Source organism: Bradyrhizobium sp. CCBAU 45384, from assembly GCF_028128665.1.
Taxonomy (GTDB): Bacteria; Pseudomonadota; Alphaproteobacteria; order Rhizobiales; family Xanthobacteraceae; genus Bradyrhizobium; species Bradyrhizobium manausense.
In genome coordinates this window covers 1-55,644 of sequence record NZ_LBIZ01000114.1, presented here as the reverse complement: position 1 = coordinate 55,644, position 55,644 = coordinate 1, and the positions used below count along the sequence as shown (strand labels likewise).

Genomic DNA, 55,644 nt, shown 5'->3' with positions numbered 1-55,644 from the left:
CGAACGCCCTGTCGCAGTTCCCGTGATGGGCCGGATCGCGGCCGGTACGCCGATCGAGGCCTTGCAGACGCGCAGCCACACCATCAGCGTCCCGCCCGACATGCTCGGCGCGGGCGAGCACTACGCGCTCGAAGTCCGCGGTGATTCCATGGTCGATGCCGGCATTCTCGATGGCGACATGGCGCTGATCCAGCGCAACGAGAGCTGCGACACCGGCGATATCGTGGTGGCCCTGATCGACGACGAGGAAGCCACGCTCAAGCGTTTCCGCCGCCGCGGCGCCTCGATCGCGCTCGAGCCGGCAAACGCCGCCTACGAGGTCCGGATCCTGCCGCCCAACCGGGTCAAGATCCAGGGCAAGCTGATCGGGCTGTACCGCAAATACTGAACGCGGCGCACGTCGCCACCTGGCAAGCACGCCCTCAAGATCGGAGCGGACGATTGTCCGCTCCGGCTGGTTGGTTTTTCTGGTTTTGCACTGATTATCCGGCCACCTCTCCCGCGCTACATCCCCGGCACGCCATGACGAAGCACGCATCGCTTCGCAGGCCTTGCGAGACCGAGGAGACCGCCATGCGCAAGATTATTCTGAGCACCGTCGCGATCGCGCTGATCGCAATATCAGCGTCGCAAACCTTCGCTGCGCAGCCGCAGCATCACGTTCGCAGGGCGCCACAGGCGACGAACGAACAATTCCGCAATGCCCGCAACGCCGTCGGGCAACGGGCGCAGCCAGCCTGGCCTTATTCGGGTTGGTCGGCACCGGCTGGGCGCTAACGAAGAAGCTCTCGGAATGCACGGAAGCAGTCTTTGTTCCTCGGACGTCTGAAAAAGAAATTGTGATGGCAGCCTGCAGACTCAAGCCGCAGATTTGCCCCCAACATGGCATATGATCGCAGGCTTCCACTCTGATAGAGGCCTGCGCCTCAGAAGAGGCGCGGGTGCTCTATCGCTGATGAGGAGCACCCGATGTGTGACTATAGCTTGCATGCCGTCGCGACGCGTCCCGCAGAGGTCGGCGAGACGATCGTCACGACAACCTTCCGCGGCACCTCGACGCGCGGCTTCGCCTCCGAAGCCGACAAGTCGGTCGCGGTCTGCCTGCTGCCGGGAACGGAGCTCGCCTTCGCCGACAACGTCCGCTACGACAACAGGTGGATCTGGACGCGCACCATCAATTCGCGCGTCGGCAAGTTCGGCAAGGTCGATCCGCACATTCCCGATCGTCATCACGACGCGATCGAATTCCCCGATGGCAAATACGTGCTGGTGACCCAGCTCGTCGAAGGCCAGCGCGCAACCGTGCTGCAACTGCCGGTGACCCTGCCGCTCGGTGAGCGCGAGCACAAGCCGCAAGTTGTCGCCGACAGACAGCCGACACCTCCGGGCCTGCCGATCGGTTGAACCGGCCTAATTTGGGCATGATCTCCGCGCAAACGCGTTTTCGCGTTTGTAGCGCCGGAGAACCGCTCCGCGCTTTTCCGGATCATGCCTCAATCCTCGGCCTGAAGGTCGGCCTCGGACGGTGTTGCGTCCTTGGCGCGCGGAGCTGCGGACCGCGGCATGAGGGTCCCTTCGAAATCTCCATCGCCGGCCGCCGCCGGCGACCAGGGGCGGTTTGCGCCTCTCGCCCTCGCCGCCGCAATGGCAAAGCCATCGCCGCGACGTGTCAGCGCCAGCGCGCCCTGGCTCGCCAGACGCGGCCGATCGATCACCATCCCGGTGCAATCCGGCGGCGCAGGCTTTGCCGTCACCACCAGGGCCGCGCGACCGCAATCATCAGCCAGCGCGTCGATGCGGAGCGCCAGCGCGACCATGCGGCCGTCGGCAAGCGGCGTCACGCAGCCGGCATCGTCGCACGACACGCCGTCGCCGAGCGAGGTGCTCGCCGCATCGCGCGGATCAGCGTCCGCTGCAAGCCACTCCTTCAGCAGGAAATTGTCCTTCTTCGCCCTGATCAGGTGCAGCTGCCCGTCCCTGGCGCGCACCGCGACGTTCTGACCGTCACCGGCAATCAGAATATCGGGTTGCCGGACGGAAAGACTCCAGACGGTCGCCGCCACCAGCACGAATGCTCCCGACCAGCGCAGCGGCGTGCGCAAAAGACCCATCAGGATCAGGCCGAGGCTCGCAGCGATCAGCGGCACCGTGCCGAAGGCGCCGACGTGGCCGACCGCGCCGGGCAATGCCGCCACCCAGCGCGTGACCAAGATCATCCAGTCGATGCCGATTCCCATCAGCCACCAGAACACGCCGTCCAGCCCGAACGGAGCCGCGAGCAATCCGAGCAGCCCGGCCGGCATCACCAACGCCGAGACCACCGGCATCGCGCCGAGATTGGCGAGCACGCCATAAGGCGTCACACGGTGGAAATGGAAGGCGGCGTAAGGCGTGGTCGCAAGTCCCGCGATCATCGAGGCCATGAACAGCATCGCGATCTCGCGGCCTCCCCACAGCGCGATGCGCGCGGTCGCCGAATGATCGGGCGAGGCCAGCAGGCTCGGCATGCCCATCTGCACCATGGCGACGAGCCCGAGCGTCGCCGCGAACGACATTTGAAAGCTTGGATGTGGAGTCCGGCTTCGCTTGTTAGATCAAATGCTTAACCTACCTCTCGTAGCTTGCTCCGGGACTTTTTCCGGGACTCTGCGAGCCGCTCGACTGCTTCGGCAACGTCCTCGTCGAGCACATGCGCATATCGCAGGGTACTTTTAATGTCACGGTGGTTGAGCGCCTTTTGCACCAGCTTCAGGTTGCCGCTGTCGCGCAAGAGCTTGGTACCGAAGTCATGCCGGAAGTCGTGAAACCGGAAATCGGCCAGCCCAGAACTGGCCCTGAGGCGCTGCCAGGCTGTCTTAGCGCCGGTGTAGGTTAGAGGGTAGCGTTGCCCCCTCGCCCTACCCAGGCGCTTGTTACCGTAGATGGCAACGTAGGTGAATACGAACTCCGGATGCTGGCCCTGTAGCGGGAAGAGTATCTCGCGAACCGCTGGCGTGATCGGGAATACAACGCGCCTGGCGCCCTTGCCGAGGCGAACAATCTGCCGGGTGCCAAAGTCCACCTCCGACCACCTCAGTGTCACGCACTCCTTCAGCCGCATGCCGCTAGCCCGCACAAAATCGAAGAACGGTCCGTAGTCGGCGCGCATCGCCTCGTCGAGCGCGTCAGCCTCCTCGATCTTTAGTTCGCGGACACGCTCCACTGGCTCGGACAGCAAAAGCTTGTCCCACTCGGGTTCATTCTCAAACACGACCTTCTCGGCCTTGGCGAACGTGAATAGCCGCTGCAGCACCTTGGTTGCGGACCGGTTGACTGTGGCGTTCGAGACCAGAGGCAGGGCCAGCTCTTCTTCCTTGGTCCGCTTGCCACGGCGGGAGATGCGATGCCCTCGCCGCCACGCCACCAGATCCTTCGCCGCCTTGTGATCGATATCTGTGAGCGGCTTCTCCTTGCCGAAATATTCGATTAGCCGGTTGAGGTTGGTTTGAGTGGCCTTCGGATCAGCATCATATTGAGCGCTATCAAGCCAAAGTCGGTCGGCGACGTCATCGATCGCCAGGGATGCCTTGGCGCGCCGAGTCGCCTTGACCAGCTCCTTGGCCTTCTCGCGCTCTAGGGCCTCGAATTTTTTTGCGTCTGATTTAGTTGTGCATTTTGTCGGGCCGTGAAACCGATTGCCGGCGTGCCAGAAGTCAAACGAGTAGTACGGCGAACGCTTGTCACGATAGACTGACACGGTATTTCCCTCCTGCGATGGGCTTCAATGAAGTCATTCAGGTCCGATTCGGTGAAACGCCGCCGCGGGCGCTTCCTGCCGAGCCCGACGTTGATGAATCCGATGGCGCCCTCCCTCACGAGGTCGCGGAGATGATCTTCGGTGATATTAAGCCGAGATGCCGCTTGTTCGGGCGTGAGCAAGCGGCTGTTGTCGTTGGCGGGATTGGGCAAGAGCATGCCCCTTGAATAGATTGCTCTGCAAAACCTCGCCGGCTAAGGCCGACGCACAGGGGTGGGTGGTGAACCGCTGGCGCTTCGCTGCTGGGTCTCAACAAATCCAGTGGCCGGCGATTCACCACCTCTGGCTAATTATACCACGGCCTATTCCGCGGCCTGCAGCACCACCGCTGCTCGCTCAGCAGCCGCCGTTTCGCCGTTCAGCTGCTTGAGGTCCCAATAAACGCCCTCCTGTACCGCGGTCAGCCAGTGTCCGTCGGACTTTTCGGTCGTTTGATCGACCAGCAGCTGAACCTTTTGGCCGAACTCCTCCCACGTCGCAGCGCGGGCGAGCGTGATATCGAGAAGCATCTGTTCGGCGGTCGCTCGAAATTTGTCGACCACAGGGTCGGACGGCGTCGCGGTGATCATGTCGGCGACTATCTTGTGAGCCTGGAGAAGCTGAGAGAGGTTCGGTGCGGCGTGGAAGGTCGCGGGTGTGGAAAGCTCAGCACTAGCATTGGTTTTTGTGCAGGTTTTGTTTTGATTAGGCATAGTATTTCCCAGTTCGTCCGGTTCATTTGACCGCCCGAAACTGTGGTACCACAGATTCCAGAAGCGCAAAGCCGTGAAAGTACGGAAAAAGCGAGGACCTGCCCCAACCGGCAAGGGCACACAGATTCAGGTCCGGCTGCAGCCGGATGACCTCACGGCAGTTGATGACTGGATTGCAGAGCAGGACAAAGCCCCTACCCGCCCCGAAGCCATTAGAACGTTGATGCGCCAGGCGCTAAGGGCCAAAAAATAAGATGCCAGCTCGCGCCAGCCATCTGCCGACCACCTCGGAGCGAGATGCATTGCAGAGACTGCGATCGGGTCGCGAGCTGACGCTGAGATCTCTTGAGCCCACCGGCCAGCGCACCATCCTCAACATGCTGTCAAAGGGCTGGATTGAACGCGGTAGCACGGCGGGGGCGTTCCGGATCACACTGTCGGGCCTCGCTGCTTTGCGGATCAAGATACCTTTACGTCAATACGGGGGACGCAGGACTGGATCTTGACCAAATCGAAACGCTGGCAGGCAAGCCAGGCTAAGGTGCACAAAAAACTACGCCGCTGGGCTCGAAATACGTTGTCCCGGCGGCGCCTGTTGCTGGCCCCTGAAATCCTCCAGCGACTGCTGCTATAGCAGCCATCGCGGCGCACGAGTGTGAACTGCTTCACAATTGGCGCCCGTACCACTACGGCGTCTCCTCTGCGCGCCGATCACACACACTGGCAACCACGTGCCGCCCGATCTCTGTACCGGCGCTGTCTAGCACCAACACGACCGTGCCAGCACACCGGTCGAATTCCGGATCGCTGCCGATATCGCGTGCGACACGGGCGCCGTATTCACGCGCGAGATCGGGCGAACCAAACACTTCCCCGGCGTCATCTGTCTGTAGATGTCCGTTGTGAATGATCGGAAAATAGTAGCGCTGCACAGCAATGGCCCCCGTCGTTTTGGGCAATCATGCGCCCACCTCAGGGCGGCACGCACCTGTCAAAAATGACAGGTATTGCTTACTTCGCTGCACGACCCGCTCCGCGCCGAATTGATGGAGATCGATGAGAACCTGGCCCGCGCCGAGTTGTCGCCAGCAGAGGAGGCGCCGCACATCAAGCCGCGTAAGGAGGTGTGGGAGGAGATCAACGGGCCGGCGAAGGCGATTGGTGGCAGGGCGTCTGCCGCATCTCAGGGAAAAGCGGTTGATCAAGCAAACGCAAAATCTGCGTTTGCTACTGCAACAGCAAAGTCGAGCGGAAAATCGTGCCCCTCCCAGCCCGCAGGCCATTAGGACGCTGATGCGGCAGGCGCTGAAGCCAATTCGGAGGGGTGATCCACCCCCTACCTTGGGCGTGCTTCGGCTCGGCTGTGCATATTTTTCCCGGTTTGTGGATACATACGCGCGCAAGCTATTGATCTCGCGCGATGGTTGTTGTTTGATATGCCTACTTTTTAGGCTTGGGGGCTGTTTCACATGCGTAGAATTGCGATTGCGGCGCTTTGCGTCGCCTTAGGCGGCTGCGCCGCCGCACCGAAAATGGGATGGGTACGCGTCGACGGTCAGTCCTCCCGAGAAAACCCGGTTCTACAGACCCAATTCGAAGTCGACAGAACCGCCTGCTTGGGTGAGCGCAATAAGGCCGCGCTGTCAGGGGTCACTGTCGCTGGCGGTGGATTGGCGGGAGCCATCGCAGCCCAAGAGCGAACCAACGCCGCCGACACTGTCGGTCAGGGCTGCATGGCTGAAAAGGGCTACCTCCTCGTCAGAGAGGATGAAGCCGACGCAAAGCGTGCCGAGTTGGCGAGGGTCGCCGAGCTGAAAAAGCAACAGGAGGCTGCGGCTGCCGCGCCTACCCCCAAGACCAAAAAAACGAGTCCCGCTGCTAAACCGTCAAGCTAGCCAACAAGAAAATGAAGATCGATTGGCGAGCTAGTGAACTGGGCGGCTGAGGGACACACAGTGCGGATCAACAAGACTCGAATTCATAATCTTGATCGCTATGTGAAACACATCGCGAAGGGAACATCCGTCAAAGTCATTGCCGATGTTTCAGACGATGCCAGGGCCTTGCTACGCACCGGCTTTTCAGAAGACTCTCCTGATGGGACCACGCTGCTTCCGCCGATCCGAGGGCCAGTCTCTCGTTTCAACGCTGAGGGGAAATGGCAACCGGACAAAACGAAACCGAAAGAGTCCAGGTACATTAGGACCGTTCGTTGGAAGTGGAAACAGTGGTCAGGACGAGGGCAAACCGAAGAGCGAGAGGATTTCAAGGACATCCATCAGGAGTGCTACCCGCGCATCGTCACGCCCCCACCATCGGTGGAGATATCCCTGAGAAGATTAGAGTCTCGCATTCTCATCGTGTCACCCACGATCAATGTCGATGAAGCCGAAGACCTGAAGCACATCATCAATTTATTCTTGGAACTGATTGGCCACTGCGAAGTAGCAGCAACCGACCTGAAATCTCTCAGCCCTCCGCACGTCCAGCAAATCAATTGGAAGCTACTGCCTCCAGGCGAGTACCCATGGAGCCGAATGAGGACGCACCTCACGTTTGCCCTGCGAAAAGCATCGGAGAGTGTCGCCGCGGTCATCCAAGATCGGCAGGACACGCTGGTTTCACTTGGACCGACGACCATTTACATCGGAGTGAACGGCTTTAGTGATTACATCGCCTATGAATTCGAGCCGAAGGGAATTGTAGTGCTCGAAAGCATCCGTCGCGACAATGCAATCTACGTATTCGGCAGCGATTGGGAGGCAGCTTCTCGCCTGTCAAAGAAGCAAATTCTCGACGCGTCACTTCAGAAGACGCGCATTGTGCACTCGACTGGATGGAAAGAGAAGCTCAGGACTTTCGTGGCATGAACGACGCGAAGTGAGCACTACGCCATGCACAAAAAAGCGGACGCCGAACAGAAGATCAGGCATCTTGCGTTAGAGTGGATGCACGAAACGAATTATCGGCCAAAGCCCGGCTACTACCCTAGCTTTGGCGCTTTCAAAACATGGCTCGAAAGCAAGCACTACAGCCACTACCTCGAATTCAGATCGCGGAGTGATGCCCGCGCCGAGGCCGAAGGTTGGTTTGAAGCAGAAATTCGCGAGTACTGGCGCAGCATGCGCTCGCGCGGCGTGGAGGCTTGATGGCATGTTTGCCAAGGCGCTTAATCATACTCGCGAGTCACAGGGATGAAGATCGCAATCCTATCTGCAGCCGACGTTGCCGGTTGGTACACCGCGACATTAACAGAGCGAGGGCACGAGGTCACGATCGGCCCATTCGGCCACGCACCTACAGCGGTGACCAGCATGATCGAGGACGGAATTGAAGGCGTCCTCATCTTGACTGATGGCGATGAGAACTTTGATGAGATTGCTGCGCGCTTCACTAGGGCAACAGGCCGCCCTGTATGGCGCAATCTGACCGAGATTCCGCGGTAAACATATTTAGCGCATAGGCGGTGACGACCAATGTCTGGAAAAATCGATGCGACGTTCGACCAAATTGCATCCGCGATGATCTTCGCAGCCAATCACCGCAACGTGGCCAACGTCGAACAAGCCCTGAACCAAAGCGGATTCACCCAGCTAGGAGACGGCACCCCTTCTCAGAAGACAATCTGGGAAAAGCATGAAGACGGAAAGACACTATGGTTTCAATGGCGTTGGTATGATCAATCGCAAGCATTCTCAATCCAGCCTGACATGAACATTCTAAGCTTGGAGTTGAGAGACGGAAATATCGTGCTGCGGCGCGCTGAAGAACGATATGAAGATTGAGAGCGGCGGAAAGCTGGCCCCTTATGACAGATCACGAGTTTGGCGACCAACATACCGAACTAAAGCTCTCGATCGTGGAAAAGTATCTGCATTTCTTCACGACAGCTTTACGCAACAAGTTCCCTCAACTCTGGTATATCGACGCCTTTGCAGGCACCGGCTACCGGACAGTTCGCCATGAGGCTATTCCAGCCAGCCTGATTGACGCTGGCGAACCGGAGCGGATCGAGCGACGCCGCGGTTCCGCAAAAATCGCAATCGATGTGACACCCCGCTTCGATTTTCTGGTGTTCATCGAGAACAAGCCTTCTTATGTCCGAGCGCTTGAAGACTTGAGGGCGCGACACCCTGATAGGCGCATCACTGTCGTAAAGAATGATGCCAACGAAGGGCTGAAGTCTTTGCTCGCGTCAAACAGTTGGAGATCGACTCGCGCCGTTCTATTCCTAGATCCGTACGGCATGGAAGTTGACTGGTCGACCTTGGCGGCTATCGCGAAGACTCAAGCAATCGACGTATGGTACTTGTTTTCGCTAGCAGGCTTTTACCGTCAGGCGACGCGCGATCATGCCGACTTAGATGAGGACAAAAGAGCCGCTCTAACACGCATGCTCGGTACGGACGAATGGGAGCGCGAGCTATATTCCGCGAACACAACGTACGATCTTTTTGGCGGTGATGAAGGCGTTTCCTTGAGGCGAGAGGCCGATATGGTCGCGCTAGAGGCCTACGCCAAAAGGCGGCTAGAGACCATCTTTGGAGCGGTGCTTGACCCTCTGCCATTACCCCTACACGAGCGGCCACAGCGCTTCTCTCTGTTCTTCTGTATCTCTAGTCAGAATCCCGCCGCGATCAAATTGGCCAGGACCGTCGGCAATCACATTCTCAAGGCCGGCATCTCGTCGTAGGTGCGACCGTTCAGCACTCGGCCTGCGGCCTTCTTGTTCTTGCCGCCCCACTGTTTAAAGAAAAACGCGGTGCTGTGGCGGCGACAGGCGGACTTAATTTCGCGAACCCACTCCGCATCCATCGGCCGAGCACTCGGACCACTCTCGCCGCCCACAATTGCCCAATGAATATTCTCTAGGTTGGCGTCGCCGACAGACCCTAGCAATGGCTCAAACGAGATGAACCGCACCGCGGCGCGCACCTCACGCAGTTCATCGATCCTGCCCAGATAATCCGCACTTTCGACACTAGTGCCGAGCCAAACGTTTCGCAACACGGGCAGTGCTGATGTGATCTCAGCCATGCGATCCGGTCGCTTCGTCAGAATCTGGTAGGTGTGTCGAGGAGTCGCCGCCATTGTCGCCCAGACCTCGGCCACAAACGAAGCCGGGACGTCCGAATGAAAGAGATCGGACATTGAGTTCACAAAGATCTGGCGCGGTTTGCTCCAGCCCTTAGGCGTATCTAGCGCCTTACGATCCAGATAGAGCTTCCCAGTCCACTTCGCTCGGCCGCCGCTTTTTCGCGTCAGCCCCCTGTACTTCGCAACACCCATAGCGTCGAGGCGCGCGGCCATCCGCATGGCGTAGCAGTTGGTGCAGCCAGGCGAGAGAATGGTGCAACCAGCGACGGGATTCCATGTCGCATCCGTCCACTCGATCGAGGTTTCAGCCATGGAACTCCCCCTTTTGAGAGTCGAGAGGATCACAAAAAAATGGTGATAATTCGTTAACCACGGGCTGACTCAAATCGCCAACCGCTTCGCCTTCCAGCGCTTCCAATCCATCGGCTTTGGCCTAATCGGCTCCCCGCCCCTCACCCCAACACCCGTCTCGCCTTCGCATCTTTCACCGCAGCCACAACACGCATTGGCAATTCCGCGTTCTGCTGCGCCAAGGCAGCCTTGATCAGCGCCACCGTCTTCTCGCTAGCGTCGCCTTGAATGTAGACAGACCCACCGTGAACAGCGACGCCTCCACCTCCTACCCCACCACCGCGCAGAACATCATTAGGAATGATCTGAGCGCCGCGCGGGACGTTCATAAGCTCTGGGCCGTTTTCGCCGACCAAGGACAGACCGCCAGGCGCAGAATCAGTACCTGACGCGAATTGCCCAACGAGCGGGGCACCACCAACCGACGTCGGGCCGACAGCGCCAGCAATAGAGCCGTTCGCGTTGATGCCACCACCGCCGATGCCAAGCAGGCTGAGGAGCCCGCCTCCACCGGAGCCGCCGAACGCCGACGACCAAAGCTGATCGGCCGCCATCTGCGCCAGCTTGTCAGCAATTTTGCCCAGCGCGTTAAGACCGGCCTCCTTTAGCGCGTCCATTGCGGACGCCCCGTTGCGGATCTTGGTTTCGAAGTCTACCAAGAATCCGCTGTTTACCTGCTGACCTAGGTTCGCCAACTCTTTGATGGTGGCGTTGAAGCGCATGCCGGCGGCTTCGCTGCTAGCCAGAGCAGCTGGGATATCGTTCCCATAGATGCCCCTCAGTTGTTGGGCGATTGCCAAATCCTGCGGCGTCAGAAATGCAGACTTGGCACCGAACGGGATATCAGACGCAACTTTGGCCTTTGCCAATGCATCAGCGGCAAGACCTGCGTCCTGCGCGAGGTCTTGAATTTGGTCCCGCACCTTTTCGGTGATTGGAATGCCGGCCAACTGCGCAGCGTTCAGAAGCTGCGCTTCCGCCTTGGCTTCCTCTGTTGCGCCAGCGCCCTGGCCTTGTGTTTCCGCCAATGCGTTGGTCGTGACGACATATTTGTTTAGAGATTCCGTGGCGCGATCGTATGCGTCAGCCGCCTCTTCGCCATCCTTGCGCTTAGGTAGTTTGGCTGCGTTCGGGTCCGCGTTATTAGCAGCTGCAGGGCGCGCTGCAGGCGTCGGTACGCCCCCGGGGAATTCTACCTTGGACTGCTGCTCAGCGGCCGCCTTCAGCATGTCCCGAGCGAGCTGCGCCTTGGCGCGGATTAACTCCAGGCCATCAGCAATCTGCATATTCTCCGGTTTGCCCGAAGCATTTAACCGCTCAATTGCGCGAGTTACCTGATCGACGTCTTGCGCCGCGCCCACCGCATTCTTCGCAAAAATCGCGGCTGCATCCGCTATGGCGTTGAACTTTTCTTGACCGCTTCCCGGCTGCACGTTCTGAGAGGCAAGCGCGGTCTTCACCAGTTCGTTGGCTTTTTCGATCAGACCGTCCAGCCAGCCAGCAATGTCCGCTGCTGTCGATTTAAACTGTGCAGCGAGTTGGGCCGATGACTGCTTCCACGCGCGATCAAACTCGGCGGCCTTGGCAACAGTGGCGCCGTCAATCACGGCGCCCGCAGCGTTCGCGCCCTGTGCGATATCCTCAAAGGACTTGCTGCCATTGCGGAGCGCTTCAACCCAGCTCTCAGACAGGCCAAGCATCTGCGCGCCTTGGTCTTTTCTGGAATTGAGTCGAATTTATTGATCAGACCGCCAGCTATCGTAAGAAGCTGATTGAGGCTGATAACCTGGCCGTTGCGGTCCTTGTACTTGATGTTGTTTGCATCAAGCAGGCGTGTAAGTGAGTTTTCATTCTCCTTAGCATCAGCCAACAGGCTGGCGACCTTGCGCAAGTCATCGACCGAGTCCTTACTCGATACACCACCTTGACCAGCAGCATATTGGATCTGCTGAAACCGCTCGGCAGTTAAGCCAGTGTACTCAGCATTCTTCTGCAACTCCGCGAGTTGGCCATTCACCTGGGTAACGGCAGCCAGAAGCCCGCCGACGACGCCAGTAACGCCAGCCGCTGCAGTACCAAGCGATGCAAATCCGCCGGCGGTCGGGTTGAGACTCGCAAATGATTGTTCGATGCGCGCGATCGCGCTGTCCGCGATGTCGCCGGCCTGATTCATGTCGCTTTGGAATTGATCCAGCTTTGCGCCGAGTTGTACGACTAGATCGTTTGACAACTTACTTCCTTAATAATATGGGGTGGTTGCGCACACCGCACCGTGTGCTAAAGCGCGCTCCTATCAATGAAGGAGCGCCAAGTTGGCCAAGAACAAAAACGTAGTTCGCCGCGAGTGGACGAAGGACGATATCAAAACTCTGAAGGCACACTCTAAAGCGCGGACGCCTGTCGCGAAGATTGCGAAGGAGACAAAGCGCACCGTTGGCGCTCTACGTCAGAAGGCGCTGAGCTTGGGAATCGGCTTGGGGCATCAGCGATGACCGCGCCAAAATTTAATATTGGCTGACACGAAACTGACGCGATCGGGTGCAGACTGTCGGTCGTGCGCCAACGCCTGGGGAACTCATCGCCCAGCGCGTGAGGTTGAGGGCTCGTCATAGCCAGCCCCGGCGGGCCCTCCCTCTCTTCCGTCAATAAGACTGACGTACGCGCAACATTTTCCAGAGTGTGACATCATCGACATTGCACCCCGGCAGAGTCGCGATAGGCTAATTCTGCCGGGGCTGGATCCCATATTTCACTTACAAATTTTAACCCGGCAGGCCGCAGTGGTTCGCCGCTGCGGCCATTTCGTTGAAAAGCACGTTGGGTGCGTCACCCGATCCGCAAATTCTCCGCCGAGTCTTTCCCGCGATTATTTACGACGTCAAAGCTCACTTTTGCACCCTCGGCGAGAGATGTGAAACCAGCCTTCTCAACCGCCGAGATATGCACAAACACATCCTTGCCGCCGTTGTCCGGGGCAATGAATCCATAACCCTTCGTCGGGTTGAACCATTTCACAGTACCAATAGCCACTTTCAGTTCTCCGTTTTCAAATCAAAAGCTAGGGTGCGCGGTCGCTCCTAGGGGCGGGCCAACGCCCATGGCTTCAACAAGCTATAGCCGGGCGGCGTGGTCGTCCAGCCGGCAGGCAAGCGGCGGTCACCGCCGATCAGCGAACGCGGCTCGCTATCGAACGGGCTGGCAGCAAACTTGCTGCGGCCCAGCGCTTCGGCCAACGCGATCCGGTCGGCATGGGTTGGCGCTTTGTGCGCGCGCCTGAATATCTCGACTGCCTCCGGCGTGATGCCTGTACGGTCGCGACGCTTTCCTCGTCTCAATCGTGCAGGCATCAGCGTGGATCCCCGAATTCAGCAAGCGCCCAGGGCACGAAGTGCGCGCCGTTCGGGTAACGCGCAGCGAAGTCATCGAGGAACGCATGCCCGTGCAATCGCCAAGCTTTGCGCGCCTCCTCGCTAGTGGGTCGGCCGTGCTGGTCCAATTCAACCAGGCCAGCGAGATCTCCGAACAGATCAAACTCGGACTCGAAAGCGCAGAACCATTCGTCTGCACCTGCAGCCTGGACGCGTTTGTTCCGTCGTTTTCGGACTGGCATCAGCGGCGGTTTCCGTAGTCGGCCGAACGAGGCGCGCGCGGCGCCTCCGGACCGTCCACGCCATCGAGCGCCAATTCGCGGAGCAGCCGGGCGAAACCAATCCTGCTGTCGCGCTCAATGGCGACTTCGGGGCGCGGTTTCGGGCTACCGAATCGGTCGATGAAGGTCATTCCCTCGGCCTCGATGACTTCCCGCGCCTGCTGCCCGCGGTCCCAGGCCTCAGCAGCTAGCGTGAGCAGCCGGATGTGGTGCTCATCCAAATCGAAGTCGGAAAGCACGCTGCGAAACCACTTTGCGGTGGTTTGTCGCAGGTGCTGGGGTGGTTTTCGGGTAGTCATACGTAGGTCATCCAAATTTATGTTTGAACCGGGGCAACCATCGCGCGCGTTTGAGTTGGCCGCCGGTCTTTTAGGCGCAGGGCCTGAGAGATCCGACCAGCCCTCCCCTAGCCCGCGCTAACGGTCAGCACGCCGCCGTTCGCCCACAATGCGCCAACCACATGCGGATCCACGGTGGGGAGACCGGCAACAATCAACTTGCCAGCCGCATTCACCGAGAAGGTCACACCGTTGAAATTGATAGAACCGCCGGGATCGACGGTAAGCCTGTCGCCGCCAACCTCATGATAGACTTTTGTTGTGTATGTACCCATTGGTTCCTCACCAAGTCCGTAAAACATCAGTTACGCGGCCGTCATCATCGATGACGAACTCAGCGCGATCTCCACCGTACAACTGAAATGGACCTTTCCACTCAGGGTGACGCCGCTCGGCGCCGAGGTTGCTTGCATGGACTTGCACCGTCTTGCCATCGTCCAATACGGCGATGCCGCGGCGTCTGTGGCGATCCCAGCTATGTATCAAGCCATTGATCGTTGTCATTTCAGTCTCCGCTTCCGCTGCGCTGCTTCGATGCGGCGCTTCGCTGCCTGATGGTTCGTAACCGGGATGGATCGAAACTTCATCTCCATCTCAGCTCGCCTTGCGGCTACCGATTTAGGCACCTGTAACGAGGCTCGATCCGCGGCCACGGGAGCAACGTAGTTGGCGCTCGTGTCTTGATACGCAGGCCAGGTTACAAGCGACAATTCTCTAAGCTCGGCTTTCGTGATGACCCGCAGTGGCGTCTCCTCGTCGGCCCACGACCAATTCTCTTCATCAGGCCAAAAGCCTATCGAGACTTGATGCACCAAACCTGACCGTACTGACGCGATTGCCTCCTGCCCAAGTGGAGACGTCGGATCGGGAAAAAGCGTGTATCGCAATCCGGTCGTATCGGCCTTAACGCGAAGTGTTCTATTGCTCACTCGACCGAGCGGCCGGTCGTCCTGGTGGCTCCAAAGTGCAACAACGTCGGGACTGGCGGCAAGGAAAGCGTCGAAAGCAGAAGGATCGAATCTCTCAAAAAACAGTCCCCCGATATTCGCACTGTCCGACCATCGAATGGCGTACCCAGAGATTATTCCAGCATCACTCATTCCTTACTCACCGCGCTTCTTTCGTCGCTCTTCGATCATTCGCTTTGCGATCTCCACTGCGGATTCATCAGTCGTGCAGTGTCTTTTCTCGCCGACCAACTTCACTCGCCGCGAAACGACGCCGCGTTTACTCTCGTCTCCGGAATAGACGGTGATCTTAGACATTGTGGCCGGCCTCCCGCGCTTCCTTTAGAAAATAGGCGACTCTTTCGGTGAAGTGCGCGCGGACCGGACGCAGGTAAGCTAGATTGATATCCTCTCGCTCCAGGTCGTCGAGCAAAGAATCGTGCTGCGCGCGTGCTGCTTCCAGCGCCTTGGCGGTTTCACACAGAGCACCCAAACGCCGACCGTACTCGCCCCGAACAGCGGTGCACGCAGTCTTGCTCGCAACTTCGCGGGCTGCTTCGATGCGCTTCGCAATCACGCCCAAGGCGGTCTCGCAATCGGTGATTTCCCCTGAAACCGCACGCCGTCGCTTTCGGAGGTTGGGAGCAGCATCTTCGGGGTCGCCAAGCAATTTCGAAACGCCCGCGCTATGCGGCGCATTGGGCGCTGCAGCGATCTTGGTGTCGAGATCGGCGGCTTCCTTGTTCAGCGAGGACAGCAATTCATGCAATTCCCGCCGCTTCGCGACCAAGCTGGCGTAATCCTGGCTGGAGGTTTCGAGCGTTGGCACGATAAATTCGTGGGCAGATTTGTTCTTAAGGGGCGCCATTAGGCTTGAGCCTTTCCAAAGATTTCGTCGAGTGCGTCAGCAATCGCTGCCACGTTGAGCGTGGTTGAACGGTGGTGTCCGCCGGACTGCCAGTGCGAGGCCGCCTGGCCCGCTTCGCAGAAGCGCTGCACATCACCACCCGGCATGTGAATTGCGAGCGCTCGCCAGTTACAGGACACGGCAATCTGTGCCTTGCGGGCCTCCGCGACACCTGCTCTGGCGTCTTCAACTAAGATCGACACCGCGATGGGAGCGTTCGGAATAGTTTGAGGTGCGCCTTCGAGATTGACACCGCCAGGAGTCATTCGGTGAAACGCGCGCACTGCGTCCGGTGCTTCGTGCAAGGTGACGTCGGATGCCAATGCAACAACGAGATCAATCGTCTGATCCTCATCCAACTCAGGTGGTGCACTTGGCACCCCCGTTGGCAGAAGTCGCGCTTCCTGCAAACGGCGCGCGACACCTGCGCTGCGCGAACGCGGAAATTTTAGGTGCTGCTCGATCGCATCGAGTACAGCGCTGATCGAGGCCATGGTGGCCACTCCTCCATTTTAAGAGTTAGGATTTGCGATAAGCTGAGCAAATAAAAAGCCGACTGCACGGCTTCACGGCTCAATGCCGAAAAAAAGAGGCGACGCCAGGGGGGTGGCCAGCGCGCCAGAGTTTGCACGTCACCGGCCACAAAATGTGGCCTCATATCTCTGGCAGCGGCAACCTTGATTAGCGCAAACGGCTAGGCAGCCATAAGTTCGGACAGTTTCCGCGCGGCGCGAACTACCGCCTGTTTGCCGATTCCCTCATAGGCGCGCTTGCTGCTACCTGGACCGGCAACCAGTTGGCCGATTTCGGCGGCTGTACTGTCATCAAGCACCGCGTCTAGGACGTCGGCGTGCTTTCCCATCTTGGTCCTGAGTCGACGCTCATCGATATTTCGCACCATGACGTCCTCGACCGTCTGGGTATTGACTTGAGCTGGCGAGGCCTTGGCCTTGCGAGGACGTCGAAAGCGCTCTACGTGCTGCGCCGCGGAATATGGAGGGAGCTTCTTTTCGAAGTCTGGATCCCTCTTGGCTTCCTGGTCCTCCCGGTACATCGCAATCAGGTCTTCGGCGCTTGTGGTCTCCATAAGGGTTTCGACGATGGTGCCGTCAGGGAGTGAAGGCTTATGGACAGGCCGCGCTGGCTCGGCGTGGTTGTCATTGTCGGCAATAAGCGGCTTCCCGGTGAGTTCGGACCAGGCGTTGATGCTTTGCAGCGTGGTGGTGTCGCCAGCCTTGTGCAGAGCCGGAATGAGTTGGGAGCGGTTCACAGTGGGGATATCTCGTGACGTGACGTAATGGCCATTTGCTGGCTCGTGGGGTGGCCGCTAGCTCGGCTGCACCCTGGAAAACAATTTGAAAACCTGCGGGATTTAACGCGCGACTGTGGGGCCGGCATTTGGTGGCGATAGCCAGAGGGACATGGATGGCCCTGCCCGGTCAGGCGGCTTCCGCCCGGCCTGCCACCAACAGGCGAAACTCCAGCGAGTCGTCTGGCATCAACCTAAACCGCACGCGGGCACCGACAGCGCCATCCTCGCCGCCGCATGCCTCCGCGAGTGCCGCCGCGTCTCTGGCCCCCAGCACCCAGCGCTGTGGCTCTTGGCGGCCCTCGTCGTGGAACACTGCTTGGAGCGCCGCACCACCATCATCGAGCGATTCACCGGATACGACCGTAAACTCCCTCCATGGCTCAGGTCGCGGCCGACAGAATGTTTTCGGGCCTTCGCGCTTGGTGCTCATTGCGACCTCCCTACCAACTAGCCGCTCTGGTTCACCATCGATACCCATTGCGGATTCAAGGCTGTCGTACTCGTCACTATCGAGGTGGCAGCGAAGCGTGAACTTTCCGCCGCGCTGACTACGCAGGTGTGCCAACAACGTGTCATAGTCATCTTCGCATTGCCCCTTCACGCCGACGTAACCAGCATGCGTAATACGCCAGACCGCGTAACCTGGAGGCGGGCCTGCGGAGGCTCTGGTAACAGTATCAACTTCCCTCCCGCCCACGCGCGGGCCGTCAGGCCCCGCGCTCCCCGGAGGGGGCGGGATATCTATTTCTTTAGAAATAGGTTTGGGTGCCACCGTGGCACTTTGGGAAATTGGAAAATTTGGCACTTTGGGAAGTGCGTTTTTGGCACTTTGGGACTTGCGTCGGAGGGGTCTGTCGAACGGCAGCGTCACCGGCGTTGCGAGCCAGTCCAAGGTGTGCCTGCCGCCGTTGAGCAATCGGAATTCATCAGAGCCGCGATAGCCGAACGGCAGGTCATAGCGGGTAGACCATCTCTCGGTGCCGCGCCTGCCACCCTTTCGGACAATCGAGACGCGCGCGGTTTCCAACAATAGTTTGCGCCCGCGCTTCACTGAACGAAGCGAGGTGTCCATCTTGTGAGTAACGAAGTTATCCGAGCACTCGGCGTAACCGTTCTCCCAATTATAACTCGCAATGATTTTCCGGTAGAGCTTGCGCGCTGCATCGGTGAGACGACTGTCCCCGTCTGCGTCGTCGCCGAGGCGCCGAAGCGCCAGTTCCGCAGGCTTACGCCGCCCTAATTTCAAGCTTCTGCTCCCGCTTCGGATAGGCGGGAGGAACGAACTCAGTATTCGCCCGCAACGCTTTGGCTTGCGCCTCGCACCGGGCCTTGTGCCACGTGCGATACGCCTCAGCGTGTTCCCGGATTTTTGCGATGTAGATCGGCGCGCCGTCTACGGTGTGCCCTGCGCACGAGATAAAATCGTTCTCAAGCAATTCGCGAATTGACTTTGCAACCGTGCGCGGGCTGCAGCCGATCGCTTTGGCGAGATTGTTATGACCGACTCTGGAGCCGCCAAATTGCAGTGTCGCGTTTGCCAACTTCGAGGCGAGCCGAATAGACGTGCCCATTTTCACTGTATGAAGAACTGCGCCATCGAATGCGTTGGCAAGCGCCGCCTGGCGCTCAGTCTCGCAATGTGAATCCCTGAACTGCTCAAGAGTCATGGCTGCCTCTGTAGAGGTTCGGCTGTGGTGTCATCATCAAAACAAATACGTATTTTCACGAAAAATGGTAAGCGCTCAGCCGGAACCCTTGCTTCGGGATCTGGATATCTATGCGAAGAAGCCTCCGGCTTGGACGGAGGTTTGAGATGGGATTGGACAGCAAAAAGGACGTCCATTTGGACGTCTCATCGGCAGGGTCGGTGAGCCGGTTGGAGATCCTTGAAGGGCCGTCAGGACGTCGAGTTCGGTCGGAAGCAGAGAGAGCCCGGATCGCTGCTGAGAGTCTGCTACCCGGTGCCCAGGTATCCGAGGTGGCGCGCAAGCACGGAACGACGCGCTGGCAGATCTACGATTGGCGACGGCGGTTTCGACAGCGAGGCATGTTGCCGCTGTGTGAGGCGTCTCCGCCGACATTTGCGCCGCTGGTCGTGGAACGTACGCTGGAGGAGCGTCAGGCTCCGGCGATCAAGCTTGAGATCGCGATCGGTGATGTCGTGCTGCGGACGGATACGGCCATTGATGCCGAGCAATTGTCCCGGGTGATCCGTGCGGTGCGAGCGTCACGATGATCGCGGCCGGTGCTGATCTGAAGATTTACATCGCGACGCGGCCGATCGACTTCCGCTGTGGCCACGATGGGCTTGCAGCGAAGGTGCAGGAGATGCTTCGTCTCGACCCGTTCAGCGGCGCAGCCTTCGTGTTCCGATCGAAACGAGCGGACCGGATCAAGATTTTGGTCTGGGATCGAACGGGCCTGGTGTTGGTGCACAAGCGTCTTGAAGGTTGCAAGTTCGTTTGGCCAACGATCGCAGACGGCGTGATGCGGATATCGCCGGCGATGTTCGCGGCCTTGTTCGAGGGGCTGGATTGGAGATTGGTCCGCCCGGAAGAAGCGCGGCGTCCTCAGGCGGCTGGATAACTGCGGCAGAATGACTCGGCTGCTATTTTGAACGTGGCACGCGCGGCGGCGATGTGCTCGAAATAGCGCATGAGCATCGCGACGCTGCGCGACGAAAATGAACAACTGAAAGCGCTTTTGGCGCAAACGCAGGCGGCCTTGAGCGAGCATCAGGGGGCGCTGGCGGCGTCGGAGGAAGCCCGGCGTCGGCTGGAGGTCATCCTCGGCGAATTGCGGCGCGACAGGTTCGGCGCGAAGTCCGAGAAGCTGCGGCCAGATCAGTATCACTTGCCGTTGGAAGACGTGGAGATCGCGCAAGGGATCCTGGACGCGGCGCAGGAGAGAGCTGCGGCTGTGATCAAGGGCCGATCGCGGAGCGATCCGGATCAAGGCTCTCATCGCAACCGTGGCTGCTTGCCTGCCCACTTGCCGCGAGTGGAACGGGTCATCGAGCCTGCAAGCACGCTCTGTCCGTGCGGTTGTGGTGCCATGACGAAGATCGGCGAGGACGTCAGCCAGCGCCTTGACGTGATCCCGGCGCAATGGCGCGTGCTGGTCACGCGCCGCCCGAAATACATCTGTCGCCGGTGCTCGGGCCCCGTCGTGCAGGCGCACGCACCGGAGCACGTCGTGCCCAGCGGGCTGCCGACCGAAGCGGCTATCGCGCACGTGATCGTCTCCAAGTTTGGCGACCACACGCCGTTTTATCGTCAGGCCGAGATCTATGAGCGCCAGGGCATCCGGCTTGATCGGGCGACACTGGGCAACTGGTCTGGCCGCGCCTGCTTCCATCTTCAGCCCATCGCGGACCACATGCGCCACCACCTGGCCATTGCGGATCGCCTGTTCATGGACGAGACCACAGCGCCGGTGCTTGATCCCGGGCGAGGCCAAACGAAGAAAGGCTACTTCTGGGCGATCGCCTCAGACGACCGCGGCCATAGCGGTCCAAGTCCACCAATCGTGTTGTTCAGATATGCGCCCGGTCGCAGCGGTGCCTTCGCGCAGCAGTTCCTGGACGGCTTCGGCGGACGCTTCCTGCAATGCGATGGCTATGACGGCTATGACCGGCTGACCGAAGTTGATCGACCGCAGGGGCCGTGGACGCTCGTGCATTGCTGGAGCCATTTGCGCCGGCGCTTTGTCAAATTGACCCGCAACAATAAATCGCCGATCGCCGAGACCGCCGTGCGGCACATCGCGCAGCTCTACGCGATCGAAGCCATGGTACGCGGCTCATCGCCGGACATCCGGTTGGCAGCGCGCAAGGCGCACTCGCTGCCCTTGGTAACCGCGTTGAGGTCGTGGTTCGAGAAGCAGCTGTCAATGATCTCCAGCGGTTCGACGCTCGCCGAGGATATCCGCTATGCGCTCAATCATTGGCAGGGGCTGACGCGCTTCCTCGAAGATGGGCGTCTCGAACTCGACACCAACCCGGTCGAGAACGCCATCCAGCCAGTCTGCTTGACCAGGAAAAACGCTCTCTTCGCCGGTCATGAAATCGGGGCAGAAAACTGGGCTTTGCTGGCCTCGATCGTCGCCACCTGCAAGCTCAACGACGTCAACCCGGCGGCCTACATCGCTGAAACGCTCCAGGCGATCATCGACGGCCATCCCAATAGCAGAATCGGCGACCTCATGCCGTGGCGCTTCCGCAAGGCGTCAAGCCCGCATCAATAGGGTGACGGCTCAGCGCTTACGAAAAATGGGGCATCCGATAAACACATCGCCCTTGCCAATTAGTGCAACTTCCGAGCCCGCGCACTAAATGGCTGCCTCCAAATTTGCTGGAGCGGGAAGCCAGCGCGGGCCCGGTAAAAGGGCTGGTCGCGAATAATGTGCCCATGACAAATGTGGTTGGCGCCGGGACGAAGTGTAAAGTTGATGATTGAGCCGGACCGGCTTGGCGGTCACTCAAGCGACGGCCGCAGGCGCTGCCCTGAGACAGATCCTGCGGCCGGTGCCGCGACAGTCCGCACGATCGGCGCGGCATCGGATAGTGGCATGAAAGGCTGCGCCAACAAATCTTTCACGGTGAAAGATTTGGCTCCAACAGCTCTGTATGCTCTAGCCGCCCCTTCGACGGGCGCCCGGTCCACATAAGAAAACGGCCCCAGCTTTGGGCGGCGGCTGGGACCGTTGGAATTTACTCCGGGCCACGGGGGCATGGGGCCGGAGCACAGCACCAATCCCGTCGCTTGCCGGTCGTTCCTAGGGAAAAGGCTGCGGCCAGCTTGCGAGAACCGGTCCATCGTCAAACGCGCGTTCGAACGATGGACCGTCCCGGGTGGATGTCGCGAAGCTAGAGGGATCTAGGGCATCGCGCCACAGACCGAGATATCAATCCTCTTTGCCCGAGAGGCGTTCCTTGGGCCGCGCCGTCGACTTAGGGGTCTTCCTTCAGAAGCGCCAGAGCTTTACGGATGCCTGCGCCCTAGCTCGCGCCAATAACCGACCAGCGCGCGCCACTCAAATGCAACTATCGTGAGGGCAATCAGCGCCGTCCCGACGCCGGACATTATCAAAAGCATTTCAAGCATCGAATCACCCCGCAATGGGCGAGGTTCCTAAGTACCAAAGTAATCTGGCGTTCCTATAATTATTTCGGCCCCTGCAGCCCGGGCGACCTCAGCCATTCGCTTATGTGCGAACCAGTCTCTGCCTGTCGCGCCCTGCGAAGGGCGGCTTCGCGCACAGGGCCACGAGGAAGCGATTCGGCCTCCTCGCGGAGGCGCCTCGCCTCTTCGGCAAGGCGATCTTCAAGCGAAAGGGTCTGCTTTACTCTGCGGCGCTCTGCCATGGCGCGCTCCCTGAGCAATTCAAAGCCAATAAATCCCTTAACGGCCATTACGTAGCGTCAGTTCCAGAATTGAAACCCCGTGGGCTGGTAGCCGCGCGCCGAACACCACGTGAACGCCCGCTAGTCACTCCGGGACTTTTTCCGGGACTCTGCGTCGCCAATGCGGGGTTTTTGCCCAGTTTTGAGCGGTTTTCGTTCTGCTGCTAGCACCTTGGCCCAACCAGCAGACTCTTGAAATCACAACAGATTTAGGCGGCGCGCGTTGCGATTGCGCCAAGCGCATTCAATCTTTGAAAGCTTGGATGCACCAGCGCTTCCGGCGCGGCCGCGAGCACGATCAGCGCCGCCACGGCCAGGGTGCGAAACGTGATCGCGCGGCGATCGACGATGACAGCGATCAGCACCACCGCGGTCATGAAGAACGATCTCTGCGTCGCGACTTCGGCGCCCGAGAGCAGCAGATAGAACGCTGACGCAACCAAGGCGGCGGCGGCCGACCATTTCTTGATGGGAACGCCCGCTGCCAGTCCCGGGACGAGCGCGAGCAGCGCGCGGACCGCGAAGAAGACGACCCCCGCGACGACGGCCATGTGATAGCCCGAAATCGAGAGGACGTGACCGAGCCCCGAGATGAACATGGCGTCGTTGACCGGCGTCGTAATCGCATCGCGGCGGCCGGTGAGGAGCGCGGTCGCGATGGCGCGGTTATCGCCGTCGAGGGTGGCGCGGATGCGCGCGTCGATCGCATCGCGCAAGCCCTGCATGATCGCGGCATAGCGCAGCTGCAATCCGCCCGACACGGCCGGCGTCACAGTCGTGATCGCCCCCATCGCAAAACCGGAGGCGCCGATGCCCTGGAAGAACATGTCGCGCGAGAAATCGTAGCTGCCCGGACGCAATGGCGACAGCGGCGGCATCAGCCGCGCCTTCAGCTGCACGAAGCTGCCGACATCGGGCGCCGTCCCCTTGCGCACGGAGAGGCGGACACGCTCGAGCTTCACGTCGCTGCGCTGTGCCTCCATCGCCGTGACACGCAGCACGAAACGGTCGGTACGCTCACGGATGTCGCGGGTCTCGACGAAGCCCGACAGCGACACGGAATAAAGCGGCTTTGCGAGCACGGTATGGGCGATGCGTGCCGTCTTCCACGTCGCCGCGGCAAAGCCGGCCGCAACCGCCGCGATCATGATTGCGGGCGCAAACAGGCGGCTTCGCCGCAACAGGACGGCGCCAGCCATGAGCGCGGTCGCCATCGCCATCGTGACCCACGGCAGCGGCTCATGGTCGGCGGCAAAATAGAGCGCGATGCCGCAGCCGAAGGCGACGGGCACCCAAGGAAACAGCCGACCCGCACCAGCCTCGGCCTTGGCCCATTCGCGCAGCTGCCCGACGACCGCGGGCCAGACGCCCGACCCGGCCGGCACGAACCCGCCGGCCGACGCGGTCCGGCCCGTCGGCCAAGTTCCTGCGATCGGCGTCCCGGCAATGGTCCGGCCCGTCGGCCAAGTTCCTGCGATCGGCGTCCCGGCAATGCCTTGCGACAGACGCTGCGGCCGGCCCGGCTCCGCCATTCCCTTGGCAACCCCTGCGATATCAGACGGGCGCAGAGGCTACCGGAACGTGCAGGCCGCCGAATAGCGGTACGGATCGAGAACGCAAGGGCCGCGCCCCTACTTTTCCTCTTCCATCGTCACGGCGACGTCCGCCTTGGCCGACAGCCGGACCTTGTTGCCCTCGACACCGGCGACGAGGCCCTTGTCGATGAAATGGTGGTGACCCCGGTGGCTGCCCTCACCGCTGTCCTTCTTGGTCAGCTTGATGCGGTTGCCCTCGACCTTGTCGACCGTGCCGACATGGACGCCGTCGGCGCCGATGACTTCCATATGCTCTACGATGTTTTGCATGGCGGGATCCTCCGATGGATCCGCCTCAACGCGGCGACAGCACGTTCGTTTCCATCGCCGGAATGACGATGCCGTGCGTCAGATCAACGGCGCCTTTGCCGAGGCGTGGTGATTGACGATCTTCCAGTCGCCGTCCTCGCGGATGATGACCCAGCTCATCTTGACGACGAGATCAGAGCGTTCACCGGCGAAGTTGAACGTGATGGTTGCGCCCATGTTGATGAGGTCAGGACCGGCCTGCGCCGCCTGCACGTCGGAAAATGCCGCGCCCGGCTCGCGCCAGCGCGGCAGGCCGTTGAAGTATTCGGCAACGCCATCCCTGCCCCGATAGAGTTTCGGATTGGAGCCGAAGAAAAAGGCATTCTTCGAATACAGCGACGACAGCGCGACCGCATCGAGCATTGCGAAGCCGGCGCACCATTTCGCGATGGTGGCGGAAACGATGGCATCGGCTTCACCGCTCATTCGTTTGTCAGCCCTTGGCCACTTCCTTCGCGAACGTATCGCGCAGGCCGATGGTGCGTGAAAACACCGGCTTGCCGGGCGTGGAGTCCTTGTCGCGCACGAAATAGCCCTGGCGCTCGAATTGCATCGGCTCGCTCGAATTGCTCGCGGCAACCGAGGCCTCGACCCGGGCATCGCTGAGGATCTCCAGCGAGTTCGGATTGAGATCGGCCGCGAAATTCGAGGCGTCAGGGCTCGGATTGGCGAACAGCTGGTTGTAGATGCGGATTTCCGCCGGCACTGAATTGGCCGCCGGCAGCCAGTGCATGGTCGCCTTGACCTTGCGGCCGTCAGGCGCGTTGCCGCCCTTGGTCGCGGGATCGTAGGTGCAGCGCAGTTCCACCACCTCGCCCTTGTCGTTCTTGATCACACCGGTGCACTTGACGAAATAGGCGTAGCGCAGCCGCACCTCGTTGCCGGGCGAGAGGCGGAAGAACTTCTTCGGCGGGTTCTCCATGAAGTCGTCCTGCTCGATATAGAGCTCGCGGCCGAACGTGATCTTCCGCGTCCCTGCCGAGGGATCATCCGGATGGTTGATCGCCTCGAGCTCCTCGGTCTGCCCTTCCGGATAGTTCTCGATCACGATCTTGAGCGGTTTCAAGACCGCCATGCGGCGCTGCGCCGTACGGTTCAGCTCCTCGCGGATGCAGAATTCGAGCATGCCGACATCGACCACGCTGTTGGCCTTGGCGACGCCGATCCGCTTGACGAATTCGCGCAAGGCCGCCGGCGGCACGCCGCGGCGGCGCATCCCCGCCATGGTCGGCATGCGTGGATCGTCCCAGCCGGCGACATGGCCGTCGCGGACGAGCTGGGTCAGCACGCGCTTCGACAGCAGCGTGTAGGTCAGATTGAGCCGCGCCATTTCGTACTGGTGCGGCTTGGACGGCACCGGCAGCTTTTCGATGAACCAGTCGTAGAGCGGCCGGTGATCCTCGAACTCCAGCGTGCAGATCGAGTGCGTAATGCCTTCAATCGCATCCGACTGGCCATGGGCATAGTCGTAGCTCGGATAGATGCACCATTTGGTCCCGGTGCGCGGATGGTGCGCATGCAGGATGCGGTAGAGCACGGGATCGCGCAGATTGATGTTGCCCGAGGACATGTCGATCTTGGCCCGCAGCACGCGCGCGCCGTTGGGGAATTCGCCAGCCTTCATGCGGCGGAACAGGTCGAGGTTCTCCTCCACGCTGCGGTCGCGGAACGGCGAGTTCTTGCCGGGCTCGGTCAGCGTGCCGCGCGAGAGGCGGATCTCCTCCTGGGACTGGTCGTCGACATAGGCGAGCCCGTCGCGGATCAGCTTCTCCGCCCATTCATACAGGCGGTCGAAATAATCCGAGGCGTAGAACAGGTTCTTGCCCCAGTCGTAGCCGAGCCAGTGCACGTCGGCCTGGATGGAATCGATATATTCCTGCTCTTCCTTGACCGGATTTGTGTCGTCGAAGCGCAGATGGCAGCGGCCCGGAAACTCCTGGGCGATGCCGAAATTGAGCGCGATCGACTTGGCGTGGCCGATATGCAGGTAACCGTTCGGCTCCGGCGGGAACCGGGTCACGATCTCCTTGTACTTGGCCTGATCGAGGTCGGCCTGGATGATGTCACGAATGAAATCGCGCCCAACCTCAGTCGCCACCGGTTCTGTCATTACGAAAAATCCTGTAGGGAAATCAGCGGTCCTTCTGCCAAATTCGCGTGGCTGAGCCAAGAGCTTAAGGCATCCGCTGTCGGGCTTTAGTTATGCTCCGGTCCTGTTATATACCACCGCCTCCCATGCATAGGCCCTACCACGAATGACTGATCCCATCGTCACCCGCTTTGCTCCCTCCCCGACCGGCTTCCTCCATATCGGGGGCGCCCGCACGGCGCTGTTCAATTGGCTCTATGCAAAGAAGCACGGCGGCAAGATGCTGCTGCGGATCGAGGACACCGACCGGGAGCGCTCCACCGAGGCCGCGATCGGCGCGATTCTTGACGGGCTGAAATGGCTGGAGCTCGGCTGGGATGGCGACGTCATCTATCAGTTCAGCCGCGCCGCCCGCCATCGCGAGGTCGCCGAGCAGCTGCTCGCCGACGGCAAGGCCTATCGCTGCTACGCCACCGCCGAGGAGCTCGCCGCCATGCGCGAGAAGGCGCGCGCGGAAGGGCGCACCCGTCTCTATGATGGCATGTGGCGCGATCGCGATCCGGCCACCGCGCCTGCTGACGTCAAGCCGACCATCCGCCTTCGCGCGCCGCAGACCGGCGAGACCGTGATCGAGGACCAGGTGCAGGGCCGCGTGGTCTGGCAGAACGAGAACCTTGACGACCTCGTCCTGCTGCGCGGTGATGGCAACCCGACCTACATGCTCGCGGTGGTCGTGGACGACCACGACATGGGCGTCACCCACGTCATCCGTGGTGACGACCACCTCATCAACGCCGCCCGCCAGAAGCAGATCTACGATGCGATGGGCTGGGCGCTGCCGAACATGTCCCACATCCCGCTGATCCACGGTCCGGACGGCTCAAAACTCTCCAAGCGCCACGGCGCGCTCGGCGTCGATGCCTACCGCGCCATGGGATACCTCCCGGCCGCGCTGCGCAATTACCTCGTCCGCCTCGGCTGGAGCCATGGCGACCAGGAGATTTTCTCGACCGAGGAGATGATCGCGGCGTTCGACCTCGCCAATGTCGGCCGCGCCGCCGCCCGCTTCGACTTCGCCAAGCTGGAGAACCTCAACGGCCACTACATCCGCCACGCCGACGATCAATCACTCGTGAAGATGTTCGAGGACGTGCTCGACCACGTCGTGCCCGCGCGCGACGAGATCAAAGCCAAGTTAAACGACACCACGCGCGCCCAGCTGCTCAAGGCCATGCCTTCCCTGAAGGAGCGCGCCAAGACGCTGCTCGAGCTGATCGACGGCGCCTATTTCATCTTCGCCGACCGGCCGCTGCAGCTCGACCCGAAGGCGGCGGCCCTGCTGACGGCCGACAACCGCAAGCTGATCGGCCAGCTTCATTCCGCGCTGGAGAAAGTCGAGACCTGGAGCGGCGCTACCACCGAGGCCGCGCTGCGCGCCTTTGCCGAGGAAAATGGTCTCAAGCTCGGCGCGGTCGCCCAGCCTTTGCGGGCGGCGCTGACCGGCCGCACCACCTCGCCGGGTATTTTTGAGGTTTTGGACGTGCTGGGACGCCAGGAAAGCCTCGCCCGGCTTGCAGACCAGGCCAAGGAATAGGCTACGACGTAAGTCCACCTTGCGTGGCGCCATCTTGCAGCGCACACAGCAATAATATACCCATCTTGGCCGTACCTTCTGGAATATCCGGCCTGCCCCCACCACGTCTTCGGGGCCTTCCGGGTCCGGCCCGTTTCACCTTACATCGGGGACCTCTGATGGACGCAAAATCGAGCAATAAGACCGCCACGCTGACGGTCGGAAACAAGAACTACGATCTCCCGATTCACAGCGGCAGCGTCGGACCTGATGTCATCGATATCGGCAAGCTGTACGGCCAGTCCGGCCTGTTCACCTACGACCCCGGCTTCACCTCGACCGCGAGCTGCCAGTCCAAGATCACCTATATCGACGGTGACGCGGGCGTGCTGGAATACCGCGGCTATCCGATCGAGCAGCTCGCCGAGCACGGCGACTTCCTCGAGACCTGCTATTTGCTGCTCTACGGAGAGCTGCCGACCGCCGCGCAGAAGAAGGATTTCGACGACCGCGTGATCCATCACACGATGGTGCACGAGCAGATGGCCCGCTTCTTCCAGGGCTTCCGCCGCGACGCCCATCCGATGGCGGTCATGGTGGCCTCGGTCGGCGCGCTGGCCGCGTTCTATCACGACTCGACCGACATCAACGATCCCAAGCAGCGCATGATCGCCTCCATGCGCATGATCGCGAAGATCCCGACGCTGGCGGCGATGGCCTACAAGTACACGATCGGCCAGCCCTTCATGTACCCGAAGAACTCGCTGAAGTTCGCCGAAAACTTCCTGCACATGTGCTTCGCCGTGCCTTGCGAGGAGTACAAGATCAACCCGGTGCTCGCTGACGCGCTGGACAAGATCTTCATCCTGCACGCCGACCACGAGCAGAACGCCTCGACCTCGACGGTGCGCATCGCCGGCTCCTCCGGCGCCAACCCGTTCGCCTGCATCGCCGCCGGCATCGCCTGCCTCTGGGGCCCGGCACATGGCGGCGCCAACGAAGCCGCGCTGGCGATGCTCGCCGAGATCGGCACCGTGGACAAGATCCCCGAGTTCATCGCCAAGGTGAAGGACAAGAACTCCGAAGTCCGCCTGATGGGCTTCGGTCACCGCGTCTACAAGAATTACGATCCGCGCGCCAAGATCATGCAGAAGATGTGTCACGCCGTGCTCAAGGAGACCGGGCATGGCGACGATCCGATGCTGAAGGTGGCGATGGAGCTCGAGAAGATCGCGCTCAGCGACCAGTACTTCATCGACCGCAAGCTCTACCCGAACGTCGACTTCTATTCGGGCATCACGCTGAAGGCGATGGGCTTCCCGGTCTCGATGTTCACCGTGCTGTTCGCGGTCGCCCGCACCGTCGGCTGGATCAGCCAGTGGAGCGAGATGATCGAGGATCCGCAGCAGAAGATCGGCCGCCCGCGCCAGCTCTACACCGGCGTCACCCGCCGCGACTACGTCGCGATCAAGGATCGGAAGTAAGATCGGACCTCAGGTCCTGCGGAACGGCGCCATCGCAAGATGGCGCCGTTTTTTGTTTTGCACAGGTGCCGTAGGGTGGGCAAAGCGCAGCGTGCCCACCGCTTCTCTCAATTGCGAACAGATCGTGGGCACGGCGCAAGTGCGCCTTTGCCCACCCTACGAAACTACGTCGCGATCGAGGATCGCAAGTAACCCTTAAGCCGATACGGAAGCGGCGCCATCGCACGATGGCGCCGTTTTTGTTTTGCGCAGGTGCCGCAGGGTGGGCAAAGCGCAGCGTGCCCACGGCTTCTGTCCGCATCGCGAGAGGTGGTGGGCACGCTTCGCTTTGCCCACCCTACGAAACAACGAACCTTTCCCGTTCCGTGCTGCCCCGCACAACAACAAGTCGGCGCATCGCACCGACGAGCGCTTGACAGTTGAAACGCTCCGCGCGCAAATTCTTACACTAAGTAAGAATGACGACAGGGATGGAAATGCCGGAGCAGCCGAGAAGTCGGCGGCAGACGCGCGCTGCCATTTTGACTCACCTGCTTCAGTCCGGCGGTTCGTTCCGGCCGCCGCTGGCGAAAGCCGTGCGCTTGTCCGAAGCAAGCCTGTCGCGCATCCTGTTCGACCTGAAGGCCGAAGGCCTGATCGAGGAAGTCAGGCGCCCTGCCCCCTATGTCGGCGGCCCGACGGGTCTCGTCTCGCTCGATCCCACGGTGGCGCTTGGTGCCCTCGAGCTCACCGGAGAATGGCTCAGCGTCGGTGTTGGTGGTTTGGCCGGCGAGCTGCATGACTTCGAACGTGTGCCGCTGCCGCGAAAGCCGACCGTCGAAACAGTCAGCCGGGTATTCCGCGAAGCTCTGAACTTGCTGCGCGACTGGACGCGCCGCCGCCGGATCAGGCTCGCACAAATTGGCGTGACCGTTCCAGGCCTCGGCCGTCTGAGTGAGTTTGGCAATCCGATCATTCCCTGCGATGTCGGAGGTATCGGCGACGTGTTCGTCGAGATGTTCGCGGGCGTGCCTGTTGCCTTCACCAATTCGGTGGTGGCGCACGCCACCTTTCACCGCTGCCGCAACGAGAACTATCCGTTCACCGACGCGCATTTGTTCGTCTTTGTCGGCCAGGGTGTCGCGGGCGCCTGGATCGATGATCCGATCGAGGACGACGCACTCGAGCCGGTCGAGCTCGGCCACATGGTGTTCGGAACCGATGGGCCCCGTTGTCGCTGCGGACATCAAGGCTGCGTCGAAGCCTACACGTCGTTGCCGGCGCTGGCCAAGCTGCTGCGCATGACCGAAGCAGAATTGCTGCAGCTCGGCACTGACTGGGTGACAACGTTCCCGCTCACGGCGCGGCTGCGCCAGGAATTGCGCCAGCGGTTGTTTCGTCTTGGCCTCGCCATCGGCAACACGTTGAACGTCAAACCATGTCGCGGCGTTGTCGTCAGCGGCTGGCCATCGCTTCTTGCGGAAGACGATCGAAAAGCCGTGAGCGACGGCATCGATTCCTGCCTGCTCGGCGGCCGGAAGCTGGCGCAGGTGTCGCTCGCCTTCGTGCCACCCTCGACCGGCAAGGACCCGCAGGCCGCCCTCGCCTTCGCCGCCTTCTGCCTGGCGAGATCCGGCGGCATGCCCGCCGCATCGACGGAGGCCGCCTGACATGACCTAAGCCGCGTGCGGCTCGCGCACGCCAACATCAGCGCCAGAACGGCGCAAAGAACTTCACACCCGGGAGGAACTAGCCATGCCGATCACAACAACAAGGCGCCGTCTGCTCGCTGGATCTGCTGCTGCGCTGGCGCTGCCGGCCTTTGCCCGCGCGCAAGGCGCGGTCAAGCCGCGCCTCACCGCCATCTCGCAATGGTCCGCAGGCAGCGATGGTGCCGCCATCACCGCGCTCGGCAAGAAATTCGAGGAGAAAGGTGGCGTCTGGCAGCATTCGCCTGTCCCCGGCTTCACCACTGATATGATGAACAAGCTGCGTGCGCAGATCATCGCTGGCGATCCGCCGGCCTGCTCGCAGCTCAAGGGCCCCGAGATTGCCGCCTGGTCGAAGATTGCGCCGACCGTCGATCTCGACGCCGTGGTCGCTTCTGCCGGCTACGAGAAGGTCGTCGCGCCGGATCTTGCAAAGCTGCACAAGCCGGCCGGAAAGTGGATTGCGCTGCCGCTACAGATTTACAGCACGAACATGCTGTTTCTCTCCAAGCGCGGAATGGACAAGGCCAAGGCTGACAAGGTCCCCGTCACCTTCGCTGACTTCAACGACCTTGCCGAGAAAATGAAGTCGGCCGGCATGGCCTACCCCCTCGCCAACGGCGGCACCCGCGCCGACGACGGGCAGAAATTCGAGGCGTCGCTCGCCGGCATCAGCCCGACGGCCTACCGCGCCGCCTGCATGAATCTCGACAAGAAGGCGCTGGAGGGCCCCGAGATGAAGGCAGCCTTCGCGCAGACGCGCAAGATCTCCGAATGGTGTGATCCCAATGTCGGCGTCCAGCCCTATGCCACCAATTTGAAGCGCTTCGTCGACGGCGACATGGGCATGCTGATCATGGGTGGCTGGGCGCAGGGCGTATTGAAAAATGCCGGCTTCAAGTTTGACGACTACGTCATCACCCCCGGCCCCAGTGACAACGGCAAGCCTGTCTTCCTGTTGAATGCCGATGCCTTCATCTTCTGGCAGCGCAAGGAGGCTGATCTGCAGGCCGGCCAGATGTTGATGGCGCAGCTCGTGATGGACCCGGCGATCCAGACCATGTATTCGCAAATCACGGGATCGATCCCGGTGCGCACCGATGTCGACCTGTCCGGCGAGGGCTGGTCGGACGGTCAACGGACAACCGCGGCCGCACTGAAGAATGCCATGGGCAACAATCAGGCCGTCCTCAGCCTCGCGCACAACATGGCCCAGGAAAACGGCCTGACCGCCGCGATGATCGACGTCATCACCGAATATGTGAAGAACAAGACGATCAAGCCGGAGGAGGCCGTCAGCCGCCTCGCCGACGCCGTCGAGGGCGCACGTTGACCGAACTCGTCTCGACAGCAACACGGCCGGGCCGGTCGGCAACCTCCGAGATGGTGCGCCGGCTGCCCGAATTTCTGATGATCTGGGTGCCGCTGCTGTTATCAGCAGCGCACCTCATCTCGTTTTCGATCTGGACCATCTGGATTTCGTTCACGCCCTCCACCCTCGTTCCCGTGACGGGCTGGGTCGGTTTGCGCAACTACAATTCGGTCCTGGCGTCGCGAAACTGGCAGATCGCCTTCGACAATCTGCTGCTGTTCGGCATCGCTTTCGTGCTGCTTAGCCTGGTTACCGGCCTCCTGCTCGCGATCCTGCTCGATCAGCGCATTCGCGGCGAGAACGTGCTGCGGACCATCTTCCTGTATCCCCTGGCCGTGTCCTTCGTCGTGACCGGCACGGTGTGGAGCTGGCTGCTCAATCCCGGCATCGGCATCGAGAAGCTCGCCCATGATCTCGGCTGGACCTCCTTCCACTTCGACTGGCTGGTCAACCGCGACATGGCGATCTGGACCATTGTCATCGCCGCGATCTGGCAATCCTCGGGCTTTGCCATGGCCCTCTTCCTGGCCGGCCTCCGCTCCGTCGATTCCGATATCATCAAGGCGGCACAGATCGACGGTGCCGGGCCTGTCAGAACCTATTGGCGCGTCATTCTGCCGACGCTTTGGCCGATCACCGTCACGGTCGTGGTTGTCCAGTTGCAGTTTGCGATCTCGGCCTTCGACCTCGTCCGCGCACTCACCAATGGCGGGCCGGGAATCGCGACCCAGCTGCCGGCGCTCGTTGTCTATGATCTGATGTTCCAGCGCAGCCAGCTCGGTCGGGGCGCGGCGGCGGCGGTGCTGATGTTGCTCATCCTTCTTGCGGTGCTGCTGCCCTATGCGGCGTGGCGCTATGTCCGGCAACGGCGGGCGGCCCATGCGTGACCGAAGCTTCGCCCCAAGCCGGGCTCTGATCTATCTGATCGTGACCTTGTTCGCGGCCGCCTACCTTGCGCCGCTGGTCGTCGTCATCCTGAACTCGCTCCGGACCAATGAGGAGATCGCGCAGAGCTCGATGATCGGCTGGCCGCAGCACTGGGCCTTTGGCAATTATGTCCTGGCCTGGAGCGGCTTTTGCGTCGCCGAGACCTGCGCCGGCATCCGGCCATACATGCTGAACTCGGCGCTCGTCACGATCCCGGCAACGATCTTCTCGACCCTGCTCGGTGCTGTCGCCGGTTACGCCGTGTCGCTCTGGCGCTTTCGCGGCGACGTTTGGATCTACGGCATCGTCACCCTTGGCCTGTTCCTGCCCCAGCAGATGCGCCTGTTGCCCTGGACCATCGTGCTGCGGGACATCGGGCTCATCAACACGCTGTCGGGTCTCGTGCTGATCCACACCATCCAGGGTCTCTCCTTCACAGTGCTGTTCTGCCGCAACTACTACATCGCCATTCCGCACGAGCTGATCCGGGCCGCACGCATCGATGGCGCCGGCTTCTTCCGCATCTTCTGGCGTATCATCCTGCCGCTCTCGGCACCCATCCTGATCGTCACCGTGATCTGGCAGTTCACCCATATCTGGAATGAATTCCTCTATGGCGTGACCTTCACGACCGGCCAGCAGCAGCCCGTGACGGCCGCGCTCATCGCACTGTCGACACCAGTTGCAGATATCCCCAAGCAAGGTGTGCAGAGCGCCGCGGTGATCATCGCAGCGCTGCCGACTCTGCTGATCTATCTGTTCGGCGGCAGATATTTTGTACGCGGCCTCACTGCCGGGGCCGTGAAATGATGGATGTGTCATGGCAGCACTGAGCATTCGCGCCCTGTCCAAGCGCTACGCCAATCTCGAGGTGCTGAAGGGCATCGACCTCGACATCGAGAGCGGCGAGTTCACCGTGCTGGTTGGGCCGTCCGGCTGCGGCAAGTCCACGCTGCTCAACATCGTCGCCGGGCTCGATCGCGCCAGCGACGGCACGATCGAGATCGGCGGGCGTGTGGTCAACGACGTTCCGCCCAAGGACCGCGACATCGCCATGGTGTTCCAGTCCTATGCGCTCTATCCCTCGATGACGGTGCGCCAGAACATCACCTTCGGCATGGAATGCCGCGGCGTTGCCAAGGCCGAGCAGGAGAAGGCGCTGGCGAATGTCGCAAGGCTGCTCCAGATCGAGCCGCTGCTCGGCCGCAAGCCGTCGCAACTGTCAGGCGGACAGCGCCAGCGCGTGGCGATGGGACGCGCTTTGGTGCGCGATCCCCTGCTCTTCCTGTTCGACGAGCCGCTCTCCAATCTCGATGCCAAGCTGCGCGTCGAGATGCGCATGGAGATCAAGCGGCTGCACCAGCGCATCGGCGCCACCATCGTCTATGTCACCCACGACCAGATCGAGGCGATGACGATGGCGACCCGCATTGCCGTGATGCATCGCGGCGTGGTGCAGCAATTCGCCGACCCCGATACCGTCTACCGCTATCCCGCCAACCTCTTCGTCGCCCGCTTCATGGGCTCGCCGCCGATGAACACGATGCCGGCCCGGCTCGAGGCCGACGGCGGCGGCGCGGTGGCCGTGATCGGCGCCGGCCGGCCGGACGAGGTCCGTCTCCACCTGCAGGGCTATGAGGCCGCCGCCTCCTATATCGGCCGTGAGGTGGTGCTCGGGATCAGGCCCGAATGCGTCGCCGAAGGCGATCGCGTGTTCTCAGGTGCCGCGGGCCCGCCCGTCATCGTCACCGCACCGGTCGAGCTGGTCGAGCCAACCGGCGCGGAGACCATCGTCCTGCTGCGGCTTGGCGGCGAGCCTGCCCAGGCGCGCATCTCGCCGGACATCCGCCCGGCGCCGGGCGCGACCTTTTCCTTTGCCCTCGATATCAGGCGCATTTGCCTGTTCGACCCTGAGACGGAGCGACTGATCGCATGACCCAGACGACCTATCCCGACCTCGCCGATCGCGTGGTGGTGATTACCGGAGGCGCCAGCGGCATTGGTGCCGCCTTTACGCGCGCATTCGCCGCCCAGGGGTCCCGCGTCGCCTTCCTCGACATCGACACGCAGGCGGGCGAAGCGCTGGTGCAGGAAGTGGCCAAGACTTCCGGCACGGCACCGCTGTTCGTGCCCTGCGATCTCCTCGATATCGACGCGCTGCGCACCGCGCTGGCGAAGATCCACGCATCGCGTGGCGATGCCGCGGTCCTCGTCAACAACGCCGCCAACGACCAGCGCCAGGTGCTATCAGATGTGACGCCGTCGGAGTTCGATTGGATGATGGGCGTCAATTTCAAGCATGTCTTCTTTGCCGCGCAAGCCGTGGTGCCGCAGATGCAGGCGCGCGGCGGCGGCTCGATCATCAACATGTCCTCGATCGCCTGGATGCGCGGCGCACCGGGGCTGCCGGTCTACGCCGCGGCCAAGGCGGCGATTGTCGGGTTCACCAATTCGCTCGGCCGCAAGTTCGGTCCGGACCGCATCCGCGTCAACGCCATCGCGCCGGGGATGGTGATCACCGAACGGCAGCGCAAGCTGTGGTATCCGGATGAGCGGCAGATCGCCGAGATGCGCGCGCGCCAGGCCGTCCCCGATGCTGTGACGCCCGACGATATCGCCAACATGGCGCTGTACCTCGCCTCCGACGCCAGCCAGCGTATCACCTGCCAGTGCTTCCGGGTCGATGGCGGACTGGCCTAGGGCAGGTGCACATAAATCGTTTCAGATCCGCTTTGCTATTGAATCATCTTTGATAACTACGCTGGGATCGGTGCCGTTTTCCCCGACATACTCGGGACCTGCCGCCGACCGTGTTCACGGGCTAGTTGCGAGAACGAGGATTGCTCTAACTGCGCGAAACAACCGCGGCTTGTGAAACCGGAAAAAACAGGCTTAGCTAAGAAACAGCGTCCAAGCGGCGGCACGGACCCACGCATCAGAGTGACCATATGGCCTCCCCCCGTGAACCCGATGCCAGTCCAAGACCCGGCCCGCTGGTAGGGCCGGACGTCTTGCGAGAGATTGTTCCTGGTCAGCGCAAGCTGGTGGCCGTGCTCGCGGCCGACATCGTGGGTTACAGCCGATTGATGGAAGCGGACGAGGAAAATACCCACAAACGGGTCCTCTTGCTGCGCGCAACGACTATCGACCCGACGATTGCGAAGTATAGGGGGCAGGTGATCAAGAACACCGGAGACGGTTTTCTTGCCGTGTTTGACAGTGCGAATGACGCCTCCCAATGTGCGCTTGCAATTCAGCACGGCGCCAATGCGATGTCGGCGGAAGAACCTGAACATCGGCTTATCAGTCTCCGGATGGGGATCAACGTTGCCGATGCGATCTTTGAACGGGAAGATATCTATGGCGATGGGGTGAACATCGCCGCTCGGCTTCAGACCTACTCCGAGCCCGGCGGCATCGTCGTCTCGGGTGCTGTCGCGGATCAGATCAGTGAGCAGCCCGGCGTCTCTGTCGTCGACTTCGGCGAGCTGCACCTGCGGAATCTGTCGCGCCCCGTCAAAGCCTTCGGGCTGCGCATCGAGCGTTCACCGCATCCGGTGGCAGATAGTCCAGTCAGAGCGCAGGGACGGCCATCCATCGTCGTTCTGCCATTCCGCAATCTGGCTAGTCAGGATGATGCCTATTTTGCCGAGGGGATCGTCGACGAAATCATTCACGCCCTCTCCGCGCTGAAGGAGCTGTTCGTGATATCGCGCGGCTCGACGCTGGGTTATAGCAGCGAAATCATCGATGTCCGCGCCATCGGTCGCGAGCTGGACGTGCGCTATGTGCTTTACGGTAGCGTTCGCCGCTCCGGCGGGCGACTGCGTATCAATACCGAGCTCAACGACACCGAGTCGGGCAACATCATCTATTCCGATCGTTATGAAGGCGAGCTGAGCGAGCTGTTCGCGCTGCAGGAGCAAATTTCGACGCGAGTGGTCACGACGATCGCGCCACATGTTCGCGAGTGGGAGCGTGCACGGGCTCTGCGCAAGCATCCGCAAAATTTGACGGCCTACGATCTGGTTCTCCAGGCGCTGAGCTATCTGTACCGCATGGACTACGACTCGTTTTCGCGGGCGCGTGGATTGCTGCAGCAGGCCGTCACGCATGATCCCAACTATGCGCCGACCTATTCGTACCTCGCATACTGGTACATGTTCAGGGTTGGCCAGGGCTGGTCCACCGACGCCGCCGCCGATAGCATCGAGGCGTCGCGCAATGCGTCCAAGGCAATCGAGCGCGATGGCAACGATGCGCTCGCTCTGGCAATCGACGGTCACGTGCATTCGTATCTGTTCAAGGATTTCGAGACAGCGACCCGTCTGTTGGACCGGGCAATCACGGTCGGTCCCAACTCGGCCATGGCGTGGACGATGAGCAGTGCGACCTGCGGCTATCTCGGCGAGGGCCCAACCGCGGTCTTGCGCGCCGAACACGGCCTGCGCTTGTCTCCCCTGGATTCACACGTGTTCTGGCACGAGCACCTGCTTTCCCAGGCGCACTACATCAACGGCAATTTCGATGAAGCGGCTACCTGGGGTTGGCGAGCGGCGAAGCATAATGAGCGTTTCACCTCGAACTTCCGCATTCTCGCAGCCAGCCTGGTGGCCATCGGAAAGTTTGTAGAGGCGCGCCAGATCGCGCAACGCCACATGATGATTGATCCGAATTTCCATTTACAGGCCTGGGCGGACCGCACGCCCCTCAACGCGGCCACTCGCGACAATCTTAGACATCGACTCAAGGCGGCAGGATTTCCAGATTGAGTTTTAGCAAGAGATAGACGGCAAATCATTGGGAGGCTGCGATGGCAGGCAACGCCGGGAATGCAGGAAACGCAGGCAATGCTGGGAATGCGGGAAACGTCGGCAATGCGGGCTCGGGCGGCGGTTGGATCTTTCCGGATCGCGTGGACCTGCCGTTCATTACAGAACCGGGCGTCAGCACCTACCGCACCACTGTCACCGAGTTCCCGGACCGGAGTTGGACCGCGGACTGGTTCGCCTGGCGGCTGCTGGCCGAATTCGCCATTAACGACGGGTGGAGCACCATCACGGTTGCCCAACCAAACTATGCGAGCACCGGAGCCGAGATCGACACGCTCGTAACAATGGCCAAAGATGAGCGGGCGGATGCGCTCGGCGAAATATTTGCGCAGAACGACGAGTTTCTAAGCTACTTTATGGCGCTTCTCAACGTAACGCCAAGCTCGCATCCAAGCACCTGTCGCGTGATGACGACGGCAAGTCTGATCGCGCTCCATGTCGTGATGTATTGGAAGGCCTACTACAAGCGGCCACGGCCGTCGCAAATCTGCCCCGCGCTGTTGCCGCCGATTCAGGTTCCCGGCCACGCTTCCTATCCCAGCGGGCACTCGACCCAGGCGCATTTGGTCGCACTCTGCCTGAAGTTGGTGATACCAGCGTCGGTGCAGCCGATGGCGAATGATCTCACCGTCCTCGCCGATCGGATCGCGCGAAACCGTGAGATCGCCGGGCTCCACTACCCGAATGACACCAACGCCGGCGTTCAATTGGCCGATGACATCTACAATATTTTGATCGACCAAACCTCGGTGCCGAGTTTTGCTGACTTGATCGAAGCTGCTCAGGACGAGTGGCCATGAGCGCGCGCGCGAGTGGTGTCGAGCAACACATGCTTCCTACGCGGGAGGAATTGAACGCGAGTTTGCGTCGGCAGATATTGCTGCCACCGCCACCGCCACCCAAAGACTTCGATGCGCTGAAAGCCGATGTGCGGGAGCTCGAATTCTTCCGGCTTCCGCCCAAGCCGCCCCTGGCAGCGGGACGCAGGGCAGAGACGCTATGGGTCAAGCTTCTTTCGAAGCCTCTCGAAGTTCTGCCTCTGATCTACCCGGGCTCCGCGACCGACTTTCGTGTCAACCGCGGTCGTTTGGGCTCGGGCTATCCCGGCCGTCACGAAACCAGCTTCAATTGGTCGGGCGCGTGTATAGCGGCCACGGAGGGCACCCAGTTCACACAGATGTGGGGGGCCTGGCAGGTACCCAAGCCGACTGCTCCCTCACCTGCGCCGGGCGATTATCGCTGTTCGACCTGGATCGGGATCGATGGTCATCGGCGCTTCGATAATTCGCTGCCGCAGATGGGGACGACGCAAAAGATCGTGGTTGCCAATGACGGCAGCGTTGGCCCGCCTTCGGCGGAAGCATGGGTTCAATGGTGGTTTCGCGGTGACCGCGACACTGGCCCGTGGATGCTCCCCAACTTTCCGCTGCAACCGGAAGACTATGTCAGATGTGTGCTCACCGTTATATCGCAAGACCACGTCCGGTTTTTCATCAAGAATGAAACGCAAGGCGGAAAGTCGCTTTCGGTCGATCTCCTTGCGCCGACGCTTCCGATTCTCTACCCGGGCGGATCTCCAGTCGAATTTCCGGCGCGAGGCGTTACGGCAGAATGGGTCACGGAGCGCCCAACCATCTTGCATTCTACCGACCTTTATCGTTTGCCCGATTATGGCATGGCAACGTTCGACGACTGCTTCGCGCTCGCGGGCACGGGCGGAATCGGCTATCAGCTTCAAGATCTGGAGAATGCCAGACTGATCAAAATGATCGAGATCCGCGACAATCCGCATCGGATCGCGCCACTGTCCAAACCGGAAAAACTGGACGAGCATACCCTACGAACCAGGTTCGTGGGCTGAACACGATCTTTCCGGCACGTCGAGGAGACTGACTCGGCTCAGGTCGCAAGCCGCCAGCTAGCTCGTTCGTCGCCCCTTGCGCATCGTCGCGAGCACGATGTCGGCGGCGAGCACGCTCGGCGATGTGTTGCCGGTCGACATGATGGTGTCGAGCTGTGCGAAGGCTTCGACCTGCTGGCGGCGCATCGGCGTCTCGGTCAGCACCTCGGACAGCGCGCCGGCGAGCTTCTCGGGCGTGCAGTCTTCCTGCAGGAATTCGGGGACCACATCCTTGCCGATCACGAGATTGGCGAGGATCACCGAAGACACCTGGATCGCGCGGCGCAGGATGAAGGCCTCGACGGCGCCGAGGCGATAGGCCGTCACCATCGGGATGCCCGACAGCGCGAGTTCGAGCGTCACCGTGCCGGATTTCGCCAGCGCTGCATGCGCGATGCGGAAAGCGGCGCGCCTCTCGGTCTCGCCGATCACGATCTGCGGCTTGACCGGCCAGGCGGCTACGCCCTCGCGGACGGTGGTTTCCAGATGCGACATCGTCGGCAATATCAGTTCGAACGCGCGGCCCTCGGCCTGCAACCGGCCGAGCGCGGCGCCAAACACGTCGAGATGATGCCGGATCTCGCTGCGCCGGCTGCCGGGCAGCACAAGAAGCACCGGCGGCTCGGCCTCGCGACGCTCCTGCTCCTCCGCATTCGGCCGCAGTGAGGCCAATTGCTCGATCAGGGGATGGCCGACATAGCTGCATGGCGGTCCGCCGAGCTTGCGGTATTCCTGCGGCTCGAACGGCAGCAGCCCGAGCACGTGATCGACATAGCCGAGCATCGCGCGCGCCCGGCCCGGCCGCCAGGCCCATACCGAAGGCGAGACGTAATCGACGATCGGGATCGCCGGGTTGCGCGAACGCACGCGGCGAGCGACCCGGTGGGTAAAATCGGGACTGTCAATGATGACGAGCGCGTCGGGCGCGGCCTCAGTCACGGCATCCGCTGTCTCGCGGATCAGCCGCAACATCCTTGGCAATCGCATGAGCGGCGCGATCAGGCCGACGATCGACAACTCCTCGATCGGAAACAGCGTCTCCAGCCCCTCGCGCGCCATGGTGAGGCCGCCGACGCCTTCGAACTGAACGCCATCGCCAAGCCGCTGGCGCAGTACCTTCATCAGCGCCGAACCCAGCCGGTCGCCGGATTCCTCCGTCGCGATCAGAAAGATCTTCCTGATGGGATCGCGGACCTGCATCACGCCGGCACACCAACAACGAAAAGATATTTGGCGTCGGCAAGCGCGATCATCGCCTGCGGCTCGGCAGCGATGGTATTGCCGGCGATCACAGCGACACCGGCAAGGCCGGCCCTGGCGACGCCCTCGATCGTACGCGGGCCGATCGTCGGCAGGTCGAAGCGCAGGTCCTGGCCGCTTTTCGGCGCCTTCACCAGCACGCCGCGCCTCGTGGCCGCGCGGATGCGGCCCTCCTCGCGCAGGCGAGCAACCCGCGCCAGCAGCGCATCGGTGCCCTCGATATCCTCGACCGCCACCACATGGCCATCGATCACGACCGCGGCCTGCCCGATATCGAACGGCCCGAGCGCCGTGAGCACCGCGCGCCCGCGCTCGATGTCGCCCTTGGCGTTGTCCGCCGGCCAGGCGCGGCTGATGCAGCCCTCGGGCATCAGGAGGTCGGGCGCGACGTCCTTGATGCCGACCATGCGAAAGCCGTCCTGCTCGAGGATCCGCCCGACGCCTGACAACAGATGATCGTCCCCGCCGCGGAACGCACGGATGACGTTGCCGAGCAATCGCAGCGTCTTGATGTCGAAGCGAATCTCGGTGAGCGAGGGCCGCACCAAGGTGCCGATGAAGATCAGGTCGCGGCACCCCTCCTCGCGGAACAGCCGCATGGCGCGGCCAAGCTGGCCGACCGAGATCCAGCGATGGCGGAATTTCTCGACCTGCACCGGATCGCAGGCGCCGCGCAATGGAAACAGCACCGGCGTGATGCCGCGCGCGGCGAGCGAGTCGGCGACCGCGAACGGCATGGCGCCGCCGCCGGCGACAACGCCGACCGGCGATGAAATCCCTGATGCCGCCGATGTCATGTCCGCGGCCATGCCAGGATCACTTCTCGATGGTCGGAAGACAGAGCGGGCGCTTGCCCTTGCCGATGAAGCCGAGGATCTCGGCGATCGCGGGATCTTCGCTTGCAAGCGGCTGCACCGCCTCCAGACGCTCGGCGAACGTGCCGGGGCCGTGAAAGAGTTTTTGGTAGAACGCACGCACCGTGGCAAGCCGCTGCTTGGTGAACTTGCGCCGCTTCATGCCGATCAAATTGAGGCTCTCCAACACCGCATACTGGCCGTTGGCGAGCCCATACGGGATGATGTCGTCGCGCACCCCCGAGAGGCCGCCGACCATCACATAGGAGCCGATGCGGGTGAACTGATGCACCGCGGACAGCCCGCCGATATAGACGGCATCGCCGATCTCGCAATGGCCGCCGAGCGTCGCCGAGGTCGCGAAGATCGCGTTGTTGCCGACCACGCAATCGTGGCCGACATGGCTGTTGTTCATGAAGTAGCCGTCGTTGCCGACGCGCGTCTTGCCACCGCCCTTGACGGTGCCGACATTCATCGTCGAACCCTCGCGGATGACGTTGCCGGAACCGATCTCGAGCGTGGTCGGCTCGCCCTTGTAGCTGAGGTCCTGCGGCGCGCCGCCGAGCACCGCGAAGGGCGAGATCACGCAGCCGTCGCCGAGCGTGGTGTGGCCGATAACGGTGACCTGTCCGAGCAGCTTGCAATTGGCCCCGATCCGGGCGTTGCGACCGATGATGCAAAAGGGCCCGATCTCGGTGCCCTCGCCGATCACGGCGCCGTCTTCCACCCGCGCGGTGGGGTCGATCTTACTCATCAAGCGATCTTACTTATCAACAAGGTCTGACTATGTGTTGAACTTGCTCGGCTTTCCGCCTGTTAGCGTGACTGCGCCCGATCTGTCCAGTGACGTATGATCTCGGCGTGTTTCGGGAGGCGAGTGGCGAATGGAAGGCCGTCTTCGCCGTTCCCCACTCGCCATTCGCGCCCTCAGTCCGTCAGCATGGCTCCGACATCGGCCTCGGCGACGACCTGACCGTTGACCTTGGCGTCACCGTGAAACCACCACATCGCCTTGCGGCGGCCGAGCGAGCGCATGTGATACTCGATGGTATCGCCTGGCAGCACCGGCTTGCGGAACTTGCACTTGTCGATGGTGAGAAAATACACCGCCCGCGGCTTCTCGGTGCCCTCGACCGACTTGATGCCGATCACGCCTGCGGTCTGCGCCATCGCCTCGATCATCATGACGCCGGGATAGACCGGACGCTCGGGGAAATGCCCCTGGAAAGCTGGCTCGTTGAAGGTGACGTTCTTGATGCCGATGCCGCTGTAATCAGCGCGGATGTTGATCACCCGGTCGATCAGCAGCATCGGAAAACGGTGCGGCAGGGTCTGGAGGATCGCATTGATGTCCACCAGCGCAAACTTGATCGGTGATTCCTCCGTCATTCCCGTCCCTCATCCTTCGGATCGGTCTTGCTGTCGCGTACCAGACGCTCCACCGCGATGATCTCCTTGAACCATTGTTTGGTCGGCTTGGCGAAATGCCCGCCCCAGCGTCCCCCCGGCGGGATGTCGTCCTTGACCGCGCTCATGGCGGTCACCTGGGCTCCATCGCCGATCTTGAGGTGATTGTTGATACCAACCTTCGCTCCCAGCGCCACGTTGTCGCCGATGGTCAGGCTGCCCGCGAGCCCGATCTGGGCCGCCAGCAGGCAATTACGGCCGATCGTCACATTGTGGCCGATCTGGACCTGATTGTCGATTTTGGTGCCCTCCCCGATCACGGTGTCGCGCAGCGAGCCGCGATCGATGGTGGTGCCGGCACCGACTTCCACATTGTTCTGGATCAGCACACGACCGGTCTGGGGCACCTTCAAATGGCCCTCGGGGCCGAAGAAGATGAAGCCGTAGCCGTCCTGGCCGATCGAGCAGCCGGGGTGGATCAGCACATTGTTGCCGATCAGCGCGCATTGGATGGCCGTGCGCGCGCCGACATTGCAGTCGCGGCCAATCTTGACGCCCGGCCCGAGGACGACGCCTGCCCCGATCACGGTGCCGCTGCCGATCTCCACATCAGGACCGATGACGGTCAGCGGCTCGACGATGACGTCGTCCTCCAGCCGTGCCGACGGGTCGATGATGGCCGATGCCGCAATGCCGTCATTGCCGAACCAGGACTGCGGGCGCAATGCGTCCGCGTGCCATTCCCGGGCGATCCTGACGAAGGCCCGGAACGGCTGCGCCACCCGCAGCACGGCCGTATGCGCGGGCACCTGCGCCTCGAAGCGCGGGCTCACCAGGCAGGCACCAGCCTTGGTCGCCTTGAGCTCATCGGCGTATTTGAGGTTGTCGAAGAACGCCAGATGCATCGGGCCGGCTTCGTCCAGCGAAGCGAGACCCGTGATGACATGACCGCCCCTGCCAGGATCGACCAGTTGCGCCTTGGTCAGCGTGGCGATATCGGCCAGCGCCGTAGCAGGCGGTTTCTTGAAGAAAGTCGGCTGTGCCATTCCACCCCGTCGCGGTCCGGCTTCGGCATGAAGCGGTCAGGCCGCATCATGCCTTATCTCACGGATTGAGCACGATCTTTTTGGCGGCCGGCCCCAAGGAAACCTTGGAGAAATCCTTGGAGAAATCCCTGGAGGGAATTCCCAAGCGGCCGGTCACGCCCTGCCGATCGAATTAGAACGAGGTGCCGCCGCCGAACCGGAATTCCTGCGTACGGTCATACTTGCCCTTGGTGAGCGGCACTGCGTAGTCGAAGCGCAGCGGCCCGAACGGCGAAGCCCAGATCAAGCCGACACCGACCGACGACCGGATAACCTTGCTGTCATCGTAGACCAGGCCGGTACAGGTTCCCGGAGTGTTTGGATTGATCGTCGACGCGGTGCAGTTCGAGTTCTGGGTCGTCGTGGTTTCGCCTGTCAGCGCCCAGGTCGTCGGGCCCTTATAGTCGTACAGACCGCCGGCGTCGGCGTAGACCGCGCCCTTCAGACCAACTTCCTTGGGCAGGAACCAGAACGGCATCTGCAATTCGAGCGAAGCGCCCCAGTACTTGGTGCCGCCAAGCGCGTCCTGCGTGTCATACGGGTTGATGTCGCGCGGGCCGATGCCGTTCGGCGCGAAGCCGCGGACGAGGTTCGGGCCCATCTGGAAGTGATCCAGCATACGCAGGTCTTTGCTGCCGACCTTGTTCAGGACACCGCCCTGGAGATGGACGAGGCCGACGAGATCAGACACCAGCGACTGGTAGTACTTCGCGTCCAAGGCGGTCTTCAGGTAGGAGACGTCGCCGCCGACACCGGCGAAGTCCTGCCTGAAGTCGACGAGCAGACCGTCGGTCGGGTTCTTGTTGTTGTCGAGCGTGTTGTAGGTCAGCGTGTAGCCGAGCGCCGAGGTCAGCGTCTTGCCGTTCGCAAGCTCCTTGCGGACCGGCAGCGAAGCCTCGCCGTCGCTGTAGCAGCCGAGGCCGTTGGTCGAGGTCAGATCAATGCCGTTGACGGCAGCGTAGGCCGGGCTCGGATTGAACGCGCCCGATGTCGGGATGTTGTTACAGTTCGCCAGATAGGACGGCAGCGTGATTTCCTGCCGGTAGATCGAGTAGCGCAGCTGCAGCGACAGATCTTCACGCAAGGAGAAGCCGAGACGCGGCGAGAAGCCGAGCGTCTTGGTGCCGTAGGAGATGTAGCTGTTCGACAGCTGCTGGCGCTGATAGAGGTCGAGGCCCAGCGCGATACGATAGTCGAACAGATACGGCTCGACGAACGAGAGCGAATAGCCGCGCGCATACTGGCCGTAGGTGACCGACGCCTTGGCGAACAGGCCGCGGCCGAGCAGGTTACGCTCGGAGACCGAGACTTCGGCCAGCGCACCGTCCGTGGTGGAGTAACCGCCCGAAACCGAGAAGTCGCCGGTCGACTTCTCTTCGAGATCGACGATCAGGACCACGCGGTCGCTGGATGAACCCGGCTCCGTGGTGATCTTCACGGTCTTGAAGTAGTCGAGGTTCTTCAGGCGGCGCTCGGCGCGGTCGACCAGCGCACGGTTGTAGGCGTCGCCCTCCGAGAGGTCGAACTCGCGACGGATCACGTAGTCGCGGGTGCGGGTGTTGCCGCGGATGTTGATGCGCTCGATGTAGGTGCGCGGCCCCTCGTCGATGTTGAACACGACGGCGACGGTATGCGCATCGAAATTGCGATCGCCGGCCGGACGCACCACCGCGAAGGCAAAGCCGCGGCGCGAGGCTTCGATCTGCATGTCCTCGACCGACTTCTCGACCGACTCGACGTTGTAGAGCGAACCGACATTGACGCGCGAGAAGGAGCGCAAGGTGGTTGGGTCGAAGTTCGGGATGCTGGTGCGGAAATCGACGGTGCCGACGCGATATTGCTGGCCTTCCTCGATCTTGAAGGTGACGTTGAAGCCCTTCTTCTCCGGATCGTATTCGGTGAGCGCGGCCACGACCTGGACGTCGGCGAAGCCGTTCTTCAGGTAGAAGCGGCGAATCAGGTCGCGGTCGGCCTCGACGCGATCGGGGTCGTACACGTCGCCGCTGCCGAGGAAGCTCAGCAGATTGGTCTCGCGTGTCTTGATGACGTCGCGCAGGCGGTAGGAGGAGAACGCGTTGTTGCCGACGAACTCGATCGACTTGACGCCGGTTTTGGCACCTTCGTTGATCGTGAAGACGAGATCGACGCGGTTGTTCGGCTGCTCGATGATCTCTGGCGTGACGGTCACGTCATAGCGGCCGGAGCGGCGATAGATCTCGGCGATTCGCAGCGTGTCCGACTGCACCATGGCGCGGGAGAAGGTGCCGCGCGCCTTGGACTGCACTTCGGCGGTGAGCTGCTCGTCCTTGATCTTCTTGTTGCCCTCGAACGCGATGCGCCCGATCACCGGGTTTTCCACAACCGAGACGATCAGCTGGCCGCCGGCGCCGCGGTTGATCTTCACGTCCTGGAACAGGCCGGTCTCGATCAGTGCCTTGAGGCCGTCATCGATAGCGCCCTGATCGAGGCGCCCGCCGGGGCCAGGCTTGAAATAGGACCGAATCGTCTCCACCTCGACGCGGCGATTTCCTTCGACGGAAATCGACTGCACGGTCTGGGCGAGCGCAGACGAAGACACCAAAACAGCCCCAACCGGGGCAACCACCGGCGCGCCGAACATGATCAGGGTTGCGAGCAAGCCCCCCCGGAGTCGCAGTCCAAACTTCATGCGCAACGCGCCCTTATCAACTTACCAGACCCAACCCCAAAGCCGGTCTGGGAGATTCCCCAAGTTCTAGCCGCTTGTAGCCAATTTCCCCGACATCGCAAACGGCAGCTGACAGGGTAATTTCAATTTCATTCCAAGACGTTGCCTAACAGCAACGCCACAAAAAAGCCCCGATCAGGAAGCGGCCATCCGTAGGATGTCGTTGTAGGTCGCAAAGACCATCAGCATCAGCACCAGACCAAGCCCGATTCGGAACCCCATCTCCTGGGTCCGCTCGGACAGCGGACGGCCACGGACGATCTCGGCCGTGTAGAACAGAAGGTGACCGCCATCGAGCAGCGGAATCGGGAACAGGTTCAGAAGGCCGATCGAGACCGACAGCACCGCGCACAGATTGATCACGAACTGGAACCCGGCACTGGCCGCCTGCCCCGACATCTTGGCGATGCCGAGAACGCCGCTGACCTCGTTCGGATTGCCCTGCCCGACGAACAGCGACCCCAGGAACTTGAAGGTGCTGGTGATGATAAACCAGACCTGCTCGACCCCGATCTTGAGCGCCTCGCCGACCCCGACCGGCGAGGTCGAAACTTCCCCGGCCTGCGACTTGTGCTCGACACCGAGCACGCCGACCTTGTGACTATTGCCGAACGGATCCTTGCGCTCGAGCAGCGCCGGCGTCGCCGTCAGCGACACCACCGAACCATCCCGCTTCACTTGGAAAACCAGGGCTGAACCGGCGCTCGTCGCAACGATGCGCTGCATGTCGGCAAAGCTCTCGATCGGCTTGCCATCGATCTGCACGACGACGTCGCCGACCTTGAAGCCCGCGGCAGCCGCGGCACCGTCGGCGACGACGCCGTCCACGCGCGCGATCGTGCTTGGCTTGCCGTAATACAGCGCCATGCCTGCGAAGATCAGGGCGCCGAGGATGAAATTGGCGATCGGTCCGGCGGCGACGATGGCGGCGCGCGGGCCGACCTTCTTGTGATGGAAGCTGCCGGCGCGCTCTTCCGCCGTCATGGCTTCCATCGTCGCGGCCGACGGCGTCGAGGCCTCGCTCTCGTCACCGAAGAACTTGACGTAGCCACCAAGCGGGATCGCCGAGATCTTCCAGCGCGTGCCGTGGCGGTCGTTGAATCCGACCAGCTCGGGTCCGAAGCCGAGCGAGAAGGTCAGCACCCGAACGCCTGCCCATCGCGCGACCAGAAAATGGCCGAGCTCATGGAAGAACACGACGATGGTCAGGACGAACAGGAAGGGAACGACGTAGCCGAGGAGCCCATGGCTCAACGTATTGAAACTATGGGTAAAAAAGTCGATCATCGAATTCCCTCATCCAGCGCCGCAAGGCCCTGGCCCCGAACCATCTAGGATGCCTTTAAGGCAATTTGAGGCAACAGGGCGGCAGCTTTATTTCGCGCAACATGGTCAACGTTTATTGCATCATCCGCTGACGTCATCGGTCCCTGGTTCCCGCCCCGGACCCAGTCCTCCAACGTCGCCTCGACCAGGCGGGCGATGGCACCGAAGCGGATCTTGCCGGCGATGAAGGCTGCGACCGCAACCTCGTTGGCGGCGTTGAAGACAGTGGTTGCCCCCTTCCCGGTCCGGAGCGACTCGAACGCCAGGCGAAGTCCGGGGAACCGCTCGAAGTCGGGCGCCTCGAAGGTGAGCTGGCCGATCTTGGCCAGATCAAGCTTGGCCGCCGGCCCCTTGATCCGGTCGGGCCAGCCAAGGCAATGGGCGATCGGGGTGCGCATGTCGGGCGAGCCGAGCTGGGCCATCACCGAGCGGTCCGAAAACTCCACCATGCCGTGGATGATCGACTGCGGATGCACCAGCACGTCGATCTCGTCAGGCGACAGCGCGAACAGATAGGACGCCTCGATCACCTCGAGGCCCTTGTTCATCATCGAGGCGGAATCGATCGTGATCTTCTGCCCCATGCTCCAGTTCGGATGCTTGAGGGCCTGCTCGAGCGTCGCCTGCTCGATGTCCGCGGGCTTCCAGGTCCGGAACGGGCCGCCCGATGCCGTGATGATGACGCGGACCAGCTCGTCGCGATTGCCCGAGGCCAGCGCCTGAAACAGCGCATTGTGCTCGGAATCCGCAGGCAGAATGCAGGCGCCCGCCTTCGCCGCGCGCTGCATGAAGAAATCACCGGCGCAGACCAGGCATTCCTTGTTGGCGAGCGCAACATGCGCGCCGCGATCGACCGCGGCGAGAGCTGGCTTCAGCCCGGCTGCTCCGCTGACGGCGGCCATCACCCAGTCGGCCGGACGCGCGCCGGCCTCGATCACCGCGCTTTCGCCGGCGCCGCATTCCGTGCTCGTGCCCGCGAGTGCGGCCTTCAGGTCGGCGAGCTTGGTGCTGTCTGCGATCGCAACGAAGCGCGCGGAGAATTCCCTGGCGAGTTTTGCCAGTGCTTCGACATTGCTGTTCGCCGTCAGCGCCTCGACGCGGTAGCGCTCGGGCGAAGCGCGCAGCAGATCCATCGTGCTGTCGCCGATCGAGCCGGTGGCGCCGAGGACCGTGACGCTGCGGATGTCGGTCGCAGCAAGCCTGTTATTACGCAATGGGACTGCGCTCATATCGTCACCAAACCATAAGACCGCTTCCGGCGCTATGCACACCATGGCGGAGAAAGCCGATAATCCATGCCACCAGGATGGCGGCGACAAAGCCGTCCAGACGGTCCAATAGCCCGCCATGGCCGGGAATTAAGTGACTGGAATCCTTGACGCCGAAGCGCCTTTTAACCGCGGATTCGAACAGGTCGCCCGCCTGCGAGACCACCGACAGGACGGCGCTGACGAACAGCAATGGCACCGCCTTTCCGATGCCGAAAGCGGCAAAGCCGCCTGCAACCGCAAGGCTCGCCACAAAGCCGCCGAACGCGCCGGCCCAGGTCTTCTTCGGGCTGACGCGCGGCCAAAGCTTCGGCCCACCGATCCCGCGGCCGGCAAAGTAGCCGCCGATATCGGTCGCCCACACCACGAGCAGCACGAACATCAGCGCGGCGAAGCCGTGCACGAGATCCTTCCGCACCAGGATCGAGGCCAGCAGCGCCGCCGCTGCATAGGCAAATCCGGTCGCGGCCCAGATGAACTTGCCGCGCCCAATCAGCGTCACGATCGCGCCGCCGATGCAGCCGACAATGACGGCAGTCTTGAGCGCGCCGGCGGCAACGCACAAGCCCATCATGGCAAGGACGATGGTCCCTGCCCCGGTCAGAGCGGTCGAGCTTGCACCCACCACCATCAGCCATTCCGTGAACAGCCCGATCGAGATCAGGGTGACGAGCAGCGCCCACAGCCAGCCGCCGGCATAGGCAAGCGCCAGCGTGATCGGCGCCAGCACCAGCGCCGCGAGAACTCGCATCACCAGATTGTTCGAAGCAGGCGTCGTGCCCGCAGGTGCGGCGTCGGGTTCGCTCACGAGGCTGATTTCGCAACCAGGCCGCCGAAACGGCGCTCGCGCCTGGCGAATTCGGCGACAGCGCTTTCCAGCGCCGCCTTGTCGAAATCCGGCCAGTGGACCGGCACGAAGACGAGTTCGCTGTAGGCGGCCTGCCACATCAGGAAGTTGGAGAGGCGCTGCTCGCCGCTGGTGCGGATGATGAGATCGGGATCGGGAATGTCGGGCGCGTCGAGATGGGCGCCGAGTGCGTCGGCGTCGATCGTGGCAGGATCGCGCGTGCCGTCGGCGACTTCGCGAGCGAGCTTCTGCGCGGCCTTCGCGATCTCCTGCCGCGAGCCGTAATTGAAGGCGACGACGAGCGTGAGGCGGGTGTTCTCGCGCGTCAATTCCTCGGCCTCGTTGAGGAGCGCGCAGATGTCGCCCTCGAGGCCGGCGCGCTCGCCGATGATGCGTACCTTGACGCCGTCGCGATGCAGGCTCGCCAGATCGTTGCGGATGAAACGGCGGAGCAGACCGAAGAGATCGCCGATCTCGCTGGCCGGTCGCGACCAGTTTTCGGACGAGAACGAGAAGATGGTGAGATAGCGGATGCCGAGCTCGTGCGAGGCCCGCACCACACGCCGCAGCGCTTCGACGCCGCGGCGATGGCCTTCGGCCCGCGGCAGACCCCGCGCGGCCGCCCAACGCCCGTTGCCATCCATGATGATGGCGACATGCGCAGGCACATCGGACCGATCAGGTCCGTCCGTTGCGGGCGCGGCGGCGTTGGACATGGAAAAAGGCCTTAAACGGTGAGGATTTCTTTTTCCTTGGCGGCCAGCAGCTGGTCGATCTCGGCGATGGTGCCGTCGGTGGCCTTCTGCACCTCGTCGGCGTGACGCTTCTGGTCGTCCTCCGACATCTCGTGATTCTTCTCGAGCTTCTTGAGCACATCGAGGCCGTCGCGGCGGACGTGACGCGCGGCGACCTTGGCGGCCTCGGCATATTTGTGCGCGACCTTGACGAGCTCCTTGCGGCGCTCCTCGTTGAGCTCGGGGATGCGCAGGCGCAGCACCTGGCCCTCGGTTGCCGGCGACAGTCCGAGATTGGAATCGACGATCGCCTTCTCGACGGCCTTGACCATCGACTTGTCCCAGACCTGCACCGAGATCAGGCGCGGCTCGGGCACGCTGACGGTGGCGAGCTGATTGAGGGGCATGTGACTGCCATAGGCATCGACCTGCACCGGATCAAGCATCGAGGCCGATGCACGGCCCGTCCGCAGTCCGCCAAGTTCATGCTTGAGCGATGCGACCGCGCCCTGCATGCGGCGCTTCACTTCGTTGAGGTCGAAATTACCCGTGGCCATCACGTTTCTCCTTCAATGTTCCGGCGACCTCACCGCGCCCCTGCTTCGGGGCGCCAGAACGAGTCGTCAGCCGGCGACAACAGTCCCGTGGCCGGTACCGCGCAGAATCGCGCCGATCGAACCGGGTTCCGCGATCGAAAATACGATGATAGGCAGCGACGTCTCGCGGGCAAGTGCGAAGGCGGTCGCATCCATCACCTTGTAGCCGCCCTCGATCGCCTGCGAATGCGTCAGCCGGTCGAACCGCTTGGCCGAAGGGTCCTGCTTCGGATCGGCCGAGTAGACGCCGTCGACATTGGTGGCTTTCAGCACCGCCTCGGCGCCGATCTCGGCGGCCCGCAGCACGGCCGTCGTGTCCGTGGTGAAGTACGGATTGCCGGTGCCACCACCGAGCACGATGATTCGACCCTCGGCGAGGTATTTGTGCGCCGCGGTGCGCGTGAACAGCTCGGAAATCTCGGGCATGACAAACGCCGACAGCGTCCGCGCCGGCGCGCCCTTGCGCTCGATGGTGGCTTCCAGCGCGAGGCAGTTCATCATGGTGGCAAGCATGCCCATGGTGTCGCCGGTCGTGCGCGAGACGCCGCGGGAGGAGACCTCGACGCCGCGAAAGATATTGCCGCCGCCGATCACGACCGCCACCTCGCATCCGAGCTGGCGGGCCGCGATCAGATCGTCGGCAACCCGGTCCATGGTCGGCTGATCGATGCCAAAGCCTTGCTGTCCTGCGAGATATTCGCCGGACAGCTTGATCACGACGCGACGATAGACCGGATCAGTCATGAGCACTTTCCTCGTCCGGGCGCCGCTTCCGGCGGCACGCCGGAAGGAGGTGTTCCAGCGCTTACTTCTTGCCGCTGGCCGCCGCGACCTCAGCCGCGAAGTCCGATTCCTGCTTCTCGATTCCCTCACCGAGAGCATAGCGCACGAAGCCGGCGATCTTCACGGTACCGCCGACCTTGCCTTCGGCTTCCTTCACCGCCTGCGCCACCGACTTGCCGGTATCGTGGATGAAGGCCTGCTCGAGCAGGCAGACTTCCTTGTAGTAGGTCTTCAGGCCGGACTCGACGATCTTCTCGATCACGTTCTCGGGCTTGCCCTGCTGGCGGTACTTGTCGGCGAGCACGTCCTTCTCGCGCTTGACGACGGCCGGATCGAGACCGCTGGGATCGAGCGCAAGCGGGTTGGCGGCCGCGACATGCATGGCGATCTGGCGGCCGAGGCTTGCGAGCTCGTCAGCCTTGCCGGGCGATTCCAGCGCGACGATCACGCCCATCTTGCCGGCGCCATCGACGACCGCGCCGTGGACATAGCTCGACACCACGCCCTGACTCACTTCGAGCGAAGCAGCGCGGCGCAGCGTCATGTTCTCGCCGATGGTGGCGATCGCATCGTTGATCGCGGCTTCGACCGTGACGTCGCCGACCTTGGCGGCCTTGATCTTCTCGACATCGGCGCCGGTGTCGAACGCGACCTGGGCGATCATCTTGACGAGGCCCTGGAACTGGCCGTTACGCGCAACGAAGTCGGTCTCGGAGTTGACCTCGACCACGACGCCCTTGTTGCCCTTGGTGAGCGCGCCGATGAGGCCCTCGGCCGCGACACGGCCCGACTTCTTGGCGGCCTTGGACAGGCCCTTCTTGCGCAGCCAGTCCTGCGCGGCTTCCATGTTGCCGTCGTTCTCGGTCAGCGCGGCCTTGCAGTCCATCATGCCTGCGCCGGTCGACTCGCGCAGATCCTTGACCATCGCAGCTGTGATCGTTGCCATCGTTGAAAATCCTTCTTGCCTGCCGGTTTGCCGCGGCGTGGCTTCCAATTGCCCCGCCGCGGTCCATCTCAGGAATTCGCGTCAACTGAATGAATGGTGGCCGGATCCCGTCCGGCCAACCTATCGCCGTTTTGACTATTCCGCTTCCGCGGTCAGTGCCTTGGCCTTGGCCACCCAGGCATCCGCGCGGCTCGGCAGACCGACTTCTTCGCCGATCGTGTGCGCGGTGTCGTGGTCGAGCTCGGCGAGCTGCCAGTAGTGGAAGATGCCGAGGTCGTTGAACTTCTTCTCGATCGCGCCCGACACGCCCGGGAGCTTCTTGAGGTCGTCGGCGGTGCCGCGCGGACCGGCAAGACCCTGGAAGCCGCTCGAGGACGGGGCCGGCAGCTCTTCGGCGACCGGACGAACCGACGCGCCAATGTCGACGCCCGACTCGCCCTGAGCGCGCGAGATGCCGTCGATCGCCGCGCGCGCGATCAGGTCGCAATAGAGCGAGATCGCTCGGCCGGCGTCGTCATTGCCCGGCACCACATAGGTGATGCCCTTCGGATCGGAATTGGTGTCGACGATCGCGGCAACCGGGATGTTGAGACGCTGGGCCTCCTGGATCGCGATGTCTTCCTTGTTGGTGTCGATCACGAAGATCATGTCGGGCAGACCGCCCATGTCCTTGATGCCACCGAGCGAGCGGTCGAGCTTGTCGCGCTCGCGCTGCAGCGTGAGGCGCTCCTTCTTGGTGTAGGAATTGGCTTCGCCGCCGGCCAACACTTCGTCGAGGTGACGCAGGCGCTTGATCGAGGCCGAGATCGTCTTCCAGTTGGTCAGCGTGCCGCCGAGCCAGCGCGAATTGACGAAATACTGCGCGCAACGCTTGGCAGCGTCGGCGACGCCGTCCTGTGCCTGGCGCTTGGTGCCGACGAACAGGATGCGGCCGCCCTTGGCAACCGTGTCGCTGACGGCCTGAAGGGCCGTGTGCAGCATCGGCACGGTCTGGGCGAGGTCGACGATATGGATGTTGTTACGGGTGCCGAAAATGAACGGAGCCATTTTCGGATTCCAGCGGTGCGACTGGTGACCAAAGTGCACGCCAGCTTCGAGCAGCTGACGCATAGTGAAATCGGGCAGTGCCATCGTTTGAATTCTCCGGTTGGTTCCTCCGGAAGCGTGTGAGCAAAACGGAGCGATGTCGCCCCGGCTGCCACCGGACGGCCTTGTGAGCCATGCTTCCGTGTGAGATGGCGCGCTATATAGCGCCATTTCGGCCAGAAGCAAGGAAATAAGGGCCTTTCGGGGCTTTTACCGCCCGCGAAAGGCCCTTTCCGGGATTTCCGCCCTGCCCGCTAGCACTTCGGCTGGTTGGGCGGGCATTTTTTCGCCGCTGGCGGGGGCGGCGCAGGCGGTCGCGGCGGTGGGGCGACTGGTCGCGGCGGAGGCGGTGGCGCGACCGCCATTCGTGGTGGCGGCGGCGGAGCCGGCCTGGCCACCGGCGGAGGCGGCGGAGCGGGTCGCGCGGCTGCAACTGGCGGATGCGGCGGCGGAGGCGGCGGCGCGGCCACCCGCGGTGGCGGG

At 62.0% G+C, this 55,644-nt stretch carries 59 protein-coding genes and 3 pseudogenes (1 of these 62 only partly in view); 24 read left to right on the top strand and 38 right to left on the bottom strand.

The window, feature by feature from the left end:
* The 3 genes from lexA to XH80_RS26485 form a co-directional block, all read left to right on the top strand.
* Positions 1–388: the 3' portion of a transcriptional repressor LexA gene (gene lexA / locus XH80_RS26495; protein WP_057756726.1), read on the top strand. 314 nt of this gene lie to the left of the window's left edge; only the last 388 of its 702 coding nucleotides appear in the window; its start codon lies beyond the left edge, outside the window; it ends in the stop codon at positions 386–388.
* Positions 389–573: 185 nt separating this feature from the next.
* Positions 574–777, top strand: coding sequence for a hypothetical protein (locus XH80_RS26490; protein WP_271601109.1), 204 nt, complete (start codon positions 574–576; stop codon positions 775–777).
* A gap of 192 nt (positions 778–969) precedes the next feature.
* Positions 970–1,404, top strand: coding sequence for a hypothetical protein (locus tag XH80_RS26485; protein WP_271601108.1), 435 nt, complete (start codon positions 970–972; stop codon positions 1,402–1,404).
* An 89-nt stretch (positions 1,405–1,493) separates the two neighbouring features.
* Here the strand turns inward: XH80_RS26485 and XH80_RS26480 are convergent.
* From XH80_RS26480 to XH80_RS26465, 5 genes and pseudogenes are all read right to left on the bottom strand, one after another.
* Positions 1,494–2,570 (bottom strand): annotated as a pseudogene (locus XH80_RS26480) (ComEC/Rec2 family competence protein); the annotation flags it as partial.
* 32 nt (positions 2,571–2,602) lie between these two features.
* Entirely contained in the window at positions 2,603–3,736 is a 1,134-nt protein-coding gene (locus XH80_RS26475) for a tyrosine-type recombinase/integrase (RefSeq protein ID WP_271601107.1), read from the bottom strand.
* A 29-nt stretch (positions 3,737–3,765) separates the two neighbouring features.
* Positions 3,766–3,954, bottom strand: a pseudogene (locus XH80_RS44125) (helix-turn-helix domain-containing protein); the annotation flags it as partial.
* 144 nt (positions 3,955–4,098) lie between these two features.
* A complete protein-coding gene (locus XH80_RS26470) occupies positions 4,099–4,488 on the bottom strand; it encodes a hypothetical protein (RefSeq protein WP_271601106.1) in 390 nt (129 codons plus the stop codon).
* A gap of 686 nt (positions 4,489–5,174) precedes the next feature.
* On the bottom strand, positions 5,175–5,447 hold the full coding sequence (locus XH80_RS26465; protein WP_271601105.1) for a DUF6894 family protein: 273 nt from the start codon (positions 5,445–5,447) through the stop codon (positions 5,175–5,177).
* A gap of 510 nt (positions 5,448–5,957) precedes the next feature.
* Here XH80_RS26465 and XH80_RS26460 point away from each other — a divergent pair.
* From XH80_RS26460 to tcmP, 6 genes are read left to right on the top strand one after another with little or no spacing between them, the layout of a single operon-like run.
* Complete coding sequence (locus XH80_RS26460) at positions 5,958–6,383, top strand: hypothetical protein (RefSeq protein ID WP_271601104.1); 426 nt, start codon at positions 5,958–5,960, stop codon at positions 6,381–6,383.
* Between the two features lie 60 nt (positions 6,384–6,443).
* Positions 6,444–7,358, top strand: coding sequence for a hypothetical protein (locus tag XH80_RS26455; RefSeq protein ID WP_271601103.1), 915 nt, complete (start codon positions 6,444–6,446; stop codon positions 7,356–7,358).
* Between the two features lie 24 nt (positions 7,359–7,382).
* Complete coding sequence (locus tag XH80_RS26450; RefSeq protein ID WP_271601102.1) at positions 7,383–7,637, top strand: hypothetical protein; 255 nt, start codon at positions 7,383–7,385, stop codon at positions 7,635–7,637.
* 45 nt (positions 7,638–7,682) lie between these two features.
* Positions 7,683–7,934 (top strand): hypothetical protein, encoded by a 252-nt coding sequence (locus tag XH80_RS26445; RefSeq protein ID WP_271601101.1) that lies wholly within the window; start codon positions 7,683–7,685, stop codon positions 7,932–7,934.
* A gap of 30 nt (positions 7,935–7,964) precedes the next feature.
* Positions 7,965–8,273 carry a hypothetical protein gene (locus XH80_RS26440; protein ID WP_271601100.1) on the top strand — a complete coding sequence of 103 codons (309 nt, stop codon included), beginning with the start codon at positions 7,965–7,967 and terminating at the stop codon, positions 8,271–8,273.
* A 23-nt stretch (positions 8,274–8,296) separates the two neighbouring features.
* On the top strand, positions 8,297–9,181 hold the full coding sequence (gene tcmP / locus XH80_RS26435) for a three-Cys-motif partner protein TcmP (protein ID WP_271601099.1): 885 nt from the start codon (positions 8,297–8,299) through the stop codon (positions 9,179–9,181).
* Here tcmP and XH80_RS26430 read toward each other — a convergent pair.
* The 3 genes from XH80_RS26430 to XH80_RS26420 form a co-directional block, all read right to left on the bottom strand.
* Complete coding sequence (locus tag XH80_RS26430) at positions 9,151–9,897, bottom strand: DUF5131 family protein (RefSeq protein ID WP_271601098.1); 747 nt, start codon at positions 9,895–9,897, stop codon at positions 9,151–9,153. The genes tcmP and XH80_RS26430 overlap by 31 nt on opposite strands.
* A gap of 140 nt (positions 9,898–10,037) precedes the next feature.
* Positions 10,038–11,636 (bottom strand): hypothetical protein, encoded by a 1,599-nt coding sequence (locus XH80_RS26425; RefSeq protein WP_271601097.1) that lies wholly within the window; start codon positions 11,634–11,636, stop codon positions 10,038–10,040.
* Positions 11,540–12,166 carry a hypothetical protein gene (locus tag XH80_RS26420; protein ID WP_271601096.1) on the bottom strand — a complete coding sequence of 209 codons (627 nt, stop codon included), beginning with the start codon at positions 12,164–12,166 and terminating at the stop codon, positions 11,540–11,542. The genes XH80_RS26425 and XH80_RS26420 overlap by 97 nt, the downstream gene beginning before the upstream one ends.
* Before the next feature lie 82 nt (positions 12,167–12,248).
* On the opposite strand from XH80_RS26420, the gene XH80_RS26415 reads away from it, so the two are divergent.
* Positions 12,249–12,428: a hypothetical protein gene (locus XH80_RS26415; protein ID WP_271601095.1), complete on the top strand. Its 180-nt coding sequence runs from the start codon at positions 12,249–12,251 to the stop codon at positions 12,426–12,428.
* Between the two features lie 334 nt (positions 12,429–12,762).
* Here the strand turns inward: XH80_RS26415 and XH80_RS26410 are convergent, their stop codons facing one another.
* The 12 genes from XH80_RS26410 to XH80_RS26355 all read right to left on the bottom strand — a co-directional run bounded on the left by XH80_RS26410 (position 12,763) and on the right by XH80_RS26355 (position 18,756).
* Complete coding sequence (locus tag XH80_RS26410; protein WP_271601094.1) at positions 12,763–12,966, bottom strand: cold-shock protein; 204 nt, start codon at positions 12,964–12,966, stop codon at positions 12,763–12,765.
* 47 nt (positions 12,967–13,013) lie between these two features.
* Positions 13,014–13,283, bottom strand: a complete 270-nt coding sequence (locus XH80_RS26405) for a hypothetical protein (protein ID WP_271601093.1) — start codon at positions 13,281–13,283, stop codon at positions 13,014–13,016.
* Positions 13,284–13,545: 262 nt separating this feature from the next.
* Positions 13,546–13,884, bottom strand: coding sequence for a P27 family phage terminase small subunit (locus tag XH80_RS26400; protein WP_271601092.1), 339 nt, complete (start codon positions 13,882–13,884; stop codon positions 13,546–13,548).
* A 107-nt stretch (positions 13,885–13,991) separates the two neighbouring features.
* Positions 13,992–14,198 carry a hypothetical protein gene (locus XH80_RS26395; protein WP_271601091.1) on the bottom strand — a complete coding sequence of 69 codons (207 nt, stop codon included), beginning with the start codon at positions 14,196–14,198 and terminating at the stop codon, positions 13,992–13,994.
* 7 nt (positions 14,199–14,205) lie between these two features.
* Positions 14,206–14,427, bottom strand: coding sequence for a hypothetical protein (locus tag XH80_RS26390; RefSeq protein ID WP_271601090.1), 222 nt, complete (start codon positions 14,425–14,427; stop codon positions 14,206–14,208).
* Positions 14,424–15,023 carry an HK97 family phage prohead protease gene (locus XH80_RS26385; protein WP_271601089.1) on the bottom strand — a complete coding sequence of 200 codons (600 nt, stop codon included), beginning with the start codon at positions 15,021–15,023 and terminating at the stop codon, positions 14,424–14,426. Before XH80_RS26385 ends, XH80_RS26390 begins: the two co-directional genes overlap by 4 nt.
* A gap of 3 nt (positions 15,024–15,026) precedes the next feature.
* Positions 15,027–15,188 carry a hypothetical protein gene (locus XH80_RS26380; protein WP_271601088.1) on the bottom strand — a complete coding sequence of 54 codons (162 nt, stop codon included), beginning with the start codon at positions 15,186–15,188 and terminating at the stop codon, positions 15,027–15,029.
* Complete coding sequence (locus tag XH80_RS26375) at positions 15,181–15,738, bottom strand: hypothetical protein (RefSeq protein ID WP_271601087.1); 558 nt, start codon at positions 15,736–15,738, stop codon at positions 15,181–15,183. Before XH80_RS26375 ends, XH80_RS26380 begins: the two co-directional genes overlap by 8 nt.
* Entirely contained in the window at positions 15,738–16,271 is a 534-nt protein-coding gene (locus XH80_RS26370; RefSeq protein WP_271601086.1) for a hypothetical protein, read from the bottom strand. Before XH80_RS26370 ends, XH80_RS26375 begins: the two co-directional genes overlap by 1 nt.
* Before the next feature lie 200 nt (positions 16,272–16,471).
* The gene (locus XH80_RS26365; RefSeq protein ID WP_271601085.1) at positions 16,472–17,047 is read right to left on the bottom strand and encodes a hypothetical protein; all 576 of its coding nucleotides are present in this window, start codon (positions 17,045–17,047) and stop codon (positions 16,472–16,474) included.
* 169 nt (positions 17,048–17,216) lie between these two features.
* Complete coding sequence (locus XH80_RS26360) at positions 17,217–18,335, bottom strand: hypothetical protein (RefSeq protein WP_271601084.1); 1,119 nt, start codon at positions 18,333–18,335, stop codon at positions 17,217–17,219.
* Entirely contained in the window at positions 18,316–18,756 is a 441-nt protein-coding gene (locus tag XH80_RS26355; RefSeq protein ID WP_271601083.1) for a hypothetical protein, read from the bottom strand. The genes XH80_RS26360 and XH80_RS26355 overlap by 20 nt, the downstream gene beginning before the upstream one ends.
* A 146-nt stretch (positions 18,757–18,902) precedes the next feature.
* Here XH80_RS26355 and tnpA point away from each other — a divergent pair, with 146 nt between their 5' ends.
* The 3 genes from tnpA (at position 18,903) to tnpC (ending at position 21,334) form a co-directional block, all read left to right on the top strand.
* Entirely contained in the window at positions 18,903–19,325 is a 423-nt protein-coding gene (tnpA, locus tag XH80_RS26350; protein WP_271601082.1) for an IS66-like element accessory protein TnpA, read from the top strand.
* A complete protein-coding gene (gene tnpB / locus XH80_RS26345; RefSeq protein ID WP_061876445.1) occupies positions 19,322–19,675 on the top strand; it encodes an IS66 family insertion sequence element accessory protein TnpB in 354 nt (117 codons plus the stop codon). Before tnpA ends, tnpB begins: the two co-directional genes overlap by 4 nt.
* Positions 19,676–19,744: 69 nt before the next feature.
* Complete coding sequence (tnpC, locus tag XH80_RS26340) at positions 19,745–21,334, top strand: IS66 family transposase (protein WP_271601081.1); 1,590 nt, start codon at positions 19,745–19,747, stop codon at positions 21,332–21,334.
* Between the two features lie 1,383 nt (positions 21,335–22,717).
* Here the strand turns inward: tnpC and XH80_RS26330 are convergent.
* The 4 genes and pseudogenes from XH80_RS26330 to XH80_RS26315 form a co-directional block, all read right to left on the bottom strand.
* A pseudogene (locus tag XH80_RS26330) lies at positions 22,718–24,025 on the bottom strand (ComEC/Rec2 family competence protein); the annotation flags it as partial.
* 99 nt (positions 24,026–24,124) lie between these two features.
* Positions 24,125–24,358, bottom strand: coding sequence for a DUF2171 domain-containing protein (locus XH80_RS26325; RefSeq protein WP_271601079.1), 234 nt, complete (start codon positions 24,356–24,358; stop codon positions 24,125–24,127).
* Positions 24,359–24,436: 78 nt separating this feature from the next.
* A complete protein-coding gene (locus XH80_RS26320; RefSeq protein WP_271601078.1) occupies positions 24,437–24,823 on the bottom strand; it encodes a nuclear transport factor 2 family protein in 387 nt (128 codons plus the stop codon).
* Between the two features lie 7 nt (positions 24,824–24,830).
* A complete protein-coding gene (locus XH80_RS26315; protein ID WP_271601077.1) occupies positions 24,831–26,507 on the bottom strand; it encodes a glutamine--tRNA ligase/YqeY domain fusion protein in 1,677 nt (558 codons plus the stop codon).
* 145 nt (positions 26,508–26,652) lie between these two features.
* Between XH80_RS26315 and gltX the strand changes: the two genes are divergently transcribed.
* From gltX to XH80_RS26260, 11 genes are all read left to right on the top strand, one after another.
* Entirely contained in the window at positions 26,653–28,080 is a 1,428-nt protein-coding gene (gene gltX / locus XH80_RS26310) for a glutamate--tRNA ligase (RefSeq protein ID WP_271601076.1), read from the top strand.
* 158 nt (positions 28,081–28,238) lie between these two features.
* Positions 28,239–29,543 carry a citrate synthase gene (gene gltA / locus XH80_RS26305; RefSeq protein ID WP_057756039.1) on the top strand — a complete coding sequence of 435 codons (1,305 nt, stop codon included), beginning with the start codon at positions 28,239–28,241 and terminating at the stop codon, positions 29,541–29,543.
* 470 nt (positions 29,544–30,013) lie between these two features.
* Complete coding sequence (locus XH80_RS26300; RefSeq protein ID WP_271601314.1) at positions 30,014–31,192, top strand: ROK family transcriptional regulator; 1,179 nt, start codon at positions 30,014–30,016, stop codon at positions 31,190–31,192.
* 85 nt (positions 31,193–31,277) lie between these two features.
* Complete coding sequence (locus XH80_RS26295; RefSeq protein ID WP_271601075.1) at positions 31,278–32,564, top strand: ABC transporter substrate-binding protein; 1,287 nt, start codon at positions 31,278–31,280, stop codon at positions 32,562–32,564.
* A gap of 50 nt (positions 32,565–32,614) precedes the next feature.
* Entirely contained in the window at positions 32,615–33,490 is an 876-nt protein-coding gene (locus XH80_RS26290) for a carbohydrate ABC transporter permease (protein WP_271601313.1), read from the top strand.
* Positions 33,483–34,340 carry a carbohydrate ABC transporter permease gene (locus XH80_RS26285; protein WP_271601074.1) on the top strand — a complete coding sequence of 286 codons (858 nt, stop codon included), beginning with the start codon at positions 33,483–33,485 and terminating at the stop codon, positions 34,338–34,340. The genes XH80_RS26290 and XH80_RS26285 overlap by 8 nt, the downstream gene beginning before the upstream one ends.
* Positions 34,341–34,350: 10 nt before the next feature.
* The gene (locus tag XH80_RS26280; RefSeq protein ID WP_057756050.1) at positions 34,351–35,466 is read left to right on the top strand and encodes an ABC transporter ATP-binding protein; all 1,116 of its coding nucleotides are present in this window, start codon (positions 34,351–34,353) and stop codon (positions 35,464–35,466) included.
* Positions 35,463–36,230, top strand: a complete 768-nt coding sequence (locus tag XH80_RS26275; protein ID WP_271601073.1) for an SDR family NAD(P)-dependent oxidoreductase — start codon at positions 35,463–35,465, stop codon at positions 36,228–36,230. The genes XH80_RS26280 and XH80_RS26275 overlap by 4 nt, the downstream gene beginning before the upstream one ends.
* A 248-nt stretch (positions 36,231–36,478) precedes the next feature.
* On the top strand, positions 36,479–38,302 hold the full coding sequence (locus XH80_RS26270) for an adenylate/guanylate cyclase domain-containing protein (RefSeq protein WP_271601072.1): 1,824 nt from the start codon (positions 36,479–36,481) through the stop codon (positions 38,300–38,302).
* A gap of 41 nt (positions 38,303–38,343) precedes the next feature.
* Positions 38,344–39,162: a phosphatase PAP2 family protein gene (locus XH80_RS26265; RefSeq protein ID WP_271601071.1), complete on the top strand. Its 819-nt coding sequence runs from the start codon at positions 38,344–38,346 to the stop codon at positions 39,160–39,162.
* Positions 39,159–40,223: a G1 family glutamic endopeptidase gene (locus XH80_RS26260; RefSeq protein WP_271601070.1), complete on the top strand. Its 1,065-nt coding sequence runs from the start codon at positions 39,159–39,161 to the stop codon at positions 40,221–40,223. The genes XH80_RS26265 and XH80_RS26260 overlap by 4 nt, the downstream gene beginning before the upstream one ends.
* Positions 40,224–40,280: 57 nt before the next feature.
* Here XH80_RS26260 and lpxB read toward each other — a convergent pair whose 3' ends face one another.
* The 14 genes from lpxB to XH80_RS26190 form a co-directional block, all read right to left on the bottom strand.
* On the bottom strand, positions 40,281–41,465 hold the full coding sequence (gene lpxB, locus XH80_RS26255; protein WP_271601069.1) for a lipid-A-disaccharide synthase: 1,185 nt from the start codon (positions 41,463–41,465) through the stop codon (positions 40,281–40,283).
* A complete protein-coding gene (locus XH80_RS26250) occupies positions 41,462–42,319 on the bottom strand; it encodes an LpxI family protein (protein WP_271601312.1) in 858 nt (285 codons plus the stop codon). The genes lpxB and XH80_RS26250 overlap by 4 nt, the downstream gene beginning before the upstream one ends.
* Before the next feature lie 19 nt (positions 42,320–42,338).
* Positions 42,339–43,130 (bottom strand): acyl-ACP--UDP-N-acetylglucosamine O-acyltransferase, encoded by a 792-nt coding sequence (lpxA, locus tag XH80_RS26245; protein WP_271601068.1) that lies wholly within the window; start codon positions 43,128–43,130, stop codon positions 42,339–42,341.
* A gap of 173 nt (positions 43,131–43,303) precedes the next feature.
* Positions 43,304–43,765 carry a 3-hydroxyacyl-ACP dehydratase FabZ gene (gene fabZ / locus XH80_RS26240; protein WP_057756061.1) on the bottom strand — a complete coding sequence of 154 codons (462 nt, stop codon included), beginning with the start codon at positions 43,763–43,765 and terminating at the stop codon, positions 43,304–43,306.
* Positions 43,762–44,829 carry a UDP-3-O-(3-hydroxymyristoyl)glucosamine N-acyltransferase gene (lpxD, locus tag XH80_RS26235; RefSeq protein ID WP_271601067.1) on the bottom strand — a complete coding sequence of 356 codons (1,068 nt, stop codon included), beginning with the start codon at positions 44,827–44,829 and terminating at the stop codon, positions 43,762–43,764. The genes fabZ and lpxD overlap by 4 nt, the downstream gene beginning before the upstream one ends.
* Before the next feature lie 172 nt (positions 44,830–45,001).
* The gene (bamA, locus tag XH80_RS26230; RefSeq protein WP_271601066.1) at positions 45,002–47,536 is read right to left on the bottom strand and encodes an outer membrane protein assembly factor BamA; all 2,535 of its coding nucleotides are present in this window, start codon (positions 47,534–47,536) and stop codon (positions 45,002–45,004) included.
* 174 nt (positions 47,537–47,710) lie between these two features.
* Positions 47,711–48,862, bottom strand: a complete 1,152-nt coding sequence (gene rseP / locus XH80_RS26225) for an RIP metalloprotease RseP (protein ID WP_271601065.1) — start codon at positions 48,860–48,862, stop codon at positions 47,711–47,713.
* Positions 48,863–48,906: 44 nt separating this feature from the next.
* The gene (dxr, locus tag XH80_RS26220) at positions 48,907–50,130 is read right to left on the bottom strand and encodes a 1-deoxy-D-xylulose-5-phosphate reductoisomerase (RefSeq protein WP_057756072.1); all 1,224 of its coding nucleotides are present in this window, start codon (positions 50,128–50,130) and stop codon (positions 48,907–48,909) included.
* A gap of 4 nt (positions 50,131–50,134) precedes the next feature.
* Positions 50,135–50,977 carry a phosphatidate cytidylyltransferase gene (locus XH80_RS26215; protein WP_271601064.1) on the bottom strand — a complete coding sequence of 281 codons (843 nt, stop codon included), beginning with the start codon at positions 50,975–50,977 and terminating at the stop codon, positions 50,135–50,137.
* Positions 50,974–51,732, bottom strand: coding sequence for an isoprenyl transferase (locus XH80_RS26210; RefSeq protein WP_271601063.1), 759 nt, complete (start codon positions 51,730–51,732; stop codon positions 50,974–50,976). The genes XH80_RS26215 and XH80_RS26210 overlap by 4 nt, the downstream gene beginning before the upstream one ends.
* A gap of 11 nt (positions 51,733–51,743) precedes the next feature.
* Entirely contained in the window at positions 51,744–52,307 is a 564-nt protein-coding gene (gene frr, locus XH80_RS26205; RefSeq protein WP_057756077.1) for a ribosome recycling factor, read from the bottom strand.
* A 66-nt stretch (positions 52,308–52,373) separates the two neighbouring features.
* Positions 52,374–53,090, bottom strand: a complete 717-nt coding sequence (pyrH, locus tag XH80_RS26200; RefSeq protein WP_271601062.1) for a UMP kinase — start codon at positions 53,088–53,090, stop codon at positions 52,374–52,376.
* Positions 53,091–53,151: 61 nt separating this feature from the next.
* Positions 53,152–54,075 (bottom strand): translation elongation factor Ts, encoded by a 924-nt coding sequence (gene tsf / locus XH80_RS26195; RefSeq protein ID WP_057756080.1) that lies wholly within the window; start codon positions 54,073–54,075, stop codon positions 53,152–53,154.
* 135 nt (positions 54,076–54,210) lie between these two features.
* Positions 54,211–55,206: a 30S ribosomal protein S2 gene (locus XH80_RS26190; RefSeq protein WP_057756082.1), complete on the bottom strand. Its 996-nt coding sequence runs from the start codon at positions 55,204–55,206 to the stop codon at positions 54,211–54,213.
* Positions 55,207–55,644 lie beyond the last annotated feature (438 nt).

Excerpts from the sequence above, each read along its gene's own strand:
- XH80_RS26490 (WP_271601109.1), top strand. The coding sequence starts at position 574 with ATGCGCAAGATTATTCTGAGCACCGTCGCGATCGCGCTGATCGCAATA.
- XH80_RS26485 (WP_271601108.1), top strand. The coding sequence starts at position 970 with ATGTGTGACTATAGCTTGCATGCCGTCGCGACGCGTCCCGCAGAGGTC.
- XH80_RS26470 (WP_271601106.1), bottom strand. The coding sequence starts at position 4,488 with ATGCCTAATCAAAACAAAACCTGCACAAAAACCAATGCTAGTGCTGAG.
- XH80_RS26460 (WP_271601104.1), top strand. The coding sequence starts at position 5,958 with ATGCGTAGAATTGCGATTGCGGCGCTTTGCGTCGCCTTAGGCGGCTGC.
- XH80_RS26450 (WP_271601102.1), top strand. The coding sequence starts at position 7,383 with ATGCACAAAAAAGCGGACGCCGAACAGAAGATCAGGCATCTTGCGTTA.
- XH80_RS26445 (WP_271601101.1), top strand. The coding sequence starts at position 7,683 with ATGAAGATCGCAATCCTATCTGCAGCCGACGTTGCCGGTTGGTACACC.
- XH80_RS26440 (WP_271601100.1), top strand. The coding sequence starts at position 7,965 with ATGTCTGGAAAAATCGATGCGACGTTCGACCAAATTGCATCCGCGATG.
- tcmP (WP_271601099.1), top strand. The coding sequence starts at position 8,297 with ATGACAGATCACGAGTTTGGCGACCAACATACCGAACTAAAGCTCTCG.
- XH80_RS26430 (WP_271601098.1), bottom strand. The coding sequence starts at position 9,897 with ATGGCTGAAACCTCGATCGAGTGGACGGATGCGACATGGAATCCCGTC.
- XH80_RS26425 (WP_271601097.1), bottom strand. The coding sequence starts at position 11,636 with ATGCTTGGCCTGTCTGAGAGCTGGGTTGAAGCGCTCCGCAATGGCAGC.
- XH80_RS26405 (WP_271601093.1), bottom strand. The coding sequence starts at position 13,283 with ATGCCTGCACGATTGAGACGAGGAAAGCGTCGCGACCGTACAGGCATC.
- XH80_RS26400 (WP_271601092.1), bottom strand. The coding sequence starts at position 13,884 with ATGACTACCCGAAAACCACCCCAGCACCTGCGACAAACCACCGCAAAG.
- XH80_RS26395 (WP_271601091.1), bottom strand. The coding sequence starts at position 14,198 with ATGGGTACATACACAACAAAAGTCTATCATGAGGTTGGCGGCGACAGG.
- XH80_RS26390 (WP_271601090.1), bottom strand. The coding sequence starts at position 14,427 with ATGACAACGATCAATGGCTTGATACATAGCTGGGATCGCCACAGACGC.
- XH80_RS26385 (WP_271601089.1), bottom strand. The coding sequence starts at position 15,023 with ATGAGTGATGCTGGAATAATCTCTGGGTACGCCATTCGATGGTCGGAC.
- XH80_RS26380 (WP_271601088.1), bottom strand. The coding sequence starts at position 15,188 with ATGTCTAAGATCACCGTCTATTCCGGAGACGAGAGTAAACGCGGCGTC.
- XH80_RS26375 (WP_271601087.1), bottom strand. The coding sequence starts at position 15,738 with ATGGCGCCCCTTAAGAACAAATCTGCCCACGAATTTATCGTGCCAACG.
- XH80_RS26370 (WP_271601086.1), bottom strand. The coding sequence starts at position 16,271 with ATGGCCTCGATCAGCGCTGTACTCGATGCGATCGAGCAGCACCTAAAA.
- XH80_RS26355 (WP_271601083.1), bottom strand. The coding sequence starts at position 18,756 with ATGACTCTTGAGCAGTTCAGGGATTCACATTGCGAGACTGAGCGCCAG.
- tnpA (WP_271601082.1), top strand. The coding sequence starts at position 18,903 with ATGGGATTGGACAGCAAAAAGGACGTCCATTTGGACGTCTCATCGGCA.
- tnpB (WP_061876445.1), top strand. The coding sequence starts at position 19,322 with ATGATCGCGGCCGGTGCTGATCTGAAGATTTACATCGCGACGCGGCCG.
- tnpC (WP_271601081.1), top strand. The coding sequence starts at position 19,745 with ATGAGCATCGCGACGCTGCGCGACGAAAATGAACAACTGAAAGCGCTT.
- XH80_RS26325 (WP_271601079.1), bottom strand. The coding sequence starts at position 24,358 with ATGCAAAACATCGTAGAGCATATGGAAGTCATCGGCGCCGACGGCGTC.
- XH80_RS26320 (WP_271601078.1), bottom strand. The coding sequence starts at position 24,823 with ATGAGCGGTGAAGCCGATGCCATCGTTTCCGCCACCATCGCGAAATGG.
- XH80_RS26315 (WP_271601077.1), bottom strand. The coding sequence starts at position 26,507 with ATGACAGAACCGGTGGCGACTGAGGTTGGGCGCGATTTCATTCGTGAC.
- gltX (WP_271601076.1), top strand. The coding sequence starts at position 26,653 with ATGACTGATCCCATCGTCACCCGCTTTGCTCCCTCCCCGACCGGCTTC.
- gltA (WP_057756039.1), top strand. The coding sequence starts at position 28,239 with ATGGACGCAAAATCGAGCAATAAGACCGCCACGCTGACGGTCGGAAAC.
- XH80_RS26300 (WP_271601314.1), top strand. The coding sequence starts at position 30,014 with ATGGAAATGCCGGAGCAGCCGAGAAGTCGGCGGCAGACGCGCGCTGCC.
- XH80_RS26295 (WP_271601075.1), top strand. The coding sequence starts at position 31,278 with ATGCCGATCACAACAACAAGGCGCCGTCTGCTCGCTGGATCTGCTGCT.
- XH80_RS26290 (WP_271601313.1), top strand. The coding sequence starts at position 32,615 with ATGGTGCGCCGGCTGCCCGAATTTCTGATGATCTGGGTGCCGCTGCTG.
- XH80_RS26285 (WP_271601074.1), top strand. The coding sequence starts at position 33,483 with ATGCGTGACCGAAGCTTCGCCCCAAGCCGGGCTCTGATCTATCTGATC.
- XH80_RS26280 (WP_057756050.1), top strand. The coding sequence starts at position 34,351 with ATGGCAGCACTGAGCATTCGCGCCCTGTCCAAGCGCTACGCCAATCTC.
- XH80_RS26275 (WP_271601073.1), top strand. The coding sequence starts at position 35,463 with ATGACCCAGACGACCTATCCCGACCTCGCCGATCGCGTGGTGGTGATT.
- XH80_RS26270 (WP_271601072.1), top strand. The coding sequence starts at position 36,479 with ATGGCCTCCCCCCGTGAACCCGATGCCAGTCCAAGACCCGGCCCGCTG.
- XH80_RS26265 (WP_271601071.1), top strand. The coding sequence starts at position 38,344 with ATGGCAGGCAACGCCGGGAATGCAGGAAACGCAGGCAATGCTGGGAAT.
- XH80_RS26260 (WP_271601070.1), top strand. The coding sequence starts at position 39,159 with ATGAGCGCGCGCGCGAGTGGTGTCGAGCAACACATGCTTCCTACGCGG.
- XH80_RS26250 (WP_271601312.1), bottom strand. The coding sequence starts at position 42,319 with ATGACATCGGCGGCATCAGGGATTTCATCGCCGGTCGGCGTTGTCGCC.
- lpxA (WP_271601068.1), bottom strand. The coding sequence starts at position 43,130 with ATGAGTAAGATCGACCCCACCGCGCGGGTGGAAGACGGCGCCGTGATC.
- fabZ (WP_057756061.1), bottom strand. The coding sequence starts at position 43,765 with ATGACGGAGGAATCACCGATCAAGTTTGCGCTGGTGGACATCAATGCG.
- lpxD (WP_271601067.1), bottom strand. The coding sequence starts at position 44,829 with ATGGCACAGCCGACTTTCTTCAAGAAACCGCCTGCTACGGCGCTGGCC.
- bamA (WP_271601066.1), bottom strand. The coding sequence starts at position 47,536 with ATGAAGTTTGGACTGCGACTCCGGGGGGGCTTGCTCGCAACCCTGATC.
- rseP (WP_271601065.1), bottom strand. The coding sequence starts at position 48,862 with ATGATCGACTTTTTTACCCATAGTTTCAATACGTTGAGCCATGGGCTC.
- dxr (WP_057756072.1), bottom strand. The coding sequence starts at position 50,130 with ATGAGCGCAGTCCCATTGCGTAATAACAGGCTTGCTGCGACCGACATC.
- XH80_RS26210 (WP_271601063.1), bottom strand. The coding sequence starts at position 51,732 with ATGTCCAACGCCGCCGCGCCCGCAACGGACGGACCTGATCGGTCCGAT.
- frr (WP_057756077.1), bottom strand. The coding sequence starts at position 52,307 with ATGGCCACGGGTAATTTCGACCTCAACGAAGTGAAGCGCCGCATGCAG.
- pyrH (WP_271601062.1), bottom strand. The coding sequence starts at position 53,090 with ATGACTGATCCGGTCTATCGTCGCGTCGTGATCAAGCTGTCCGGCGAA.
- tsf (WP_057756080.1), bottom strand. The coding sequence starts at position 54,075 with ATGGCAACGATCACAGCTGCGATGGTCAAGGATCTGCGCGAGTCGACC.
- XH80_RS26190 (WP_057756082.1), bottom strand. The coding sequence starts at position 55,206 with ATGGCACTGCCCGATTTCACTATGCGTCAGCTGCTCGAAGCTGGCGTG.